The sequence below is a fragment of the Psychroflexus maritimus genome (assembly GCF_011089875.1).
Classification (GTDB): domain Bacteria; phylum Bacteroidota; class Bacteroidia; order Flavobacteriales; family Flavobacteriaceae; genus Psychroflexus; species Psychroflexus maritimus.
Genome location: NZ_JAANAS010000039.1, coordinates 1 through 57462 on the forward strand (window position 1 = coordinate 1; position 57462 = coordinate 57462).

The window sequence follows — 57462 nt, forward strand, 5'->3', positions numbered from 1 at the left end:
TTTAGCCCCCAATAAGTTCGGAGTGATATTTTAAATTTCAAAATACTACTTTTGAGATATGAAATACAAGAAATGGAGTTTAGAGGAGAAACTAAAAATTCTGTCCTCATCTGAAGAATTAGGAACCGTTGAGACTTGCCGTAAATATAAGGTCAGTACGGCCACTTTCTATAGTTGGAAGAAGAAATTTGATAGCCAAGGCGAAGCAGGGTTAAAAGTCACCTATGACACTCGTAGCAAAGAATTAAAGCAAGCAGAAGAGGAAAATAGAATACTGCGTAAGCTTTTAAGTAACAAGGAAATTGAGTTGGAAGTCCAGCGTGAACTTTTAAAAAAAAAGTTTGGGACGTCCGATCCAAGAAAGATCTAGTAGATATGATTTATAACAAATATAAAATCAGTAAAACTAAGATAATTGATATGGTAGGAATGGTTCACAGTAGTTATTATCGTAAGCCAAGCTTAGGAAAAAAAGGGAACAAGCCTAGTAAGTACACCTATCATAGTAAGAAAGGATTAGTTACTCAGGATGTTGTTATCGATTCTGTAAAGACCATACTAAGTCACCCTTTTATAGATTGTGGCTACAGATTAATGACCTCTTATTTACAACGAGATGGTTATACTATAAACCATAAAAAGCTTTATAGAATAATGAAAGAAGCTAACCTATTGAAATTAGAAGACCGCATTGACAGAAGCGGTTCTGGACGCAAGTTTGTCAAGTTTAGAAAAGTAAAGACTTCAAAACCATTTGATTGTCTAGAAATGGACATAAAGATGGTTTGGATACCAAGTGCTGGTAAAAATGCGTATCTTTTATCTGTCATAGATGTTCATACGCGAAGAATATTAATAGACCTTTTTGCCTTTTCAATTAAACAGGCTCAAGTAATAGCATTGTTGTCTGAACTATTTATGAACTACCAGCATCCTGATAATGTTGTGATTAGAAGTGATAATGGTAGCCAGTTTATAGCGAAAAATGTAAGAGAATATTTAGGATTGATAGGTGTATCACAAGAATTTACACACGTCGCAACACCAGAAGAGAACGCTCATATTGAGGCTTATCACGGAATTTTAAAGAAAGAGGTTTTTCAAAGATTTGAATATAGAACCTTTGGTGAAATAGAAAAAATCCTGAAGGAATATGTGTTGTTTTACAACAACGAGAGGTTACATGGTTTATTGGGAAGAATAACACCAATGGAAAAATGGGAGGCAGATAAACACTTAATAAATACAGTAAAACAAAGTGCTTAGTGACTTAAAAAGTATGCCAAGTAAAGTTATTCTAATTTTTTTTGGGCCCATTCAAAAGGCCCAGAAAAAAAAATTGGAAATAACTTTACAGCTTAGTCAAAAATCGAAGAAAAAACCAAAAATGAATACTAATCGAAATTTAAAAGATTACTCTTGTTTTATAGGGGCTAAAACATAATCATCTAAGTTTAATTTATTAATCAGATTATATTTAGTTTGCCTTGCTTTCCATCTTTCTCGTGCAAATTTTTGCATATCTGTTACGGTGTCTTTTTCATCCACTATTTCGAGTCCAATTAATGTTTCAATGACATCTTCCATTGTTACAATTCCGTCTAAGCCCCCATATTCATCAACAATTAATGCTATATGTTCCTTTTTTTCTAATAATTTTTCCCATAAAGACAATAGTACAGTAGAATCAGGAAAAATCAATATCTCACGTTTAATATTCTTTAGTTTTAGTTCATGCTTGTCTTCAGCTAAATTTTCAAAAACTTCTTGCCTAAACACATAACCTGTAATGTTTTCCTCATTTTCAGAATAAATAGGTATTCTTGAAAATTTTAAAAAATCCTTACTTTTTAAGAATTCTTTTAGGAGCATATCTTCATTAGCAACAGCCACCACGACTCTTGGCGTTAATATATCTGTTACTTTTATGTTTTTAAGTTTGAGTATATTTTGAATAATTTTGTTTTCTTTTTCAGAAAATAGGCCTTCATCTGCTCCTATACTTGCTAAAGCTGCAATTTCTTCTCTACTTGTTGTGTGATCATTTTTATTGTTAGCAATCATTTTTGTAATAAATGCAGACATAATGACTAGCGGATAAGTAATAATAATCATTATTTTCATTGTGAAATATGAAAACTTAGCTAAGTTTCTCCAATATTTAGCACCAATTGTTTTAGGTATAATTTCGGTTATTACTAATATAAGTATAGTTAATACAGCAGAAACAATACCAAATGAAGCTTCCCCAAACACCTTAACCGCTTGAGCACCAACGCCAGCAGCTCCAATAGTATGTGCTACCGTGTTTAAGGATAAAATTGCTGAAAGAGGCTTATCAATAGTTAATTTTAGTTGTATAAAAGAACTAGCCCACTCATGTCCTTTGTCTTGTTTTACAAACAAAAAAGATTGAGGTGTAGAAAGAAGTACAGACTCCATAATAGAGCATAAAAACGAAACAAATAAGGCAAGGAATAAATAGGCAAGAAGTGTAATCATTTTTTTTCATCAAATATACGATTTTGGATCACATTTTTAGTTTTTTATATCTTCAAATTACTACCTTTATGCCTCAATTAATTTCAACTACCTTTTAATAAATGTTATTGATAAAAAATTAAACGAAATGCAAATGAAATATTTCTTACTGTTGTTTTTGATAGGGCTAGGTTTTGCTTGTAAAGAATCAACTTCCTCCAATTCAACTTCAGTGAAAAGAGCCAAAATTGAATTCAAAAAACAGGCCGAAATGAGTCTTTTTAATGAAGAGGGCGAACCCCTTACACAACTTGATTTAGAATTAGCAGAAACCCCATACGAACAAGAAACAGGCTTGATGTATCGCGAAAAAATGAATGATCATCAAGGCATGTTGTTTATTTATCAAGATGAAAGGCCACGCCCAAGTTTTTATATGAAGAACACAAAAATTGCGCTAGATTTAATCTATCTTGATAAGAATTTTAAGGTAGTAGATTTTAATTTAAATGCACGACCTTTAGATGAAAAATTACTTTCTTCTAAGCAGCCTTCGATGTATGTCTTGGAAGTTAATGCAGGCTTCGTTGAAAATCACAATGTAGAATTGGGTTCAATAGCTGAATTTAAGCGACTTTAAATTTGAAGTAGAAAACGTATTCAATCCTATAAATTTCAGTAAATTTGAAATTTTAAAAAACGACTTAAATTTGGGAGATAAAATAATCTTAGGAATCGAATCGTCTTGCGATGATACTTCAGCGGCTGTTTTTAAAAACAACATAAACTTATCCAACGTTATCGCATCTCAAAAAGTTCATCAAGCCTATGGCGGTGTAGTTCCAGAGTTGGCTTCGCGTGCACATCAGCAAAATATAGTTCCTGTGGTTCACCAAGCTTTAAAAGAAGCAAGACTTCAACTCAACGATTTAGACGCTATTGCTTACACTAAAGGCCCAGGTTTATTGGGCTCGCTTTTGGTAGGGGCTTCTTTTGCCAAATCCTTAGCCTACGCTTTAAATATTCCCTTAATTGAAGTCAATCACATGCAAGCTCATATTTTGGCTCATTTTATAGATGACGAAATTCAAAAAGCTCCTGATTTTCCATTTTTAGGCGTAACAATTAGTGGTGGTCATACTCAAATTGTTAAAGTTAAGCATTACTTTGACATGGAAGTGATTGGCGAAACACTAGACGATGCCATTGGTGAAGCTTATGATAAATGTGGGAAAATGCTAGGATTAGATTATCCCGCTGGCCCTCAGATCGATCAATTGGCTCGACTTGGAAATCCACATCAATTTCAGTTTTCAAAACCAAAAGTAAGCGACTTAAATTTTTCATTTAGTGGTCTTAAAACGGCTGTTTTGTATTTTCTTCAGCGAGAGCATCAAAAGAATTCAGCCTTTATACAAGAGAACCTAAATGATATCTGCGCCTCTTTTCAATATACAGTGGTGCAAATTTTAATGGATAAAATCTTCAAAGCAGTAAAGCAAACAGGTATTAAAAATGTGGCTATTGGTGGGGGAGTTTCAGCTAATTCTGCCATCAGGAAAGCACTACTTCAAGCAGAGGAGAAAGGAAAAATCAGGGCCTTTATTCCTAAATTTGAATACTGTACAGATAATGCTGGCATGATTGCTGTTGTTGGGTATTACAGTTTATTACAAAATAGAAAAGCTAATACTCCCACAGGAGCAAAAGCAAGATTACACTTAAATCAATTATAAATCACTTAGAACAAACTAAATATGAATCGATTTTTTTTACTTTCACTATTATTTTTCAATCTCGTTGCCGTTAGCCAACCTCTCTTATTTAATCAGCAACATAACGAAGCACTAGATTTTGGGCTTTCTGAAAAGGAAATTGAAGCATATAAATCTAAAGGCTACCTAGAGGTTTTTAATGAAAAAAAACACAATACCAAACTAGCTAAAAAATTATTCAATAAAAAAGTAGGAAAATCACACACCCAAAAAGGGAGAACTGAAAATACAATTTATACAGTTGTTGCAGAAGCTAAAAATAAACATTATCGAGTTGATTATATTTTTTTAGATGGTAATAAATATGATTACGAACAAATTCAGAAAATTAGAAAAAAAGTGAAGCAGCTGTTGGACGATGGAGTAAAATTTGAATCGGTTGCAAGACAATATTCTATGGATAGAAACTCAACTAGAGGAGGAGATTCTGGTTGGTTTAAAAAGGAAAAAACTACAGCTGACTTTTACAATGCTATTACCAATCCTAAGTATTTGGCTAATGAAACTTTTGAAATTGATTTGCCAGAGAAAAACTGGTATTATTTGGTAAGGAAAAATTATACACCTACTTCTTTAAATGAAATTTTAATTCTTGTAGAAAAAGAATCTTTACGTTAATGCAATTGTTTTTTCATCACATACAAGCCAAAGTACATGATGTATTTCAATTAGATGCTGAAGAATCAAGACATCTGATAAAAGTACTTCGAAAAAAAATAGGCGATGAGGTTCAGGTAACAAACGGGAAAGGTCAACTTTTAGAATGTGAAGTTAATACTGAAAACCCAAAAAAAGCGCAACTAAAAGTAATTCGCCTTGTTGATAAACCCAAACAAAGAGATTATTATCTGCACGTATATATTGCCCCCACAAAAACAAACGACCGTTTTGAGTTTTTTTTAGAAAAAGCAACCGAAATTGGCATTGATGAAATAACCCCCTTAGTTTGTGAACATTCTGAAAGAAAAAAAATTAAGTTAGTGCGTTACCAAAAAATTATAGTTAGCGCTATGAAGCAATCTCTACAATTTCATTTACCCAAATTAAACGATTTGACACTTTTTTCTGAAGCACTTCAACAAAGCAAAACAGGTGAGAATTATGTAGCTCATTGCGAAGAAGAGAAGCAAAAAAAGCTTTTATTTTCTGAATTGAATTCAGCTCCAGGTAAACGTATTAATATCTTAATAGGTCCTGAAGGAGACTTTTCTCCTAGCGAAATTAATCTTGCAAAATCGTATGATTTCACGCCCGTTTCCTTAGGAAAAAACCGACTTAGAACGGAAACAGCTGGTATTTTTGCCGTGCAGCAAGTAGCAACAAAATTTGAATCATGAAGAAAATACTTTTCCTTTTATTGATGATTTTTTCTATGTCGAATTTGTTTTCGCAAGAAATTGCCTTACTTAAATATCAAGGAGGTGGAGATTGGTACAGTAATCCTACTTCGCTCCCTAATTTAATAGCTTTTTCTAATGAAACTATAGGAACACAAATTGCTTCACAACCAGCTACAGTTGAAACCTCTAGTCCAGCAATTTTTGAGTATCCATTTGTACACATGACAGGACACGGAAATGTTTATTTTTCTGATGAAGATGCAAAAAACTTAAGAGATTATCTTTTAAGCGGAGGTTTTTTGCACGTTGACGATAATTATGGAATGAATTCTTATTTTAGAGAAGCCATTAAGAAGGTTTTTCCTAATCAAGAATTAACCGAACTTCCTAAAAGCCATCCTATTTTTAATCAATTTTTCGAATTTCCTAATGGGTTACCTAAAATCCATGAACATGATGCTAAACCACCTCAAGCCTTCGGATTATTTGACAAAGATAGATTGATTCTTCTATTTACTTATGAATCTGACTTAGGCAATGGATGGGAAGACCAAGAAGTACACCAAGACCCAGAAGAAGTTAGGTTAAAAGCTTTAAAAATGGGAGCTAATATTTTACACTTTGTTTTTACTCAAAACTAATGAATTTGCAACTCAGCCACGAAGAAACCCCAAGTCTAGTCGCTAAACAAGAGGTTATTGTTAATGCTTCATTGATTACCTCACCAGCTAATTTGGGAAGTGTATTTAGAATTGCAGAAGCTTTTGGCGTAAAGGAAATCTATTTGTTAGAAAATCAGCAGGATTTAATAGAAAGCAACCGATTTAAAAGAGTTTCAAGAAGTACAGAAAAACAGATTACAGTTACCTATTTAAAAAGCTTAGAAGATTGTTTTCTTAGTAAAAGTAAAGTTCATTTTACTCCCATAGGAATAGAGCTTACCGATTCAGCCATTCCAATTCACCACTATAACAATCATTCTTCAGTTCAACTATTTGTAGGTAATGAACGTACAGGAATTCCTAATCAAATTATTCACTACTTATCAGAAACCTACTACATTCCTATGTATGGAAAAAATTCAAGCATAAATGTCGCACAGTCTTTAGGAATAGCACTTTTTCAAATTAGGGCTTTAGAAATTTGAAACACTTGACTTAATTTTTTCATTTATTGTTCATAAAAACAGTAATTCAGGAAGGAAAACTATTTTGTTTAACTTTTTAACTTAGTTTTTTGAACACAAAACTAAAATCTATTTTATTTTTGAATTGTTAAACAATATTATGAGGAATATTAAACAAAATTTCAGCATTAAAGATTTAGAACTGCTTAGTGGTATCAAAGCGCATACGATAAGAATGTGGGAAAAAAGATACGGAATCTTAAATCCTGACCGAACAGATTCAAACATTAGAACCTATGATATTTCTGGGCTTCAGAAAATTTTAAATGTTGCTTTCTTGAATGAAAACGGCTATAAAATTTCTAGAATTTCAGAAATGAACAATAATGAAGTTTCTGATTTAGTGCAGCGAATTACCACAAGCAAAAGCAATTATGACCGAGCAATTAAGTCGTTTAAAGTGGCTATGATGAACTTTGATCAGCCCTTATTTTTAAAAACTTATGAAGGCTTAACTAGTAAAAAGACTTTTCAGGAGATTTTTAATGACGTTTTTATTCCTTTAATGTATGAAATAGGAATACTCTGGCAAGCAGGTACAATTTCTCCTGCTCATGAGCAATTTATAACTAACTTAGTGAAGCAAAAATTGTTTATTAATATTGAAATGCTTCAGGTTAGTCAGCCTTCAAGAGATGATCGTGTTTTTGTATTGTTTTTACCTGAGGAAGAAATACATGATATAGGTCTTTATTATTTAAACTACGAATTATTAGCTTACGGTTATAAAGTTATATTTTTAGGCCATAGTTTACCTTTAGAGGATTTAGATTTTCTGTCAACGCTTTATGATGAGGTTACTTTTGTTACTTATCTCACCGTAAAGCCTGATAATGTAGAGGATTTAGTAGAAAAACTACACCAAAAAACAATAACTAACACAAATAGTGAATATTGGCTTTTAGGAAGAAAAGCAAAGGAATTAATCAACTTAGAGTTCAAGCTTCCTAGTGGAGTTTTGGCTTTTAAAGACATCAATCAACTTACACGCAACTTATAATGACAAAAAAAATTGCAATAATAGGATCCGGCTTTTCTTCTTTAGCGGCGGCTTCATATCTAGCTAAAGACGGAGCTGAAGTACATGTTTTTGAAAAAAATGAAAGCATTGGCGGAAGAGCTAGACAATTTAAAGCCAATGGTTTTACTTTTGATATGGGACCTTCCTGGTATTGGATGCCAGACGTTTTTGAACGCTTTTTTAATGATTTTGGTAAGTCGGCTTCAGATTACTATACCCTAGACAAACTTGACCCTGCTTATACTGTATATTTTGGTAAAGATGAAGCCATAAAAATAGGCGATAATCTAGAAAAAATCTATCAAGTATTTGAAGAAAAAGAAAAAGGAGGAGCTACAAAATTGAAAAAGTTTATTGATGAAGCTAGCGATAATTATGACATTGCCATTAAAGATTTGGTGTATAAACCAGGGCTTTCTCCATTAGAATTGGTCACCCCTAAAACCATTCAAAAATTAGGTCAGTTTTTTGGTAATATATCGAAAGACGTAGATCGAGAATTTGAAAATGAACAGTTAAGGCAAATTTTGAAATTTCCAGTATTATTTTTAGGTGCAAAGCCATCAGCCACTCCTTCGTTCTATAATTTTATGAATTTTGCCGATTTTGGATTAGGTACTTGGCACCCCAAAGGTGGTTTTTTTGAAGTTATTGCTGCTATGGAAAAATTAGCAAATTCTTTAGGTGTAACTATTCAGACCAAGGCAAATATAGATGAAATTTTAGTTAAAAATAATGCAGCTGTAGGGGTAAAAGTAAATGGAGAAGAAAAACACTTTGATGTAGTTTTATCAGGAGCCGATTACCACCATACCGAAACCTTATTACCCAAAGAATTTAGACAATATTCTGAAGATTATTGGAAGAAAAAAGTGTTCGCTCCTTCTTCTTTGCTTTTTTACCTAGGTGTAGATAAAAAAATTGACGGGCTAAGTCATCATAATTTATTTTTTGATACCGACTTTGAACAACATGCCAAAGAAATTTACACCGACCCAAAGTGGCCAACTGCTCCGCTTTTTTATGCAAATTTTACTTCAAAATCAGATCCTAATACCGCGCCAGAAGGGATGGAGAATGCCTTTTTTCTAGTTCCCCTTGCACCAGGACTTGAAGATACGCAAGACTTAAGGGATGAGTATTTCGAGAAAATAATGTTAAGATTTAAGCAAATTACAGGGGTAGATATAAAAGATAATATTATATTTCAACGAAGTTTTTGTGTGAATGATTTTATCAATGATTATAACTCTTATAAAGGTAACGCTTACGGAATGGCTAATACATTATTACAAACAGCTTTCTTAAGACCAAAGCTGAAAAGCAAAAAACTAAAAAACATGTTTTTTACCGGACAATTAAGTGTTCCAGGACCTGGCGTTCCACCTTCCCTAATTTCAGGTAAATTGGTGGCTCAACTCATTCAAAAACAATAAAAAGAAAAAATATTGCTATGAAATCACTTTTTGATGATGTGTCAAGAAATTGTAGTGAAAAAGTAACTAATGCTTACAGCACTTCTTTTTCTATTGCAACAAAATTATTGTCTCCAAGTATTCGTCAAGATATTTACAATATCTACGGATTTGTAAGGTTTGCCGATGAAATTGTGGACACATTTCACAATTATAATAAAGAAGAGCTTTTCCTTCGTTTTGAAAATGATTTAAATCACGCTATTGAACACCAAATAAGTTTAAATCCAATTTTAAATTCTTTTCAAGAAACTGTTCATAAGTATAAGATTTCATCCGACTTGTATGAAGCTTTTATGGATTCTATGCGCAAAGATTTATATAAATCTGAATACACAACTAAAGAAGATTACGAAAACTATATTTACGGAAGCGCTGATGTAGTTGGTTTAATGTGTCTAAAAGTTTTTGTGAACGGAGATGATGCTATGTACAATCAGCTTAAAGATGATGCTAAAAGTTTAGGATCCGCTTTTCAAAAGGTAAATTTTCTAAGAGATTTAAAAGCCGATTACGAAATTTTGAGCCGATCTTATTTCCCCAATGCGAATTTGGAACAATTAGATGAAGCTACTAAAATTGAAATTATTGAAGAAATTGAAGCCGATTTTGCAAAAGGTTATCGAGGAATTGTACAACTTCCAGTAGAAGCTAAGTTAGGTGTTTATACTGCATATATTTATTATTTGCGCTTGCTCAAAAAGCTTAAATCTACTCCTTCATTAGAAATTAAAAATACACGAATAAGGGTTCCTAACTATGAAAAAGCTGGGCTTTTGGCGCGTTCATTTATTTCATGTAGATTAAACTTACTATAACTATAGATTATGGAAATTTTAATTTGGATAGGTATATTCTTGACTTGTTTTGTTGCTATGGAATTTATGGCTTGGTTTACGCATAAATATATAATGCATGGTTTTTTATGGGTACTTCATAAAGATCATCACAGAAAAGACCACAAATCATGGTGGGAAAGAAATGATGCCTTTTTTATATTTTATGCAGCCATAAGTATGTTCTTCTTTATGTCTGGCCTTGTTCCTTACGGAAGTGCCATTGGAGGTGGAATAGCCCTTTATGGTTTTACTTACTTTATGGTACATGATATTTTTATTCACCAACGAATAAAAATATTCAAAAAAGCCAATCATTGGTATGCTAAAGCTATTAGAAGAGCTCATAAAATTCATCATAAACAACTTGGTAAAGAAGATAGTGAATGCTTTGGAATGTTAGTTCCACCGCTGCGCTTTTTTAAGAATAAATAAACTTATGAACCCACCAACTGCGCTTATTATTGGTGCTGGAATTGCTGGTATAGCAACTTCTTTGCGCCTTACTAAACTTGGTTATCAGGTACAAGTTTTTGAAAGCAATCCTCACACAGGAGGAAAACTGCATGCTATTAAACAAGATGGATACCGTTTTGATTTAGGCCCCTCACTTTTTACTATGCCACATTTAGTTGATGAATTATTTCAACTTTTTGATGAAGAACCTTCAGCATATTTCAACTACATTAAGAAGGAAAATTTATGCAATTACTTCTGGGAAGATGGAACAAAATTTCAAGTAAAAGAAAGTTTGCCTAGCTTCATAAATGATGCAAGTTTGGTATTTGACGAACCTAAATCAAACATTAAAGCTTATTTAGATAGGAATAAACTGAAATACGATTTAACACAAGAGTTGTTCTTAAAAAAATCGCTTCATAAGACTAAAACCTACCTGTCAGCCAACACTTTAAAGGCAATAGCTCAGGTTAACAAGTTACATCTTTACGAAAGCCTAGACCAAACCAATCAACGATACTTTACAAATCCAAAACTTATTCAACTATTTAATCGCTATGCTACGTACAACGGATCTTCTCCTTTTCAAACTCCAGGCATTATGTCAATGATTTCGCACCTTGAAATGTATTTTGGTACTTTTTATCCCGTAGGAGGTATGCATGAGATTTCACAATCTTTAACTCGTTTTGCAGAAAATCAAGGCGTAGTTTTTCACTTAAATGCAAAAGTAGATGAAATTGTAACCGATACTAAAAAGGTAAATGGATTAAAAGTAAATAATCAATTTTATGAGGGTGATATAGTAGTTTCAAACATGGATATTTTTAGTAGTTATTCCAGTTTATTGAAAACAGCTATACAACCCAAAAAAACACTAAATCAAGAGCGTTCAAGCTCAGCGTTGATTTTTTATTGGGGAATAAAAAAAGAATTTCCAGAATTAGATTTGCATAATATTTTATTCTCTGAAGATTATCAAGCAGAGTTTGAAGCTATTTTTAATGAAAAGGAAATTTACGAAGATCCTACAATTTATATTAATATTACCTCAAAAGAAGATAAATCAGATGCACCAAGTGATGCCGAAAACTGGTTTGTAATGATTAATGTACCTGCCAACTATGGACAAGATTGGATGCAAATTAGAAAAAAACTAAGAAAACAGGTAATTGCTAAAATTAATAGGATATTAAATACTGACCTAGCTCCTTTAATTGAATCGGAGTACGTTTGGGATCCTGTAGAGATTGAAAAATCAACTTCCTCACATCGGGGTTCTCTCTATGGTGCTTCAAGTAATGACCAAATGGCCGCTTTTTTAAGACATCCAAATTTTTCTAAGCAATACAATAACCTCTTTTTTTGCGGAGGCTCAGTTCACCCAGGTGGGGGAATTCCTTTGTGTTTGTTGTCTTCTAAAATTGTAAGCGATTGTGTTTCTGATTTAAAATTGACCTATGCTTAATCAAAAGACACTTCACTACATTGCCATTTTTATTCTTTGGCTTTTTCATGTTTCTGGAATTTTAGGTATTACTTTTGGTAATCGCAATTGGTTTGTTGAACGAACTGGACTTAACTTATTAGTGACAGTTTTGGTACTCATCTTCTTCTTTAAAATCGATACATTTAAAAAAATATTTTTATTTATTGGCTTGGGTATAGCTGGGGTTTTCTTTGAATATTTAGGCGTTAATTACTCATTGCTCTTTGGCGATTATGAATATGGCGAAAATTTGGGTACTAAAATAGGAGGTGTTCCCATTTTTATTGGAGTTAACTGGGCTTTATTAACCTATATTTCTGGGGCTGTTGCTAATAAAATCCATGCCAATTGGTTGCTAAAGGCACTTATAGGAACAGGTTTAATGCTACTTCTAGACTTTTTAATGGAAAAAACAGCACCTATCTTCGACTTTTGGAAGTTTGAAGGTGGTATAGCTCCATTGTCTAATTACACAGCCTGGGCAATTATTGCTTTTGGATTTAATTGTATCTTCCAACTTTTTAAAGTTAAAGGTAACTTCCAAATAAGTTTGCATATATTTTTGGTTCAATTAGTCTTTTTTAGCTATTTCTATGCCTACTACTAAAAAAACATATATCATTATTGGCGCTGGAGCCTCTGGATTGCATTTAGCTATGCAAATGGCTTCGTCCCATTTTTTTAGTCAGCACCAAATAATTATTTTGGAAAAGGAAGCTAAAAAACAGGCCGATAAAACTTGGAGTTTCTGGGAAAAAGGGCAAGGAAAATGGGATCACATTACCAAAAAACAATGGGAACTAGGCGATATCTATGCTCAGGGAAAACGAGTGGAAATGAATTTGAATCCTTACCGTTACAAAACCATTTCGTCTTTAGATTTTTATAATGAAGCTAAAAAAGAGCTGTCTAATTTTCAGCACATTTCCTGGAGGCAGGAAGAAGTGCTAGAGGTAGAATATTCAGCAAGTTCAGTTAAAGTAATTACCCATCAAGATAAGTATGAAGCCGATTATATTTTTGATAGTCGTTTACCTGAATTAAATCGCATTAAGTCTTCAGATAGCAATTTAATTTACCAACATTTTTTAGGCTGGGAAATTAAAACAGAACAACCCGTTTTTGATCCAGATTGCTTCACTATGATGGATTACCGAATTAAAGATGGAGACACCACAAGTTTTACTTATGTTTTACCTTACTCATCAACCAAAGCTTTAGTTGAATTTACTTATTTTTCGCCTCAAATAGTTACCACCGAAGTTTATGAAAATCATTTGATTAAGTATATCAAAGAAATTTTGAAGCTGAAGGACTTTGAGGTTCTATCAAAAGAACAAGGAGTAATTCCAATGACTACATTTCCTTTTGAAAAAGACCATAAAGAACAATTACAAAAAATAGGAACAGCAGGAGGTTGGGTAAAAGCTTCAACAGGTTATTCATTTAAAAATTCAGAGAGAAAATCACAGGAAATTGTCCATTTGATAAGTTCTGGAAAGTCACCCCAAAAACTTCATCAGGCTTTTAAATACCGTCATTATGATGATATTTTTTTAGATGTCCTCCAGCATAAAAACGAGCTAGGTGAAAAAGTCTTTTACCAACTTTACGGTAAAAATGATATTCAAACCTTATTCCGATTTTTAGATAACGAAAGTAGTTTTGCAGACGACTTAAAAATTATTAGTTCCGTTACCTCCATGGCTTTTATCCAAGCATTTGGAAATCATTTGAGACGATTTTTTTAAACTTCTTATCTCGTTGTCTTATATTTTGACTATTTTATTGCAAATTTCAAAGTAATGAAAATATTAAACGCAAAAGAATTAGCTGAAGTTGATGCTTTTACCATGAACTCACAAAGCTTATCTGATTGGGAATTAATGGAACGCGCTTCTAGTAGAGCGTTTTTAGAAATTCTAAAAAAAATTAATCCTGAAAAGGATTTTGTTTACATCTTTTGTGGAACAAGTAACAATGGTGGAGACGGATTAGCACTTGCTAGAATGCTTAATCAAAAACAAGTAAAAATAAGAGTTTTTGAAGTAGCTTACTCCAGCTCAACATCAAAAGCTTATCAAAAAAACATAAAGTTTTTAAAAGAAAACAGAATTCAAATTAATACCGTTCAAAATCAGAATGAAATACCAGATTTAAATCCTGCAACTTGCATTATAGATGCTATTTTTGGTGTGGGTTTGAACCGAAGAATGCCGGGTTTTATTCAAGAGTTGGTAAAGAAAATCAACTTGACAGAAGCCTTTAAAATTTCTATTGATGTTCCATCGGGTATGTACTTAGAACAATCAATTGAAACGGATGAAGAGTTTGTGATTTCTGATTTATGTTTAACTTTCCAACTACCAAAATTGCCATTTTTATTACCAGAAACAGGTCATTATGTAGAAAATTTTAAGCTCATTGATATTGGACTTTCAGAAGAAAAAATCAAGCAAACTAAAACGCCATATAATTATATTACCACATCTGATGTTTCTTCAATTTTAAAAAAACGAGCTAAATTTTCTCATAAAGGAAGTTTTGGTAATGCTTTATTAATAGGAGGATATGAGGGAATGTGGGGAAGTGTGATCATGACAACACAGGCCTGTTTAAGAAGTGGTGCGGGTAAAGTTTATACGCATCTTGATAAAACTGGCAGATTGGTCTTAGCACAGCATGCACTTGAGTCAATTTATATTCAAAATTGTCCGAAAGCTTTAAAATCAAATCCTAATTGGAATGCAATTGGAGTAGGGATGGGGTTAGGATTATCAAACAATGCAGTTCAACTGATGGAAGAAGTATTAGCGCATCAACCCAAACGGTTACTTTTAGATGCCGACGCCATTAATTTACTCAGCAAGCAAAAAAACTGGTTGAAATTATTACCTAAAAACTCTGTTTTAACTCCACACATAGGAGAGCTTAAGCGACTTGTTGGTGAGTGGGACAATGATTTTGATAAGCTTAATAAAGCAAAGCAATTTTGTAAAACTTATCAAGTTGTTCTTATCATAAAAGGAGCGCATACTTGCATTTGCGATGGAACGAATTTTTATTTTAACTCTTCAGGAAACCCAGGACTAGCAAAAGCCGGAAGTGGAGATGTCTTAGCTGGAGTTATAACTGCACTTTTAGCACAAAACTACAAGGTTTTAGAGGCGTGTCAATTAGGTGTTTATCTACATGGCGTAGCTGCAGATTTAGCCCTTGAATCCTTTAGTGAACATAGTCTTATAGCCACTGATGTTATTTCCTATTTAGGTAAAGCTTTTCAGTTGCTCGAATCAAAAATCGATTAAAATTTCTTATTTTCGCAATCGTTTTATTAAGATTTTTATATAAAAAATTGAACAAGGACTATGCAAAAAGAAACCCATTATATTGACACTTCTGTAATTGATATTCGAGACATTTATTATATACTTGAACAAGACAAAAAGTTGGCTTTGAGTGAAGAGGCAAAGTTAAATATACAAAAAGCACGAACTTTTTTAGATGAAAAACAAGATTTAGAATCAACCCCTGTTTATGGAATTAACACAGGATTTGGTTCTTTGTGTAATATCAAAATTTCTGACAATAAACTATCTCAATTACAAGAGAACTTGGTTTTGTCTCATGCCTGTGGTACAGGAAACAAAGTAAAAACCAAGATTGTAAAGCTTATGCTATTATTGAAAATTCAATCTCTGAGTTATGGAAATTCAGGAATTTCTTTGGCCGTCATAGAACGCTTAATTGAATTTTACAATCATAATGTTTTACCTGTAATTTACGAACAAGGTTCTTTGGGAGCATCAGGAGATTTAGCTCCTTTAGCTCATCTTTCTTTGCCTTTGTTAGGCGAAGGAAATGTTAATTACCAAGGTAAAGAAATGACTTCTGCTGAAGCTTTAGAAAAGTTAAGTTTAACTCCCTTAAAGCTTCAATCTAAAGAAGGTCTGGCTCTGTTAAACGGTACTCAATTTATGAGTGCTCATGCAGTTTATGCTTTAATTGAAACCTTTAAAATCTCACATTTATCAGATCATATTGCTTGTGTATCTTTAGATGCATTTGATTGTAATATGTCGCCTTTTGATCCGCTAGTACACGAAGTAAGGCCTCACCGTGGCCAAATTAAAACTGCTCAACGCATTCTTGACTTATTAGCTGGAAGTGAAATAGCTAAAGTTGAGAAGAAAAATGTACAAGACCCTTATTCATTTAGATGTATTCCACAAGTTCATGGAGCTAGTAAAGACACGTTTCATTTTGTTTATCAAACGGTAAAGACCGAAATTAACTCGGTAACAGATAATCCCAATATTTTTGTAAAAGACAACAAAATTATATCAGGTGGTAATTTTCATGGTCAGCCAATAGCTTTGCCTATGGATTATCTAGCTATAGCACTTTCTGAATTAGGCAATATTTCTGAACGAAGAACTTATCAATTAGTTTCAGGTTTACGTGGCTTACCAGATTTTTTAGTAAATAATCCGGGTTTAAACTCTGGATTTATGATTCCTCAATATACCGCAGCTAGTATTGTAAGTCAGAATAAGCAATTGTGTTCACCCGCTTCGGTAGATTCAATTGTGTCTTCTAATGGACAAGAAGACCATGTAAGTATGGGCGCAAATGCTGCAACAAAACTTGTAAAAGTCGTTGAAAACACTAAACAAATATTAGCCATAGAATTATTTAATGCTTCCCAAGCATTATATTTTAGAGAACCTTTAAAGTCGTCTTCAAAAATTCAAGAATTTGTTGAAGCGTTTAGAAAAAAAGTTGAGATTGTAAAAGAGGACAAATTAATGGCTGATGAAATGCGTAAAGCACTTCACTTTATTGAAAATTACACATTTGATTATGATATTTTTAAGCTATGATAGTTTTGTTACACAATAATCAGATATTTGCATACCTATTAAAAACATAAATACTAGAAAATCATGAAAAAAATTAGTTCCGTTTTATTATTGAGTTTAGTATCCATTTTACTTATTGGCTGCTCACAAAAAATTATTTTTCCTGTGTCTAAGGTTATACCTTCAGCAGATGCAGTAGCTAAAATAAAAAAAGACAAGAATAATAACTATCAAATAGATTTGGAAGTTAAAAACCTTACCAGTCCAGACCGTTTAAGTCCGCCAAGGTTGATGTATGTAGTTTGGATAAAAACAGACAAAGACACTATTAACTTAGGACAGCTTAAGAGTAGTAAAAGTATGTTTTCTTCTTCTAGAAATGCTTCTATGACAACTACTACACCCCACAAACCTTCGTATTTTATGATTACTGCTGAAGACCAAGCAAACAATAAACATCCAGGATTACAGGTGGTCTTAGAATCAAGTGTTGAAGACAATTAAGCCAAAACACTTTTATTAAAAAACCCGAAGTAATAAGGCTACTTCGGGTTTTTTGTTTTTTAGGAGATTCTATCTTAAGATTTAAAAAGAGGTCGATTTGTCATCATTTCATGTACTTGTAATTTTATTTTTGCTAATAAAGCTTCATCTTTATGATTCATTATTGCTTGGTCAATTAGTTGTACAACGTCTTTCATTTCACTTTTTATTAAGCCCCTTGTAGTAATTGCAGGTGTCCCTATTCTTATCCCTGAAGTAACAAAAGGTGAACGTTCATCAAATGGAACCATGTTTTTGTTCACAGTAATTCCAGCCTTTCCAAGTGCCTCTTCAGCTTCCTTACCAGTAATATTTTTATTACTTAAGTCGATAAGCATCATATGATTATCAGTTCCTCCTGAAATAATTCCATAATTAAGCTCCATAAAAGCTTTTGCCATAGCATGTGCATTTTCAATTACTTGCTTTTGATAAACCAAGAAACTATCTTCAAGCGCTTCCCCAAAGGCAACAGCTTTAGCTGCAATTATATGTTCTAAAGGGCCTCCTTGATTACCTGGAAATACGCCACTATCCATCAAGCTAGACATTTTTTTTAGTTTACCATTTTTTAATTTCAAACCAAATGGGTTCTCAAAATCTTCGCCCATCATAATAATGCCACCACGGGGTCCTCGTATTGTTTTATGGGTAGTAGAGGTTACGATGTGGCAATGGGGTAGGGGGCTTTGCAGTAATCCCTTTGCAATTAATCCAGCGGGATGCGCCATGTCTGCAAGTAATAACGCATTTACTTCATCAGCTATTTCTCTAAATTTTTTATAATCAATTTCTCTTGAATAAGCTGAAGCTCCGGCAATAATCAATTTAGGCTTTTCTTTTAGTGCTTGTTCTCTAACTTGATTGTAATCAATTCTGCCAGTTTCTTTATCAACTCCGTAAAAAACAGGATGATATAATTTTCCTGAAAAATTCACTGGAGAACCGTGGGTTAAATGTCCACCGTGAGCCAAATCAAAACCCAAAATTTTATCGCCTGGTTTTAAAATCATAGAAAAAACTGCAGTGTTGGCCTGTGAGCCTGAATGTGGTTGAACATTTGCATAAGCTGCACCAAACAATTGCTTAAGTCTATCTTTTGCTAAATTTTCAACTTCATCAACTACTTCACACCCACCGTAATACCTTTTCCCTGGATAGCCTTCAGCATACTTATTGGTTAATACAGAACCTGCTGCTGCCATAACATCATCGCTTGCAAAATTCTCACTAGCAATAAGTTCTAGACCATTTCGTTGACGTTCCTCTTCTTTTTTTATTAAATTAAATATTTCAATATCTCTAGCCATATTTTTAATTCGTTAAATATGCTTCAAAAGTATGAAATGTATTCTTTAAATTCACGTAAAATTATATATTTGAGAATTCATTATAACAATTTAATCAATAAATCAACAAATATGCCATTAAAAGCTAATGACCCCAATAGAAAAACTTGGATAGAAATTACTGAAAACAGTGATTTCCCTATACAAAACATACCGTTTGGAGTATTTTTAACTCGAGATGATATAGTTACCATTGGAACACGAATTGGAGATACTGCCATTGATTTAGGTGCTTTACATCAATTAGGCTATTTTAAAGGAATACCACTTACTGATGATATCTTCCTTCAAGATACGCTTAATGATTTTATTGCCGATGGTAGAAAAACTTGGCGTGCAGTAAGAGACCGTATTGCTGAAATTTTTGATGAAAACAATGTAACTTTAAAAAATAACAAAGAACATAGAACAAGAGTTCTTTTTACTTTGGATGAAATTGAAATGCAAATGCCTGTTCAAGTAGGTGATTATACCGATTTTTACTCAAGTAAAGAACATGCTACAAATGTTGGAACGATGTTTAGAGATCCAGATAATGCTTTGTTGCCTAACTGGCTTCATATACCTGTTGGCTATCATGGAAGAAGTTCTTCGATAATTCCTAGCGGAATACCTATTCACAGACCTCAAGGCCAAAAACTACCCCAAGGTGCTGATGAACCAATTTTTGGTCCTTCACGTTTATTAGATTTTGAACTAGAAATGGCATTTATTACTACCGATTCTAATCAACTTGGTGAACCAATTCCTATTGAGGAAGCCGAAAGTTATATTTTTGGAATGGTTTTGTTTAATGATTGGAGTGCAAGAGATATTCAAAAATGGGAATATGTGCCGCTGGGTCCATTTTTAGCCAAGAATTTTGCTTCTTCAATTTCTCCTTGGATTGTTACTCTAGATGCGCTAGAGCCCTTTAGAGTGGAGGGGCCGAAACCTGAAAAAGAGCTTTTACCATATTTACAAACTTCAGGGAAGAAAAGTTTTGATATCAACCTTGAAGTAGGTATTACCCCTCAAAAAGGGGAAGAAACAATTGTTTCAAAATCTAATTTTAAATACATGTATTGGAACATGAGTCAGCAGTTGGCTCATCATACAGTAAATGGATGTCCTATTAATAGTGGTGATATGTTAGCTAGTGGAACAATTTCAGGACCAACTCCAGACTCTTATGGCTCTATGTTAGAATTATCTTGGAGAGGTTCTAAGCCAATCAAATTAAAGAATGGTGAAGAGCGAAAGTTTATTGAAGATTATGATAAAGTAACAATGAGAGGATTTTGCCAGAATCATCAATCAAGAATTGGATTTGGAGAAGTCTCTACTGAAGTTCTACCAGTTTTTAAGCCTAAAAAGTAACCTAGTGCGAGTTTATATGAAAAGTCCAAGTCAATAGTATTTTGTCTTGGACTTTTTCTTATTTTACAACTTATGAAGAAGCAATTAAGGAGCATATATAAACGACTATATTCTATCAAACTTGTTAAAGTAGTTGTTGATTCTATTAAGGATTTTATAAATAATGATTCATCAAGTTTTGCAGCTGCAACAGCCTTTTATACAATTTTTAGCTTGCCTGCTTTTTTTGTAATCATTCTAAATATAGGTTCTTATTTCTATAATGAATCAGAGGTTAAAAACGAGCTCTTTATTCAAATAGAAAATTTAGCAGGTAAAGAGGCGGTTAGTAGCATTGAAGATATCTTAGAGAACTTCACTTTAGACGATACTAGTTTTGCTTCATACCTAATTGCAGTTGGGGTCATTTTGTTTAGTGCTACTACTGTTTTTGTAAGTTTGCAAAGAGGAATTAATCACATTTGGCATTTAAAAACTAGGCCAAGTACAGGAATTTTAAAGCAGGTTTTTGATCGCCTTTGGAGTTTTTCTGTGGTTTTTTCGCTTGGTTTTATTTTAGTTATTTCATTGCTTTTGGAAACAATCATCACTCTAGTTTTAACCCGGTTTAAATTTATTTTTGAAAACTTAAACATCAATCTAACAAGTTTTGTTCAAATTTTAGTTGCTCAACTAGCCACAATAGTTATTTTTACAGTAATGTATAGGATTTTACCTGATGCTAAAGTAAAATGGAAAGACACATGGATTGGTGCTGTAATCACTTCTGTTCTTTTTGCTCTCGGTAAATATGGTATTGGAATTTATATGGGAAGCTCTGATTTTGGAAGCACATACGGAGCGGCAGGCTCTTTGGTGATTTTACTAATCTGGGTGTATTATTCAGTTTTAATTTTCTTATTTGGTGGTCAGGTTACTTACTATATAGCCAATTACTATGGAACTAATGTAAAACCAAAAAAATCAGCTATGCGAGTTGAGTTAAGAGCGCTTAAAGAAGAAGATGACTAATTACCTAAATACAGACCAGTCGAGTTTTAAGGAGAATATATTAGAATACAAAGCCACACTTTGATCACCTATATCTGTGAACGCATAATCAATTTGAATTCCATTATAGCGAAAACCAACTCCAAAATTAGGTTGAAACCCCATTGCGGTTCCGCCGCCTAATTGTTCTACTTCCTGAAAATTTCCTACACCACCTCGTAAAAAAACCATTTTGGTATAATTAACTTCAAAACCAACAGCTGGTGTAGCACTTAAGTTACTAGAAGAAATAAGGTCATTGGTTTGAGCAAATCTAAAATCCAGATTTACTGCAGTGGTTAATCCAAAATCTTTAGATAAATCAAAATTCTTGGCTACTCCCATTTGAAGTTTAGGAAGTGTAATTTCAGTAGTTTCTGGACGTTCTTGGTTTTGTCCTTCCACAGCATCACTAATGGTTTCAAATTCAGCCTCATTAATTGTCCAAGTATTATAAGTTGTAGTAATATCTCTTGCCATTGCGCCAAATTTCCACTTGCCTGTGCGGTATTGAATACCTACATCAAAACCAAATCCCCAAGCATCAGCAAATTCTCCTATAACTTTTCTAATTACCTTTGCATTAGCACCTAAATTCAATCCCTCAATGCCTGTTTTTCTGGAATAGGTTAGTGCAAAAGCATAATCTGCTGTAGAAAAAAGGCTGATTCGGTCGTAATCAATATTCCCTTGACTATCAATAAGCTGAGTAGTGTTCATAATGTCATCTACACCAAATCTAATCATGCTTAAGCCTACTGCTGAATTTTCATCAATGGGCATTGCTCCAGCCACGTAATTATAAGTAGCAATATTTGCAAAATAATTAGCATGCATAGCGGCAAACTGATTGTCTTCAATATGAACCAATCCAGCTGGATTCCAATAGACCGAGTTAACGTCTTCAGTTGAAGCTGTTACGGCATTAGCCATTCCAAAAGCTGCAGCATCAACACCTATATTTAAAAATTCATTAGAATATTTTCTAACACTTTGACCGTAAGTAACTATTACGAAAAGAAAGGTTAATAAAAAATACGATTTTTTCAAAGTAAAAAGATTTTGACAAATATGCTATATATTTACAATATTAAAAACTTATTTTGCATTGTATTATTGTATGAATGCAAAAATAATGTAAAAATGAAGAAACATATTCCTAACTTGATTACAAGTTTAAATTTAGTATGTGGAGGAATTGCCTGTATATTTATCCTTGATGGAGATTTTCTAATTGCTTCAATTTTGGTTTTAATTGGAATTTTCTTTGATTTCTTTGACGGATTAGCCGCAAGAATGCTTAATGTTTCTTCAGCTTTAGGTTTACAATTAGATTCTTTAGCAGATTTGGTTACTAGTGGCTTAGTACCTACCTTAGGCGTTTACTTCATGTTAAATGAATTAATTACTGAAAAACAGCCTTCTCAAATTGAATTTTACTTCCCTTATTTGGCCTTTCTCATTTTGATTGGTTCAGCTTACCGATTGGCTAAATTTAATATTGATTCGCGGCAAACCTCAGCATTTATAGGATTACCAACACCTTCAAACGCTTTATTAGTCCTATCCATTTTATTGGTTATTCGCTATCAAGAAGAATTTGTGTTTCACTCTATTATAGCCAATTCGTATTTTTTAATTTTACTCTCAATTGGTAGCCTGTTTCTGTTGAACATGGAAGTAACTTTATTTGGCTTAAAGTTTAAAAGTCTAAAGCTTCAAGAAAATTGGTACAGGTACTTCATCCTTATTTTAGCTTTAGCACTAATTGGTTTGTTTGCATATTTGGGTGTGTTTTTAAGCATTATAGCTTATATTATTTTGTCTGTTTTCATTCCTAAAGAATCAACTATTACTAAATAGCTAAACTTAAGCGATACTGGTTAGGAGTTATTCCTTCTGTTTTTTTGAAAATTCGATTAAAATAACTTGAGCTGTTGAATCCTGCAAGTTCAGCAATTTCCACTATTTTTTTGTTGGAATTTCTAATTAATTTTTTCGCAAACTTAATGCGTTCAGTATTTAAATAATCAATAGGAGTTTCTCCAAAGGTGTTTTTAAATTTCTTGTAAAAGTTAGACGTACTCATACAGGCCTTTTCAGCTAAACTATCTACGGAAATATTTTCTTTAAAGTGTTCTCTAATATACTTTACTATAAAAGCCATTCTGTTGTTATCAAATAAAGAAGAAGTCTCTTTAATTAATGTAAGTTTAGCTTTAGTTTGCAGTAATCGAACAATTAATTCTTTAATCATAATATCTAGTAGTGCATCTTTAGCTTTGTTAGTCTGAATAAAGGTATTCATTAAACGTTGAATTAAAAACTCAATGTTTGGGTCGTTGGCTAGATGGCAAGTTTGAGAGTTAAGTTGAAGGGGAATTTGTTCATCACCTAAAATTTCTGTCAAACTTTGATACATATTTACAGTTTCCTCAATTTTTTGATTATCAATACCTAAGGCTAGACATTGTGTAGGATTATTTAAAGTTGCTTCTGGAAAATCGATGATCATTTTTTTATTTGAAGGTAATACAACCGATTCACCAGGAAGAAAATCAAAACGCTTTAAATCTTCTAAATGCATGATTTTTTTGCCAGAAATCATACTTGCTAGAATAGGAAAATCAAATTTTAGGTAAACCCCCTCGGCTTTCTGATGTGTTTCATAAATATTTAGCTCTGCAAATTCAGCACCATAAACTGTTCTGTTTTCAACTAAAGTCTCAATTTTTCGAAGTGATTGATGGGTTTTTAAAAGATCTTTCACATTGTATATTTTTAAATTGATAGAATTGTACACCCTAAAAATAGAATAATTAAATTTTTTAGCAAATTAAATAGGTAGTTTTAACGTATTATAATTTTAAATCAAAAATAATGAGTTACACAAAACCAAAATTTGAAGAAAAGTACGGGAATTTTATTGGTGGAAAATTTGTCGCACCTAAAGGCGGGCAGTATTTTGAGAATACTTCCCCAACAAACAATCAACTAATTGCGAAATATCCGCGGTCTCAAAAAGAAGACGTTGATATGGCTATAGATGCCGCGTGGGAAGCCTTCGTATCCTGGGGAAAAACATCAGCGACAGAACGTGCTTCTGTTCTTAACAAAATAGCGGATAAACTGGAAGAAAAATTGGAAGAATTTGCAGCCATTGAAACCTACGATAATGGTAAGCCAATTCGCGAAACTGTAAATGCAGATATACCTTTAGCGGTAGATCATTTTAGGTATTTTGCCGGTGTAATTAGAGCTGAAGAAGGCTCAGCTACTGAACTAAACGAACATACTGTTTCGTTAATCATCAAAGAACCGCTTGGAGTTGTAGCACAGATTATTCCATGGAACTTTCCGCTGTTAATGTTTGCATGGAAAGTTGCTCCCGCATTAGCAGCAGGAAATTGTATTGTACTTAAACCCGCAGAACAAACCCCCAGCTCAGTTACTTTTTTCGTAGAAGTGATGAGTGAGATTATTCCAGCAGGTGTGTTAAATATTGTTCATGGATTCGGCCCAGAGGCAGGAAAGCCATTGGCATCAAGTTCTAGAGTGAAAAAAGTTGCTTTCACCGGAGAAACAACAACGGGACAATTAATTATGCAATATGCATCTAAAAACCTTAATCCAGTTACGATGGAGTTAGGTGGTAAATCGCCTAATATTTTCTTTAATTCTGTAATGGATCATGACGATGATTTCTTAGACAAGTGTATTGAAGGAGCAGTTTTATTTGCCTTCAATCAAGGAGAGGTATGTACGTGTCCATCTCGAATTTTGGTTCAAGAAGATATCTACGAAGCATTTATGGAACGCGTAATTAAACGCACAAAAGCCATTACACAAGGAGATCCTTTTGATATGAATACACAAGTTGGCGCTCAAGCTTCTAATGACCAATTTGAAAAGATTCTTTCCTATATCAAAATAGGTAAGGAAGAAGGAGCTGAGGTGTTAGCAGGTGGCGAGGCTTATAAAGCTAGTGGTGAGTATGAAGAAGGATTTTATGTTCAACCTACTATTCTGAAAGGACACAACAAAATGCGTGTTTTCCAAGAAGAAATTTTTGGTCCTGTAGTTTCAGTTTGTACCTTTAAAGATGAAAAAGAAGCTTTAGAAATTGCTAACGATACCCTTTATGGTTTAGGGGCAGGAGTTTGGACGCGAGATGCACACCAATTGTATCAAATTCCAAGAGCGATAGAAGCCGGTAGAGTTTGGGTGAATTGCTATCACGATTATCCAGCGCATGCGCCATTTGGTGGGTACAAAAAGTCTGGTTTTGGAAGAGAAAATCATTTAATGATGCTTGGCCATTACAGACAAACCAAGAACATGCTCATTTCTTATGATAAGAATAAATTAGGATTCTTTTAGACACGAATTATGGAAGTAAAAAAAGTTGACATAACAGAAAATGCAGAAGAACTAGTTCATCAACTTAAGCAAAAGCACGGAGAAGTCATTTTTCATCAAAGCGGCGGTTGCTGCGATGGATCTTCTCCTATGCTTCTTCCTAAAGATGACTTTTACATGGATGATTCAGATATTCATCTAGGAAGCATTGCAGGAGTTGATTTTTACATGAACGAAGCGCAATACGAATACTGGAAACATACGCATTTAACGATCGATGTGACTTCTGGTAGAGGCTCAAGTTTTTCGCTTGAAATTCCGGAAGGTTACCGCTTTATCGTACATTCCAGGTTATTTACTGAAGAAGAGAAACAAGCTATAAAAGGGGAGAAATAATGCTTCCCTTTTTTTATTTTTGAAAATCTAAAACACAATCTAGTTCACTCATAAAATACAATTCTGGGTAAACGTAATAATCGTTTATTTCATCGTATAATTCACTTCTAAAGATAAAATCTAATTGATATTTTTTTGATTGTAATGAAGCAATATATACTTCTGATGATTGTAATTGCTGGAGATTATTTTGGTCAATTAAAAAGAAACCACGATTTGTAATGTTGGAATAATCGGCTTCCTTTTGGTTAACAAACCCGCAAACTTTTTCGCCAAATTGAGGAAGGCTAACGTAGTTTCCGTTTTTTAATCGAAACGTAATTCGCGAGTCATTTCCAATACAAATTGGATTTAAGTTTTCTTCAGCATCTTCTGTAATCTCAAGGTATAGGATAACATTACCTTTGTTATAAATTAAGCTAAAATCTATTACTCTTCCGCGTAAGGGAGTTGTCCATTCTTCAACCATTACAGGTTCTGTTTGAATAAACTCAATTTCTTCATTTTTATTTTGATTATAAGCTAAATAGATGCACTCATTTTCTTGACCTACATAAACATCTTTTTGTTCGGTATTTTCTTCTTGGGCAAAACAAATTAAGCCACTTAAGTGAAGAAAAAATACGCCTATTAGAAATTGTTTTTTCATAAAGTAAAACTAGTCTTGAACTATAATTTTAGGATTAACAACACAATCTAATTGGTTAATAAAGAACCTTGAAGGATACAATTCTTGGTTTGTTTGTTCATTATAAAGACTTGACTTCATGATAAAACTGAAATTAAGTTCTTTAGAAGAAAAATTAATAAAAAGCACCTCATGATTCTTTAAGTTTTCAAATTTATCTTCAGCGATTAAAAAAGAGGCCATGTTTTTAACGTTAACAAACCCCTTTTCTGAAGAAGGAATTTCATAACCACAAAGCTTTGCTCCAATTTGAGGAAGAATAATTTTATCACCATTACTTAAACTAAGTTCTAACTCAGCGCCTTTACCGATACAGACAGGGAGCAGCTTTTCTTTAGCATCTTTATAAATTTCAACATTTAAAATCACTAAGCCTTTAGTATTAAAGAGGCTAAAATCAACAATACGACCTTTTTGCTCGGTCTGAAAATTTTCTACCATAGTAGGCTCAGTTCTGAGTTCTGCAATATGCTTTTTACTTCCTAATTTCACTTCTGAGTACTTGCAATCGCTTTCTTGTGCAAATAGTTGAACCATAAAAAACAGCAGTAATAATGGGTATATTTTTTTCATTAACTAATTCTTTTGCAAAGGATTACTATTTTTGTATTTTGAGATGTGGTAAAAAAAACGAAATTTTCACCACCTTCTTCAATTTTGAATTTATTTATCAATTCCTTAACTAAAGTAGGAAAATTTTTTTTCACTACATTTAATTTCATAGATTTTAAACGCTTTTTAACGAGCTTTGTTTTATAAGGTACTATTTCACTGATTTCAAATACCTTGCCAGAAAAATTTTCGATGTGTTTATCACTTGTGTATAGGTGGGTATTTATATCAAGTTTTTTTAATTTAAAACGCCTACTTACCAAATTAAATAAACCTGATTTCATTATTGAGCTCATAGGTTCATAAAGGTACTTTTGTGGTGGTGAAAAGATAGATTCTGCCTTATCTTCTAAAGTGAAATTTCCTTCAAAAGTCATTTCTGAAGTTCCGTTAAAGTCGATGCATTTTATCTTTGTTTCATTAGTTTGCAAGGCTTCAAAATCTATGATCCACAGTAATTCTTTTACTTCGTTTTTTACTGAAACAATATGTATTTCAACTACGTTAGAAAGCTGTTTTAAGCCTAGTTTTAAATCTAAAATAGGACTTGTTTTAATCAGTAAATTTTTAGTTTTTGAAGCTATTAAAGACCAATTTTCAATTAGGTCGGGGCTACAATCTTTCAGTTGAAACACTTTTCTTTTTTGTTCATTTCTTCGAGAAGGATCTACGTAAATACAATCTACTTTTTTAGTTAAATACTTCAAGAAATCAATACTGTTCTGATTTAAAAAATCAATATTAGATTGCATCATTAATGCTGAATTATACTTTGCCAGCTTAGATAATTCGGCATTATGCTCTATATGAAAAACCTTCTTAAACTTTTTGGACAAATAATAAGCGTCAACACCAAACCCTCCCGTTAAGTCAATGATAGAATCACCTTGCAAAAGTTTTGATTTATAATTAGCAGTAATTTCTGATGAAGTTTGGGCTAAGTTAATTAGTGGCGGAAACATAATTTTTTGGTTTTCAATCCAACTAGGCAATTTTTTTTTAAGACGCTTTCTTGCCTCAATTTGATTGACTAAAAATTCAATACTGACCTCCTCAAAGGGGCAGCCTTTCAGTACTAATTTATTTATATCTTGATTTAAATTATCAGCAATGTATTTTCTGATTTTTTCAGCTATTTCATTCATATATTTACTTCATAAAGCAGGTTATAGATTTGCTAAAGCAAGTTTGCTTTAAATCTGTTAAATCTGATGGTATAAGACTCCTATAAGCTGTATTAAAAATACTTCTCTTAGATCGTTTGTTCTGTTTAATCATTTGTTGATAAGAGATTATAAAAGTAGCTTCATTATTTACTAATTTAAAACCTTTAGTGTTCAATAAATAGGTTGAAACTCGGATATTTTTTATTATAAATTCATTTGTTTTATTATAAAAATCGATTTCTTTAAACCAACATTTTCGTTTAAGTATTTAGTTTTTAGAAGAAAATTCAACAAGTCAATTAATTTATAAAATTCTTTTTGATTTCAAGTCTATCTAAAATCATAGCTGTTTAGGATAGCTCAATAAAATTCAGGAGAACTTTTTTAGTTGGATATGTTTTATTTTCGATTGTAATTTTCATTGATGATGAGATCTTTAATGATTACCCACTTACCGCTTAACCAAAATTTCTATTTCATTTATAACTTTAGACGCTAATTGATTGGCTTCTTCTTGCGAGGGAGCTTCGGTGTAAATGCGTATAATAGGTTCGGTATTTGATTTTCTTAAATGCACCCATTTTTTCTCAAAATCGATTTTTACTCCATCAATTGTATTAACCTCCTCATTTTTATAGTTATCTTTCATTTGAAGCAATAATTGGTCAACATCAATTTCAGGTGTTAGCTGAATTTTTTCTTTTGCCATAAAATAACTGGGGTAAGTTGCTTTTAATGCAGAGACTTTTATTTGCTTTTCAGCTAAAAGAGACAAAAATAAAGCTAAGCCAATTAGGCTATCTCGACCATAATGTAGTTTTGGGTCAATAATTCCACCATTTCCTTCCCCGCCAATAACTGCGTTTACTTCTTTCATTTTAGCTACAACATTCACTTCTCCAACGGCGCTAGCAAAATATTGACCACCGTGTTTTTCTGTGACGTCTCGTAATGCTCTAGTGGAGGATAAATTACTAACTGTGTTCCCTTTTTCTTTACTTAGTACATAATCTGCTACACTTACTAAGGTGTATTCTTCGCCAAACATTTTTCCATTTTCATCCATAAAAGCCAAGCGGTCAACGTCTGGATCAACAGTAACGCCAAGGTCTGCTTTTTCATCAAGTACCAATTTTGCTAATTCGCCAAGGTGTTTTTCTAAAGGCTCTGGATTGTGTGGAAAGTGTCCGGTAGGTTTGCAATACAATTCAACAACTTCAACGCCTAATGCTTTTAAGAGAGGAGGAATGCTAATACCTCCTGTAGAATTTACCCCATCAAAAACAACTTTTAAATTTGCTTTTTTTACTGCTTGTTTGTTTACTAGCGGATGTGCTAAAACTTGCTCAATGTGAAAATCAATATAAGTGTTGTTTTTTAAAATTTTACCTAAATCATCTACTTGAGCAAATTCGAAGTCTTCATTTTCAGCCAATTCCAAAATTATATTTCCATCTTCAGCATTTAGGAACTCACCTTTTTTATTTAATAATTTCAAAGCATTCCACTCTTTAGGGTTATGGCTTGCCGTTAAAATAATACCTCCATTTGCTTTTTCGTTAGTAACTGCAACTTCAACCGTTGGCGTTGTAGAAAGTCCTAAATCAATAACCTCAATACCTAGGCCTACCAAACTTTGCATTACTAAACTTTGAATCATTTCTCCTGAAATTCTTGCATCTCTTCCTACAACTACCTTAGGTTTTTGCTTAGTTTTAGTCTTGAGCCACGTGCCATAAGCTGAGGCAAATTTTACAGCATCAACTGGAGTTAAGTTTTCTTTGGTTTTTCCTCCTATAGTTCCTCTAATTCCTGAAATGGATTTTATTAATGTCATGTGCAATTGATTTTAAAAGTGTAAATATAAGTTTTCATTGTTTTATATAAAATTTTAATCGATTTTTCCTTTTATTAATTATTTTAGACCAATGAATTATTTAGCGCACATATACTTATCTGGAAATAATGAGGACTTGAAGATTGGTAACTTTATAGCTGATTTTTTAAAGCCTAAAGAAGTATTTGTCCTTCCCAAATTACAACAGGAAGGCGTTAAATTGCATCATAAAATTGATAGATTTACCGATACTCACAAAGAAGTAAGAGCGGTTAGAACTATTTTTTTTGATGAGTTTAGACACTATAGTGCCGTATTAGTTGATGTAATATTTGATTATTATTTAGCTAAAAATTGGGCAGATTACCATGACACCCCATTAACAATATATGCACAGAATTTTTACCAACTACTTTTAACTAGAAAAAGTAACTTACCTTCAAGTGTACAAGAAGTAATTCCTTTTATAACTAAAGGCGACTGGCTGTCTAGTTACGCACATTTGGATGGATTAACAAGAATACTAAAGCAAATGAATAAGCGCACCAAAAATGCTACTGCCTTACATTCGTGCATTACTACCTTAACTACTAATGATGAATTTATTGCTCATCAGTTTAGGTCTTTTTTTAGGGATTTAAAAGAATATTCTGCTCAGGAAATCAAGCAAATTAGAAACTAACTGAAAATTTGAAGTAACATCCAGGACAAACATAAACCAAAGGTACTTAATGCCACTTTCTTTAGTTCTGGATCAAGTTCTTTTGCAACGGTATTTTTATGAACCTTGATTAGATGGGTAAAAAATGGAATAACAAATAGAAAAGGAAGTAGATCTGAAATTTTTTTAGCCTCAATACCAATAGTTAACAGCGAAAAAAACAATCCAAGAAGGATTAAAAGGCTGTGATAAACTTTTGCTTTTTTTATTCCCATTTGAACTACTAAAGTGAGTTTGTTTGAATTTTTATCTCCTACTAAATCACGCATATTGTTTAAGTTAAGCACAGCCGTACTTAATAACCCTATACCAATTCCTGGAAAAACTATTTTAATGTTAATAAGTTTTGTGTATAAAAAATAAGACCCAATTACACTAACCAAACCAAAAAATAGAAACACAAATAAATCGCCAAACCCTTTGTAGCCATAAGCCGAATTACCAACAGTATAATTGATTGCAGCTACAATAGCTATAATTCCTAGTATCAGAAATAAAATTGAATAGAAAAAATTTTCACTACCAAAAGCTTGGTAAATTAAGGCTAAAGCTAACAAAAAAGCAATTGCAGCATTGATAATGATTCCTTTTTTTAGCTCTTTATCGGTTAACAAGCCTGATTGCAAGGCTCTTTTTGGTCCTGTTCTTTCATTATTGTCGGTACCTTTTACACCATCGCCATAGTCGTTGGCGAAATTAGATAAGATTTGTAAGGCTAATGTGGTTAATATAGCTAACCAAAAAATAAGATTATTCCATTGCGGGGTAGCATACACAAAAGCACTACTCATTAAAATACCAGCTACAGATAGTGGCAGGGTTCTTAACCTAGCTGCATTGACCCAAGCTTTAATTTTTTTCATTAAATTCCTGTGTAGTTTTGTGGTGTAATCTGCATTAATTCTTCTTTTACAGCATCATTAATTGCTAACGATGAAATAAAAGCATGCATACTTTCTTTAGTTATTTTAGTATTGGTTCTAGTCAAATCTTTTAAGGCTTCATATGGGTTGGGATAAGCTTCCCTTCGCAGAATAGTTTGAATAGCTTCAGCTACAACAGCCCACTGATTTTCTAGGTCCGTGTTTAATTTATCTTCGTTTAATAAAAGTTTATTTAAGCCTTTTAAAGTAGATTGAAAAGCAATTAAAGTGTGACCAATTGGCACACCTATGTTTCTTAGTACAGTTGAATCGGTTAAATCTCTCTGCAACCTACTAATAGGTAATTTACTTGATAAGTGTTCAAAATTTGCATTGGCAATGCCTATATTTCCTTCTGAATTTTCAAAATCAATAGGGTTTACTTTATGCGGCATTGCAGAAGACCCTATTTCTCCTTTTTTTATTTTTTGTTTGAAATAATCCATAGAAACATAAGACCAAATATCTTTATTGAGGTCGTTTATAACGTTGTTTATTCGTTTTAATCCGTCAAAAAGTGCGGCTAAATGATCGTAATGTTCAATTTGTGTAGTAGGGAAGGAGTGGTAAAGCCCTAGGCGGTCTTCAACAAATTTATTTCCAAAAGCTTTCCAATTTATTTTAGGATAAGCCACATGGTGCGCATTATAATTTCCAGTTGCTCCTCCAAATTTAGCAGCAAAAGGAATTTGCAAAACTAATTTAATTTGTTCATCAAGACGCTGTACAAAAACTCCAATTTCTTTTCCTAACCGTGTTGGAGAGGCCGGTTGACCATGAGTTCTAGCTAACATAGGAACATCTTTCCATTCATTTTGAAGTGTTTGAAGCTGGTCTTTTAACTCTTCTAAAACTGGCATATAGACTTCTTCAAAAGCAACCTTTAATGACAACGGAACGGCTGTGTTGTTGATGTCTTGAGAAGTTAAACCAAAATGAATAAATTCTTTAAACTCCTGCAAGCCAAGTTCGTCAAATTTGGATTTTATAAAGTATTCAACAGCTTTTACATCGTGATTAGTAACCTTTTCTATGTCCTTAATTTTACTTGCATCTTCAATACTAAAATTGCTATAAATTTTCCTCAATTTAGGAAAAAACGAAGAATCAACTTTTGCTAATTGAGGAAGCGGAATTTCACAGAGCTGAATAAAATATTCAATTTCTACAAGCACTCGATATTTAATCAAACCAAATTCACTTAAGTAAGGAATTAGCTTTTCAGTTTTATTGTGATATCTTCCGTCTATGGGTGAAATACTGAGTAAAGTGTTCATTGTCTTTAATTAAAGGTATGTGTTGATTAAATGTTTTTGTAATTCCTGCATTCCGGTTGAAGCATTTTTTTCAAGAATAGTTAGGTTATTTTGTTTACTAATACTAGGATTTGGATCAATAAAGTAAATTGGAGTTTCTTGAGAAATAAAATCAATCAAACCAGCAGCGGGATAAACTTGCATTGAGGTTCCTATAATCAGTAAAATATCTGCTTGAGAAACAATTTGCATGGCTTTTTCCATCATAGGTACCGCTTCTCCAAACCAAACAACAAAGGGTCTTAACTGATTACCGTCTGGAGCAAGGTCGCCTAAATTTAGCTCTTTATCCCAATCTATAACAAGGTTCTCGTTGGCTATGCTTCTTACCTTCATTAATTCGCCATGAAGATGAGTTACATTAGAGCTTCCGGCACGTTCGTGAAGATCATCAACATTTTGAGTTACTATTTCAACCTTAAAGTGTTTTTCTAAATCGGCTAATAGTTGATGAGCTAAATTAGGTTTTACATTTTTAAGCTGCCTCCTTCTTTGGTTATAAAAATCTAAAACTAATTGAGGGTTACTTGCAAAACCTTCTGGTGTAGCAACTTCTATAACGTCATGGCCTTCCCATAGTCCGTTATCGTCTCTAAAAGTTTTTACTCCACTTTCTGCACTCACACCCGCTCCTGTAAGAACAACTAATTTTTTCATTTTACCTATTTACAGCTCTATATTCTTCATAGCAGCCACTTATGGCGTCTAACACCTGTAAGTCGTTGGCTGTTTTTATAAAATCTTTTGAAAAATCACATCGTTTTAAAATATTTTCAATGTCTTCTTTAGCCAAACCTAGGATTGCTCCAAGTGTTTTTCGGTCAAACTTATCTTGTAAAATATTTCTAATTTCATCATCTGCTTTCATTTGTCTTAATTTACGCATTTCGTTGCCTTTTTTTCCAAAGGCATTATAGAGTAAATCGGCGGGATTAAAAACAGCATCTAATGTTTTTGAAAAAGAAGTTTTTTGGTAACCACCTCCCTCATACGCATAATCTAGACCAGATATACTGTATCTATAATTTTCATAAATAGGTATATTTTTTGCGTCAATTTCTAAAAACCCGGTAAGCCTTAGTTCTCTAACTGTTACTTCTTCAAGAGCAATAGAGGCTTCAGTCATTTTAATTTTAACGTCGCCAAACTTAGTCCAGTCTTCGGTTACTTTAACTTGAATGGATTTAAAGCCTAAATAAGAAAAATAGAGTGTATCATTAACCGATGCCATTAAGGTAAATTCACCTTCTTGGTCAGATATACTTCCTTGAACCCTTGAGGTGTTTACAATATTAACATTACTTAATGGAAGGTCGTTAGCCGCATTTAAAACTTTACCGCTTATTATTTCCAAGTTGGGCTTAGGAGAATCCAGTTTGATTTCAGTACTGTCCTGAGCCCAAATGAAAATGGGAAAGATGAATAGTAGAAAGAAAAATTTGTTAATCATAGATGCGCTAAAATAGTTAATTATCTAATGATAGTATGTTTTTTCTTAAAGATATCAATAATCTTTCCTTAAGTTATTGATTATGAGTTTTTAGCTCTTCTTCTAGCAAATGATTTAGATTTGCTATTGTTTTTTTGTCCTGATTTAAAACCACTTGGTTTTCCTTTTCTGTGACCGCCTCCGCTGCCACTCCGACTTCTATTCCGATCTCCACGACCGCGACCGCCTCCTTTCGATTTCTTCTCAGTAATTTCAACACTCACTTTTCTTCCGTTAAGTTCCAAGTTATTTAAAATTTCTAAAACGGTATCTGTTTTTGACTTATCTACATTAAAAAATGAAAATGTATCCATAACATCTACTTTTCCAACATCGTCTCTACCAAAATCTAAAGCTTCTTTAAGGAAGTCTTTTAATTGCATCCAATCTAAACCATCTTTTCTGCCTAAATTGATGAAAAATCTGTTTTCATTACCAAAGTCTGCTCTTCCTTTTCCTTGAAAATCTTTTTCTGATGCTGAAGGAGTTCTTAATTCATTCTGTTTTTTGTAGTACGAATTAAATCGATCAAATTCTACACTAAAAAATTTCTTAATTAAATCTTCTTTAGATAATTCTGCTAGCTGTTCTTCTAATTGTGGTAAGAATGTATCAATATCTTTACTAGCTTCGTTGGTTGCAATTTTGCCCGCTAAATAAAACAATTGTTTCTTACATATTTCATCGCCAGTAGGAATTTCATCCTCAACAAACTTCTGACCTATAATTTTCTCAATTTGTTTAATTTTCCTCAATTCACCTTTTGTTACAATAACAAGTGATTTCCCTGTTTTACCAGCTCTTCCTGTTCTTCCGCTTCGGTGTGTGTAGGTTTCAATTTCGTCAGGTAATTGGTAGTTAATTACGTGTGTGATATCATCTACGTCGATACCTCGAGCAGCTACATCTGTGGCTACTAGCATTTGAACTTGTTTATTTCTAAACGATTTCATCACTAAATCACGTTGTTGCTGACTTAAATCGCCATGCAAAGCGGCTGCGCTATAGCCGTCTTCTATTAATTTTTCAGCTACTTTTTGAGTGTCTCTTTTTGTTCTACAAAACACAGCAGCGTAAATATCTGGATTTACATCAACAAGGCGTTTTAAGGCAGGATAGCGGTCTCTACCACCCACTAAAAAATACTCATGTGAAACGTTTTTGGTACTCACATTTTTTCTGCCCACGGTAATTTCTTGTGGGGTTTTCATAAAATCTTTAGCAATTTGTGCTACCTCTTTGGGCATTGTTGCACTAAAAAGCCATGTTTTTCGGTCTTTAGGGGTGTTTTTTAAGATGTCTTGAATATCTTCATAAAACCCCATATTTAACATTTCGTCGGCCTCGTCTAAAACACATACATCAATCTCAGTAATATCAATCATTCTGCGACTAATCATGTCTTTCATTCTTCCGGGTGTAGCTACAATAATGTGTGCTCCGCGATTAATTTGTCTTTCTTGGTCGCTAATGCTTGCCCCGCCATAAATGGCCACCGTTTTCATACCTCCAATAAATTGGCTGTATTTTTCAATCTCATTGGTAATTTGTAAACACAATTCTCTGGTAGGAGATAAAATTAATCCTTGTGTCTTCTTTTTCCCGAGGTCAATTTGTTGAATAAGTGGAAAGCCAAAAGCAGCTGTTTTTCCAGTTCCTGTTTGTGCAAGTGCAACTAAATCTGTTTCTTCTTGAAGCAATACTGGAATGGCTTGCTGCTGAACTTCACTTGGCGACTCAAAACCCATTTGTTGAATTGCTTTCAACAAGTCTTGGCTTAAGCCTAAATTTTCAAAATTTGTCATATAATTATTAAAATAGGTGCAAAGGTACGTTTAATAAATGACAATAACTGTTTTTACTTGTTTTTTAAATAGCTGAATACGAAAGCTTTAATTAATTTTGAATTGATTAAGGCTCTCTAAAAAGTGTTCATGCATCAAATCTGAATAATCTAAATGTGTTACTACACGCAATTTACCTTCTCCCATTTCGCTTATTCGAATTTGGCATGCTTCTAAATGCGAAACAAATTTTTCTGTTTGATTTTTATCCTTAATATAAAAAATAACGATATTAGTTTCAACAGAATCAACTTTTTCAATGTAGTCTAATTTGTTCAGTAAAGCTTCAATTTCTATGGCTTTTTTGTGGTCTTCTTCTAAACTTTGCATTTGATTTTGCAGGGCGTACAATCCAGCGGCTGCCATGAATCCAACTTGCCGCATACCTCCTCCTAGAACTTTTCGTACACGCATAGCGTTTTTCATGATTTCTTTTTTGCCTACTAAAACAGTGCCCATTGGCGCACCAAGTCCTTTAGATAAGCAGATTGTAATGGTATCAAAAAGTTTCCCAAAATCCTTGGGGTCTTGTTTTTTATAAACTAACGCGTTGGCTATTCTTGCTCCGTCTAAATGTAAGCCTAACTCATGTTTATTGCATAGCGCTCTAATGGGTTGAATTTCTGATAAATTATAACATGCACCACCTCCTTTATTTGTGGTGTTTTCTAAACAAACTAGGCTTGTTTTCGGACTATGATAAAAATCGGGTGGATTGATGGCTTGTTCAATCTGTTGTGCGTTAATTTTCCCTCGGTTCCCTTGAATTAATTTACAGGAAACTCCAGAATTAAAAGAAACGCCTCCCCCTTCATAATTGTAAACATGCCCATAATGATCGCAAATTAGCTGCTCGGCGGGTTGGGTATGAAGTTTTATGGCCGCTTGATTGGCCATGCTTCCGGTGGGAAAATAAAGCGCTTCATCCATTCCAAATAAATTAGCTACGTAATTTTCTAAGGCATTTGCTGATGGGTCTTCTTTGTAAACATCATCGCCTACTTTGGCATTCAAAATAGCCTCCATCATTCCTGGTGTTGGCTTTGTTACGGTATCACTTCGTAAATCTATTGTTTCTTTCATAGCGGTAAAAATATTAAAAAAAATAACCCTTAATTAATGATCATCAAATTTCTTCAAAAGCACACACGCATTTACATCGCCAAAGCCAAAACTTGCCTTTGCTAGGTAAGTAAGTTTTCTTTCAATTGTTCTTAAAGGAATAGGTTTTTTTCCAATTAACTTTTCAATTTTAGGGTGAATGTCTTCAGCATTTCGGTTACCAAATACAAAGCCTTTATTAAGTTGAAGTATTGATGCTACCAACTCCATACTTCCAGAGGCAGCTAACCCATGCCCAATATGTGATTTAAGCGAATTTATTAAAGGGAAATTAGTGGGTTTACCTAAGGCATGATACCAGTTTTCGATTTCAGTTGAGTCCATGGCTGTGGCTGTTAAATGGCCATTAATTGTATCAATTGCTGAACTTTTTAGCTTAGCATTTTTCAAAGCTTTTTGAATGCAATTCACCACTGCTTTGCTGTTTGGTGCGGTCATACTTCCTCCATTTCGTTGACCTCCAGAATTAATTTGACCGCCAAGAATTTCAGCTAAAATAGGCGCGTTTCTTTTTTTTGCATTGGTTAATGATTCAATGACATAAGCTCCAGCTCCGCTACTTGGCACAAAACCAGCAGCCGTTTCACTAAAAGGTCTAGAAGCACTTTCAGGCGAACTGTTATACTGATGCGGTAAAATTCTCAAGGCATCAAAGCCACCCCAAACATAGGGCCCGGAGTCGCTACAACTTCCTGCAAGCATAATTTCTGCTTGTCCGTGTTTAATTCGTTCATAAGCCATTAATAAAGACTCAGTGCCAGTAGTACAAGCTGAAGAATTAGTGCTTACTTGATTTCCACAACCTAATTTTCCGCCTAAAAAAGCAGAAATGCCACTCGCCATAGTTTGCACTACGCTGGTACTTCCTAAGCGTCTTACTTGTTTATTTTCAATTAAATCGAAAGCTTCTTTTAGTTTATCTACACCTAGAATTCCTGTACCAAATAAAACACCTGCTTCTTCAAGATAGGCTTCTGAAGAACTGTCAAGACCAGCATTTTTCCAGGCTTCTAATCCTGCAATGACCCCATAAATCAATCCGTTTGCTTTTAAGCCTCTCTGTTCTAAATGACTGAAACTTTGGTTGAGAAGTGTTTTTGAAATTTCAGGCTGACCAGCAATTTGGCATGAAAAGTTTAATTGACGAAGTCGTTCTTGAAATTGAATTCCGTTTTTTTGATTTTTTAGAGCTTCGCAAAAATTGTCAATTCCTATTGCATTTGGAGCAACAATGCCAAGTCCTGTAATTACAACTCTATTCATGATTGCTCTTTTCTAGTTGAAACATCCCTGAAAGTTTACCTTGCACAGCTACTTCATTGGATGAATTAAGTAATTTGAAGCTTACTTTTAATTTCTGAAACCTGAAATAAATTTTTTTGGCTTCAACGTGAACTTTTTCTCCTGGAGGAATACTTTTTAAAAAATCTACTTCAGCCGAAGTGAAAGCAATTTTAGGGCTTGTGTGTTGACTTTCTGAAGTTTCAGCAGTAAGCAAAAATATTCCAAAAGCAACGAGTCCAATTTGAGCGGCACATTCAGTAAGTAAAACCCCAGGCGTTACTGGGTTTGAAGGAAAATGATGTGCGTAATATTCGGCTTCAACTGGAAATGAATAACTCCCTTTAATTTTATTTGTAGTAAGCGTTTCAATTTCATCAATAAACAAAAAACCTTTCCCGTAGGGCATTTTAGAAATAATAGCTGTGTGCAAATTCATGAGGATAAAACTACTGATAATATTTTTTATAAATGTTAATTTTAATCTTATATAAATCAAAATAATCTTTAGTAAATTCGCAAAAATAATTTAAAAGTAATTTATGCGTATAGGTTTTAATTTGCTGCTGTTGTTGTTAATGTTCTCTTTTTTTTGGCGTTGTTCGGTGATTATGAAGCCTACTGAAGAATTAAATAGCAAAGCAGACGCCTACATTAGTCAAGGAAAAGTTGATTTGGCCATTCCATTGGTTAAGAAATCGGCTAAACGAGGAAATGCCGAAGCCCAATATAATCTGGGTTATTGTTACGAAAAAGGAGTAGGCGTAGAGATAAATCAAGATAAAGCTTATAAATGGTATGAAAAATCGGCTGTTCAAAATTATACGGATGCTGAATATGCCCTGATGATGATTTATGCTGAAGGTAGAGGAGTTGAAAAGGATGAGGGCAGGGCTTTTGATTTTGCCTTGAGGTGTGCAAGAAAAAACGACCCCACTTGTATGTTTAATGTAATTGGTTCTTACCAAGAAGGAATAGGAGTGGAGGCAGATACAATAAAAATGATGGATTGGGCATTTAAATTAGCCAAGTTGCCCAATCCTAAAAATTTGTACCAAAGTGGAAAAATCACTTCTAGTAGATTACAAATAGCTCACATGTACACTAATGGAAATAAGTTAGAAAAAGACAATTATAAAGCTTATATTTGGTATCTAATTTATAACGAAAATAAACGCGATATAGGCGTCCTTCAACAAGAACAAATTATAGAAAGAATCAAAGCTCTTGAAGAAAAACTTTCTGAAAACCAATTACAACAAGCAAAAAATGATGCTGAAGCATTAATTAATCGTCCACTTAATAATGTAAGAAACTTATATCACGTTGAAGATCACCAATTTTAGTCTAGATTTTTAAGCAAATAGCTGACTCAATTTATAATTTAGCTTTTGCTTTCAATTAATTAGCGAGCATACAGATAAATTCCGTTTCTAAGATTTTTCAAATGTGTTAATAAACCACTTAATTAACTTCCAAAGTTTATCTTTGTCAAAAAAAAATAAAAATGAAAAAGAAGGTCACACCTTATAAAGATTCAACGCTTAAAAAAAAGCAACAAGTTGAGCAAATGTTTGATACTATATCTGAAAACTATGATGGACTTAACCGTGTGATTTCTTTAGGAACCGACCAATCTTGGCGAAGAAAAGTAATTCAATTAGTAAAAGATACCGGCGCCAAACATATTTTAGACGTAGCTACTGGTACAGGAGATTTAGCTATAGCGATGGCTCATAAGGAGGTAGATAAAATAATTGGTCTAGATATTTCAAAAGGAATGCTTTCAGTAGGAGCAAAAAAAATAGCTAAGAAAAACCTGAGTGATAAAATTGAAATGGTTCAAGCTGATTCTGAAGATATGCCTTATAAAGACAATACTTTTGACGCTATTACTGTGGCTTTTGGTGTGAGAAATTTTGAGCATCTTGAAAAGGGACTTTCAGAAATAAAACGCGTTTTAAAACCCAACGGATTATTTGTGGTTTTGGAAACTTCTGTGCCTACTAAGTTTCCTTTTAAGCAAGGCTATAAACTCTATTCTAATTTTATTTTGCCTGGATTAGGTAAGCTGTTCTCTAAAGATAAAGATGCTTACGGATATTTAAGTGAGAGTGCTCAAGAGTTTCCATTTGGTGAAGAGTTTCAAGAAATACTTAATGATATAGGCTTTTCAGGAACTCAATTTTTTCCTCAAACTTTTGGAGTGGCTACTATTTACGTTGCAACTAAATAATACAATTTATCCAAAATATTGCCGTTAAAGAAGGCAAATGAAGTATTAATTAAATACTTTGATTATTTTTGCCGACTTATGAAAATTAGTATGAAGAGAATTGTATTCATTTTAGGTTTCTTATTTTTTTACCAAGGCTTGTTTGCTCAAGGTTTTTTTAATCGAGAACGAATCATAAACTTAGAAAACTTTGATAAAAAAAGATGGTCTTGGGGATATTACTTGGGAATGAATTTTTATGATTTTCAATTTCAATATGAATTAAATCGTGATGAAATTGAATCCGAACGTAACATGGGATTCAATATTGGTTTGATTGGAAATTTACGATTAAATGACTACATAGATTTACGCTTAGAGCCAGGAATTGTATTTGCAAATAGAAACTTGAATTTTCCAGGATTTGATGAACGAAGATTTAGCTTTAGAGAAGTTGAAGCAAATTATATTCACGTACCTTTATTACTTAAATTTTCTACCAAACGATTAAACAACTTTAAACCTTTTGTAGTTGGCGGTGTTGCTGTAGCTCATAACTTATCTAGTAATGAAGATAACCCAAGCGATAATTCAGCTGGACAGTTTAGAATGAAGGACTGGTCAACTTTCTTAGAGGTAGGTTTTGGTATTGATTTTTATCTTGATTATTTCAAATTTAGTCCCTCTATTCGTGGCGTATTTGGAATGACCGACGAAATTGTTCCGGATAATAACCCAAATTCACCATGGACAGGCAACATTAGCAGAATGGAAACAAGAGGAGTTTTTCTAAACTTAACTTTTCAATAAAAAAAGCAGACCTGTAAGCCGGATTCTGTATTTCAACACATTGAAACCCTTATCATTTATCTAGACTTTTTGTTGCCAAAAAGCTCAAACTACCTACCCTCCAAGATTGGCCGCACAAACCTCAAGCCTTGGTTTACATGGTATTTCACCGCATAGAGTTTACCTGATTTCACTACAGCTTAACCTGTACATTCTTTCTGCTGCACTTGTCCTATTCTTGCAATAAGCAAAAATGACGGGTGTTACCCGCTATGCCGTGCTATGGTGTCCGGACTTTCCTCTTTTTGATAGATTCAAAAAGCGATAAGGCGGTCTGCTATGCAAAAATAAGTCTATTTCTTTGTTTGCTTGTTAGGTTTCTATTTTTTATTCCAAGAATTTTAATTTGATATCACGTAAATTAAATTAAGAATTTCTTAATCTCTTATTTGATGAATGAATGACTCTTACCTTTGTAGAAAAAAATTGAGAGAGGATATTATACAACATATTGAAGCACAAAAATCAAAAGCTTCTTTTTTATACCTAATTAAATCAAAAACTGAAACTTTTACGGAGACTCTTTTTGCAACCTTATTTGATAAGAGTGTGGATGTCAATGAATACATGCATATACTTGAGTTAGAATTTAAAAGTTTGGCCGATTTAGTCTGTGAGCGAAAGTTTGACCCCTGTAGAGAACGCTGGACAGAATACATGCAGCAACTTCCTGATGTTTTAAATCAATTAAACAAAGATGCAAATTTCATTCTTGAAAATGACCCTGCAGCTCAATCTATTGAAGAAGTTTACTTAGCTTATCCAGGCTTTTATGCTATAGCTATTTATCGTTTAAGTCATTTGTTATTAAAATTTGATTTACCCTTAGTTCCTCGATTAATGACGGAAAGCGCCCATGCCAAAACAGGAACCGATATAAATCCCGCAGCAAAAATAGGTGTGCCTTTTTTTGTTGATCATGCTACAGGTGTTGTCATTGGTGAGACTTCAGATATTCATGATTCCGTAAAAATATATCAAGGAGTTACTCTTGGTGCGCTCTCGGTTGATAAAAATATGAAAAACATAAAACGTCACCCGACTATTGAAAGTAATGTAACTATTTATGCTAACGCCACAATTTTAGGAGGAAAAACAATTATTGGAAAAAATTCTACCATTGGCGGAAATGTATGGATTACTCAATCGGTTCCAGAAAATTCGATGGTTACTCACCAAGCTTCAATAAAAATTCAAGAAAAAACAAATTAAGATGAATCATAGTTTATTAGATCTGGTTGGAAATACACCTTTGGTACAAGCCCAAAAATTAATTCAGAATCCAAACGTAAAACTCTACTTTAAAATGGAGGGACATAATCCTGGCGGTAGCGTTAAAGATCGGGCAGCTTTTAATATGATTAACGAAGCCTTGAAACGTGGAGAGATTAATAAAGACACTCAACTTATTGAACCTACAAGTGGTAATACGGGAATTGCGTTAGCTATGATTGCTTCAGTTTTTGGTCTTTCTATTGAATTAGTAATGCCTGAAAATGCCACCAAAGAGCGTGTGCAAACTATGCGTGCTTATGGCGCAAAAGTAAGGCTTACGTCCTCAGATGTTGGTATTGAAGGAGCAAGAGACTATGTGGAAGAAAAAGTAAAAGCTGGAGGGTACTATATGTTTAATCAGTTTGCTAATGAAGATAATTGGAAAGCACATTATAAAACTACCGGTCCTGAAATTTGGCAAGCAACAGCAGGAAAAGTCACCCATTTTGTTTCCTCTATGGGAACTACAGGAACAATTATGGGAACTTCTACTTATTTAAAAGAACAAAATGAAGCCATCCAACTAGTTGGTGTACAGCCCACCGATGATTCTAAGATTCCTGGTATTAGAAAGTGGCCAAAAGCTTACTTGCCTAAAATTTTTAATCCTTCTAAAGTAGATCAAATTATTGAAGTAAGTGAAGATGAAGCTAGAGTTATGGCGAAAAGATTAGCAAAGGAAGAAGGTATTTTTTCAGGGATGAGTAGTGGTGGAGCTACAGCGGCTGCTTTAAAGCTTTGTGAAACCTTAGATGAAGGAATGGTTGTTAGTATTATCTGTGATCGTGGTGACCGCTATCTCTCTTCCGATTTATTTGATTGATTTTTAAATCTAATTTTATTAAAATCAAAGAGTTGAATTTAAGCAGGAAAAAAACTATAAAAAAAGCAATAAAAAAACTTTGTCAAATAAAATAAAGGCTTAAATTTGCACCCGCAATCACGTTCTAAGACATACTGCGAAAGTAGCTCAGGGGTAGAGCATCACCTTGCCAAGGTGAGGGTCGCGGGTTCAAATCCCGTCTTTCGCTCTGAATAATTTTAGAGAATATTCGCTCGGATGGTGGAATTGGTAGACACGTTGGACTTAAAATCCAATGACCATTGCGGTCGTGCGGGTTCAAGTCCCGCTCCGAGTACTCAAAGCCTTGTTAATCAATTGATTTTCAAGGCTTTTTTGTTTTATGACACTAAATTTTGAACTAAATACGGCTCATTTTTGTTAAAACCAATAGCAGTTTACGCTTCAACTAGTTTTGATTGTGAATTTCATCGGTATTTAAGCAACAAGTATTTATGCTAATTAGCCTTAAAAATTTGATTTGTAATAAATTTTGTAGCCCCTGTATTCTTTTGAATGAAATCTTTACAAATTTTACCTTTTGCTTCTCTAAATAATTTGTCATTAGTTAGTTTTTTTCCGATTTTGAAAAAGGTTTCAGAAGAGTTAATGCTCATTACTCCCCCTAATTCAATTAGCATTTTTGCTTCCGGGAATTTTTCGTAATTCATTCCTATAATAATTGGAACTCCAAAGGTAGCAGGTTCTAAAATATTATGAAGCCCACTAGTTCCCATACCGCCACCAACATAGGCAATGTTTGCGTATGCATAGATTTTTCCTAAAAGACCTATGCTGTCAATAATTAATACCCGAGCGGCTTTAATTTCTTCAGAAGAATAAGTTTTAAATTTAGAATAAGTAAGCGTATGTACTTTAACTTTATTTTTTAAGGCATCAAGCTTATTCTTTTTAATTTCATGAGGAGCAATAACAAACTTTAGATGACTTGGAGCAGCATTAATAAATTCAACAAACACCGCTTCATCTTCTTCCCACGAGCTTCCGATGACAAAACATAAATCATGACCTAAGAATCTTTCTACTTCACTTACTGTGTTATTCATAGCTAACTGAGCAGTGACTCGGTCAAATCGGGTATCGCCACTTACAGATGCTTTTGAGAAACCAATCTCGTTAAGCAAATGAATGGAATCTTGGTTTTGAGTAAAGATATAATCAAATTTAAATAAGGCTTTTTTAAAAAAATTACCCCAAGATTTAAAATACACTTGATTTTTTCTAAATAGGGCAGAGGCGAGGTAAATTTTCGAGTTGTGCTCTTTTAGCTGTGTGAGTAAATTAGGCCAAATTTCGTATTTAATAAAAATACTGATTTCAGGTTGAATAATAGCCACTAATTTTTGCATGTTTTTCTTTGTATCTGTAGGAAGATAAAAGGCAAAATCGATAGCAGGATGATTTTTTTTCACTTCAAAACCTGAAGGTGAAAAAAAACTAACTAAAATATGGTATTTATCTCTATCTATCTCTTTAATGATAGGTAAGGCCTGTTCAAACTCTCCTAGTGAGGCAGTATGAAACCAAATGTTTCTTTTAGAATTAAAATTTTCTTTAGCTAAAATTGAAAAGGTATTTTGTCTTCCTTCCACAAAAAAATTGAGTTTAGGACTAATTTTTTTTAGTATCGGAAAACTCTTTTCAAAAAGAAACATCAAAAAGTTATAGAGATAATTCACTTTTTTTGGTGTAAAAATAAAGCTTTTATCACAATTTAATTGAGGAACGCCTAATGATTTCTTATCTTTGTAAAGAACTTAATAGGCATATATGAAAAAGATTCAAATGGTTGACCTCAAAGGTCAATATGAAAAAATAAAAAAACAAGTTAATGAATCCGTTTTAGAAGTTTTGGATTCTACCGCATATATAAATGGTCCACAAGTAAAGTCCTTTGAAAAAGAGTTATCAGATTATTTAGGCGTAAAGCACGTAATTCCTTGTGCTAATGGTACAGATGCTCTTCAGATTTCTATGATGGGATTGGGTTTAAAGCCGGGTGATGAAGTGATTACAGCCGATTTCACCTTTGCAGCAACCGTTGAAGTTATTGCACTACTTCAATTAACTCCTGTTTTGGTTGATGTTGAACCCGATACGTTTAATATTGACCTTGAAGCTATTGAACGTGCGATTACTCCAAAAACTAAAGCGATAGTTCCCGTGCATTTATTTGGCCATCATGCTTCTATGGAAGGTCTTATGCAGATTGCTGAAAAACATAATTTATATGTAATTGAAGATAACGCCCAAGCTATTGGTGGAAATTATACGTTTAAAAACGGAAACCAAGAAAAAGCTGGTACTTTAAGTCATGTTGGAGCTACTTCATTTTTTCCTTCTAAAAATCTAGGTTGTTATGGCGATGGCGGTGCTATTTTTACCAACGATGATGACTTGGCACACACAATTAGAGGAATTGTAAACCATGGAATGTACGAACGATACCACCATGATGTTGTTGGTGTAAATTCAAGATTAGATAGCGTTCAAGCTGCTGTTTTAAGAGTAAAGTTACCAAAATTAGATGCTTATAATGCTGCACGCCAGGATGCTGCAAGAAAATATACAGCTCATTTTAGTTCATCAGAACATATCATCACACCAACTACAAAAACAAATAAATCTTGCAATAATTCAAAAGGTATTTGCGATACTTGTGATTGCCACGTGTTTCACCAATATACTTTGCGTATTACCAACGGAAAACGCAATGAATTAGCTAAACGTCTTCAGGAAGAAGGCATACCACATGGAATTTATTATCCTATTCCTCTTCATAAACAAAAAGCCTATGCAGATAAGCGCTATGATGAGTCGAATTTTAAAGTAACCAATCAGCTTTCTGATGAAGTGATTTCTCTTCCAATGCATACTGAACTTGACGATGAGCAAATTGATTTTATTGCCAAAATAGTACTTGAAGTTGTTCATTAGTAGTTTTTAGAACATACAAAAACCCACCTAAATTTAGGTGGGTTTTTTTATAATAATTACTAACGCAATGATGTATTATTACAAATTCGGGATCTTCACCGCTATTTAGCTCATTCATTTTTCCTTGTTTATCACCTGTGTTGGATTATATAATCATAAAGTCAAAATCAATAAGTATATTCAGTTACAAGGCAATTTTTTAAGGATAGTTAACTATCGTGATAAAAATTAACGCAGTAAATAGACGTTTTTAATTAATGAAATAGAGTAATCAGTTTTAAAAAGTAATCTACTTTACTTATTTACTCCGCAACATCCAGCTATTATGTCTTAAAAAGGTTCGTGTCTTATTATTTAAAAGTGTTTTGACAAAGTGAGAATAATCAAACTAAGGTTTATGATTTTCTTGCGGTATATACAGCCTACAAATAGCTAGGAAAAAGCAATTTTACTTGATTAATGACATTAATTTTTCAAGTTGAACCATTACTAAAAATTATTGAAGTAGTTGAGCAACTCCATTTTTTAAAAACGCAATTCCTGTTTGACTAGGGGTTTCTTTGTCTAATAATTCAGAAAGAATTTCTTCTCTTAGTTTGTGGGCATCTTTAATACTTTCTTTCATAGAAATATTACGTATAAGCGTAATCGTAGCATTTTTTGAAGCTTTTACTGCACGCCAACAAGCATCAGAGACAAAAATTTGCTGCGTTAAATTATGCTCAAATTCTTGTTCTATTGTTTGAATGAGTAAATTCTCGTAGTCATTTTTGTTATCGTTATAAGGCTTCACTCTGGGAATTAAACTTCCTGGAGAAATTCGTTCTAAAAATAAAACCAAGCGCTCATAGGCCTGAAGTCGCTGAGGAATACTTTCCTTTTTAATCTTACTTTGAATTTCATAATGCTGCATTCGTTGTAAATGGGCGGTGTGTGTTTTGAAAAAATAATAGCTAATTGCACCAACCACTAAAGCAGGAATAAGGTATCCTAAATAACTTAAAACTTCAATTAAATCACTATTCATAAATCTATTTTATTTTACACGAGTTATTGTTAATCCATCTCTAATTGGCAAAAGTACAGTTTCTACACGTTTGTCTTCATTTATTTTCTTATTGTATTGAATCAAAGCTGTGGTATCAATGTCTTTTTCTTTAGGTGTTTCGGTTACTTTTCCACTCCATAACACATTGTCTGACAAAATCACACCTCCTGGGTTCATTTTTTCAATAACTAAATCATAGTAATTGGCATAATTGCTTTTATCAGCATCAACAAAAACCAAATCAAATTTTTCATTTAGTTTAGGAATTTCATCCAAGGCATTTCCATAAATCTGCTGAATTTTATCAGCATAGCCTGATTTACTGAAATATTTCTGCTGAATTTCTTCCAATTCTTCATTTCGGTCAATACTAATGATTTTTCCGCCTTCGGGTAGTCCTTCTGCCATACAAATAGCCGAATAACCGGTGTATGTTCCGATTTCAAGAATAACTTTCGGGGAAATAAGCTTGGTGAGCATACTCAACACTCGCCCTTGTAAATGACCGCTCAACATCCTTGGCTGAAGCACTTTTTGCCAAGTTTCACGATTTAATTCTTTTAAAACCTTAGGTTCTGCTTGCGAGTGTTCTTCAACGTATTGACTGATTTCTTCAGGTAAAAAATCCATTACGAAAGTATTTTATTAACTAGTTTTTCCTTTTCTTTTTCATCTTCGCCAAATAACCATTGCAAAACGTTATGGTCCCACATATCATCTTGATCTTCTTTGGTAATAATCTTTTCATCTACCGCTAAGTCTAAAATTTTTCCAGGATAAGAAGATTGAGAAACGCTTTCCATTTCGCCCAAAGGATAAGGGTCATCAAGTCCCGTAATAATTTGCTTGGCGCTTTGGTTATCAAGTAATAACTTTAAAGATCGCGTGTCATGAACCAAGGTATCGAAAAAAATATTTTTATGCCCAACCGATTTTCTAGGATGTACTTTACCTTCAAATAAATCTGGTCTTCCATCAAAACCTTGAATACGTCTTCCTAGATTAATTTGCGCTAATTGACCACCATGTGCAAAACAAACTCGCATATTTGGATATTTATTTGGATAACCATTTAAGGTTAAAAAGTGATAAGCATCTGCACATTGAGCTAACATCCAAATCAAGTGAAACCGCCAAGCAGTATTTTCTAATTTGATAAACTTTTCACCATCATAAGGATGAACTTCAACGGCTAAATTATATTTGTTAGCCATTTCAAAAATGGGTTCGTTTTCTTCATCAAAGATACAGCGCCAAGTTCCAATGCTATCCATATAATGGGTTGGTAAGCAAAGAAGTTTCATTCCTAAATCTTCCACGCAACGCTCAATTTCCCAAAGCGCACCTCTTACAAACCCAGGGTGTACAACAAATCCACAGGTAAATTTCTTAGGGTTATCGTGTTGTACTTTGGCATTAAAGTCATTTTGAAAGCGAAGTGCTTTTTTCATTTCTTCAACGCGAAGTCCATTTCCGTAGAGCTGAGATAAATTAAGAACAACGGCATGATCGATGTTGTATTTTTCCATCCATTCAAGTTTCTCGTTTAAGAAAAAACTTGAATCGGTTACTGGTCTTTTCCAGCCCTTCTGAAGCATAAATTTTTTATCTTCATCTACCCAAAAAATCTCCTTTTCTCTCATGAAATCTGGAATTTGATGTGGGTAGGGGAGTAAATGCGAATGACCGTTTATTCTTAATTTTCTTCTCATTTTATTAGTGTTTTTTTGGTTGATTTAATCAATGCTATATTGAATACATACATTTTTTGGTTCGGTGAAAAAACGTAAGGCTTCTAGGCCTCCTTCACGGCCAACACCACTTGATTTAGTACCACCAAATGGGGTTCTTAGGTCTCTGTTTAGCCAGGTGTTAATCCAAACAATTCCTGCTTTTAACTGCTGACTCATACGCATGCTTCTATCAATATTGCTTGTCCATAGACTTGCTGAAAGCCCGTATTTAGTTGCATTGGCTAATTGTATAACTTCATCTTCAGAAGAGAATTTCATTAAACTTACCACCGGTCCAAAAACCTCTTCTTGATTTAAGGTACATTCATTAGAAACGACTTCAATAACAGTAGGTTGGTAGAAGTATCCCTGCGAAAAGCCATTGACTTCAACTTTTTTTCCGCCATAAAGTAAAACTCCACCTTCGTTAATTGCTTTTTTTACATAGGTATCGACTTTCTCAAGGTGTTCTTTAGAAACGAGCGCTCCTAAGTCGGTGTTTTTTTCAAGAGGGTTTCCAACTTTTAACTGTTCTACTTTAGCTATAAAATCGGATTTAAATTTTTCGTAAATGCTTTCTTCCACAAAAATTCTAGAACCACAAAGACAAATTTGCCCTTGGTTAGCAAAAGAAGATTTAAGTGTTACCTGAAGCATTTTCTCGTAATTGCAATCGCTAAAAATGATATTTGGATTTTTTCCGCCTAATTCTAAGGACAACTTTTTAAACATAGGAGCAGCTGTTTTAGCAATGTGTTCGCCTGTTTTTGTCCCTCCAGTAAAAGAAATGGCTTTAATATTAGGATGGCTTACAATGGCGTTGCCACATGCAGCACCTAAACCGTGAACAATGTTTAAGACACCTTTTGGTAAGCCTGCTTTAATACAAATTTTTGCTAGTAAATAAGCAGTGTAAGGCGTAACTTCACTAGGTTTAGCAACAACGCAATTTCCTGAAGCTAGCGCAGGAGCAATTTTCCAAGTGAATAAGTACAGCGGTAAATTCCAAGGGGAGATACAACCCACCACACCAAGAGGCTGGCGGAGTGTGAAATTAACGGTGTGTATAGCGGTATTCTCATGCGATTCGCTTGAAAATTGAGTAATGGCTTTCGCAAAAAAACTAAAATTTGACGAAGCGCGAGGAATATCAACAGCCGATGCAAGACTTAAGGGTTTTCCATTATCTTTTGATTCGGCTAAGGCTAATTCTTCAAGATTTTCAATAATTAAATCGGCTATGCGTTGCAAAATTTTACTTCTAAATTCAACTGAAGAAGTTGACCAAAGGGGAAATGCTTTCTCGGCAGCTTGATATGCGTTTTCAATATCCAGTTCGTTGCTATTTGGTATTTTTCCATAGACTTTTCCTTCTGAAGGATTGTAATTATCTAAATAGGAATTGCTGGTTGGGGCAACTAACTCGCCGTTGATGTAATTTTCAATTTTGATCATTTCACATGCTGTATTTTGTCTGTTTCTGTTATTTTTTTATTTAATTTTATGCAAAGCCTAAAGTTTATCGTAAAGCATTTCAATTCAACATTTAAAATTCATAATTCATAATTTCATATCCAAAATCCCAAGCCCCAAATTTAAGCTTTAACAACCACAGAGACACAAAGGCCGCAAAGAGTTTTTATTTATGATTTAAAATTCGAAATTCATCATTTATCATTCATAATTCTTAATACTTTCTACTTATTACTTAATTCCTAAGACTTATTTCCCAACATAAGCAATTGCTTTTATTTCAATTAACAAATGTGGGTGGGGGAGTTGATGCACAGCTACGGTTGTTCTAGTTGGGCCAGTCTCGTAGTCAAAGAACTCGGCATAGGTTTCATTGTAGCCTTTAAAATCGTTCATATTTACTAAAAACGAGGTAACATCAATTACTTGTGCAAGACTTGCTCCTTCCGATTTTAAAATATCATCAATGTTGTTTAAAACTGCAGCGGTTTGTTTTTTGATGTCTAAATTTGTGGTTCCCATTTCATCTACTTCCACTCCTTCAAAGCTGTTGTCAGGTCTTCTAGAACTTGTTCCAGAAATATAAATAAAATCGCCTACACGTTTTACATGAGGAAATTTTCCCCTTGGTTTTGCTTTGCCTTCAATTACTTTTCCTTTCATATGTGTTGTTATTTTTTAAATTTATTTTTACATCTATGCCTCAACCTTAAAGGGTGGATGATTAACTTCTCATCTCTTAACTTTAATTACTACAAAGAAACAAAGAACGCAATGAAATTCAATTTTAAATTCTTAATTCTCACTAAACTCTCTAATCCTTAGATTTCTTTAATGGAAATCTATAACGAATACCCCAGGATCCAAAGAAAAAAGCATCTGATGCATCAAACTCATACATTGGCATGGCTTCGATTTGAAATGCAAACTCCCTAAAGTTTTTAAACGGGGAAATTTGTAAACCAATTGGAGCTACAAGTCCTGTTAAATCATTCAATACAGCACCAGCTCCTATATAAAACTTGTAATCTTCAGTTTGTTTGAGATTAAAATTGACCACTCCTTCAAAAGTGAAATTTGAAATATCACTTCCTGTGTACATTCTAATTTCTGACCAAATGGTTTCATTAAAATCATAGCCTACACCAATTTTTGAGGCAGGATTTCCATCATAATAAGAAGCACTTAATTGTGCTTGAACGGTGAAGCTTGCTAGTGTTAACAAGCCAATCATTACTATTTTTTTTTTCATGTTTAATGTTTTTAAATTTACTTTTATTACTTAATTCTCTTTTCCACGCATAGACCGCAAAGTTTGATCGCAAATTGTACTCTAATTCAAAGTTCACCAAGAAATTCATAATTCCACTTTCAAACACCCTGTTCTCTAGCTTTAGCTTAAAAACCACAAAGCCACAAAAGACGCAAAGAGTTTCTATTCATGATTTAAAATTCGAAATACTTAATACTTTGTACTTATTACTTAGTTCTTTTTTTCGCACTTTAACCACCGCAGAGACGCAAAATACGCAGAGAAAGTAATTCAAAATTTAAAATTGCTAAAGCGACTTCGTTCTTCCGCCATCTACAGGAACGTTAATTCCGTTGATGTAGGAGGCCATTGGACTAGCTAAAAACGCAATAGCATTAGCAACCTCGTTAGGTTCGGCAATACGTTTCATTGGTGATAAATTAGCCATGTTTTTAAAGACTTTCTCAACACTTAAGTCGCTGTTTTTTTTCACTTTATTTTCTGCAATAGAGGTCAAGCGATCGGTATTTGTTGCGCCAGGCAAAACATTATTTACGGTAATGTTATATTGACCTAATTCGTTAGCCATTGTCTTACTCCAGTTAGCCACAGCTCCGCGAATGGTATTCGAAACGCCCAATCCATCTAAAGGTTGTTTCACCGATGTAGAAATTACATTAATTATTCTTCCGTAGTTTTCTTTTTTCATTCCATTCCAAAGTGCCTGAACTAGAATGTGATTACAAATTAAATGCATTGAAAAAGCGGCGGTAAATTCGCTAGTTTCAGCATTAATAATCGGCCCTCCTTTTGGACCACCTGTATTATTGACCAAAATATGCGCATGATTACTTTCAGCCCAATTTTCAATGGTATTTTTCAGTTCATTAGGATGGGTGAAATCAGCAACTAAGTATTCATGTAAACTAGGGTTTCTCAATTCAGATTGAGTTTTTTTCAATTTTTCTTCGTTTCTAGCTACTAAAACTACTTTTGCATCTAGTTCAGCCATAAGTAAAGCAGTAGCTTTTCCAATTCCTTGGGTACTTCCGCAAATTACAGCTGTTTTTCCTATAAGTGAAATCATATATTTTTATTTTTCAATTAGGTTTTTCATTTTCCAAGCTTCAAAGGTATTCAAAATTAATCCTGCAATAGTCATTGGGCCAACGCCTCCAGGCACGGGAGTGAGGAAACCAGCTTTAGTAGAGACCTCTTGAAAATCACAGTCGCCTACTAATTTCCCTGTTTCTAAACGATTAATTCCAACATCAATAACCACCGCACCTTCTTTAATCATATTGGAAGTTAAAAATCCAGCTTGACCAACGGCAACTATAACAATATCAGCTTTTTGTGTTTCTTCTTTAAGTAATTTTTTTGGGGTATGGATATCGCAAGAAGTTACTGTGGCTCTTCCAATGTCAAAATCGTTTCCTAGCATTATAGAAACAGGTTTTCCAACAATATTTGAACGTCCAACTACCACCACGTGTTTGCCATTGGTAGGTATTTTGTAATGTTGAATTAGCTTTAAAATGCCGTATGCGGTGGCGGGGCGCATTGATTTTTGTCCTAAAGCCATCTTCCCAAAATTTAACGGATGAAACCCGTCAATGTCCTTATAAGCGCTAATTTCATTAATTATAGAATTTGGTTCAATGTGGTTTGGGAGCGGTAATTGTACGATGAATCCATCAAAATGCGATTTATTTAGATACTTGATTTCATTTAACAAATCGTAGGCCGTAATATCTTCTTCAAATCGAATGATTTTATGGTTGATTTGAGCTTTCTCACAAGCTTTAATTTTTCCTCTCACGTAAGACTCACTAGCAGGATTGTTTCCCACTAAAACAATTGCCATACTAGGTCGCGATAAATCGTAGCCTAAATGTTTTTGTGAAATGTATTGATCAATTTCCTCTTTCACTTCTTTTAAAATAAATTCGGAAACTTTTTTACCGTCTAATAGTTTCATTATAATTCTTCTAAGTTAAAAATCAATTCCTTATTCATTGCCATTTGAGTGGCTTTATTAATTCGTTTAAGTTTCACTTCCAAGCTCATTTCTTCTGAAAGCAAGTCTTTTTTTATCATTTCTTGAATTACTAAATCTTGTGCTCTTCCTTGTTGAATTGCTTCAGAATAAGGAATATCTTCTTTAAAAGTTACTAATGAATACTTTGAGTAGTATTCTTCAGGAAATTTTTCTTCTAATTCTAGTTCTAATTTTCGCTTAGCTAAAAACACCTCTTGGGCAGTGTGGGCTTTCATTTCATGGAAATTATCTAAGGCTAAATCGGCTATAGCATCTCCATCTTTTTTACGTTCTTTAGCAAATCTAACAAAGGTTTTTTCTAAGCTGAAATTTTCTTCATTCAAGATTTGATCAAACACAAAAACATCTTCAAAAGAAGCGTTCATACCTTGACCATAAAAAGGAACAATGGCATGAGCAGCATCTCCCATAATCAAGGTTTTCTTAAAACTCCATGGCAAGCATCTAACCGTTCCAAGCGGCGCTGTAGGGTTTTCAAAAAATTCGGTTTTTAAATCGGGCATTAACGCATGCGCATCGGGATAAACTTCTTTGAAGTATTCATCTACAATTTCAGGATTCGTTAAATTATTGAAATTGTATTTTCCTCCTTCATAAGCTAAAAATAGAGTTACGGTAAAGCTCCCATCTAAATTAGGAAGAGCAATGACCATGTTTTCGCCTCTTGGCCAAATGTGTAAAGCACCTTCTTCAGTTGCATAATCTCCGTTAGCTTTAGGCGGAAAACTTAATTCTTTATAGCCATGGGTAAGGAAATTTTGGGAAAAGCTGAAAAGTAAATTCTTGTTTTTCATCAAGTTTTTTCTTACCACCGAACCAGCGCCGTCTGTACCTAAAAGAAAATCTCCTTTCAGCGAAACAACTTCTTGGCTAGAGTTACTTTCAAATTCTGCTGAAGCATTTTCAACATCTACTGCAATACACGTATAATCAAAGTACAAACTTACGTTGGTGTGTTTCTCAACTTCGTTCAATAAAAGCGAATTAAGACCACCTCTGGAAATGGAATTGATGTATTCATCTTTTCTTCCTGAATACTTTGAAAGTTGTGAATTTCCTTGTTGGTCGTGCAACATTCTGCCATGCATAGGAATACATAATTGATTAACTTTTTCTTCTAGACCTACCAATGAAATTCCTTTCATTCCGCGGTCTGAAAAAGCTAAGTTGATAGACCTTCCAGCAGAAATAGAAGCTTTTCGTAGGTCTGGTCTTTTTTCAATTAAGTCAATTTGATAGCCATGTTGCGCTAAGCGAAGAGCTAAAAGCGAGCCACATAATCCGGCACCAACAATTATTATTTTTTCTTTTTTCATTAAATTAATTTTTTAAGTAGTTCAGCAAATGCAAAAACATCTTGGTAAGAGTTATATAGTGGGGCAGGAGCAATGCGAATTACATCCGGCTCGCGCCAATCGGCAATGACGCCTTGCTTAGTAATGGCATCAAATAGGCTTTTATCTGCATTTTTTACTTGAATGGAAAGTTGACAACCTCTTTCTTTTGGATTTTTTGGGGTTAGAATATTGATTTTATCTCCTGCAAAATCAGACAAAAGAAATTCTAAATAGCCTGTAATTTTTTCTGATTTTTCTCTTATGTTTTCAAATCCAGCACGTTCAAAAATAGCTAATGAAGCGCGAATAGCAGCCATAGATAAAATGGGTGGGTTGCTTAATTGCCAACCTTCAGCACCTGGGATGGGATCAAAATCTTTACGCATATTAAAACGCGTATCTTTATTGTGCCCCCACCAACCTACAAAACGTTTTAATTCTTTGTTATTGGCGTGTCGTTCATGAACAAAGCAACCCCCTAGACTTCCAGGACCAGAATTCAAGTATTTGTAAGTGCACCAAACGGCAAAATCAGCACCAACCTCGTGTAAGTTCGGCTGAATATTTCCAGCTCCGTGAGCTAAGTCAAATCCAACTATAATTCCGTTATCATGCCCTAGTTTTGTGATTTCTGACATATTGTAAAACTGACCTGAATAATAATTGGTATTTCCAATCATAAAAAGGGCAATCTCCTCTTTATTTTCTGCTACAATTTCTTTTAAGTCTTCTAATCTACACAAATGCTCACCTTCTCTTGGTTTCCAAAGAATTAGTCCATCGGCTGGATCAATATTGTGGAATTTTAATTGCGATTCAACCGCGTATTTATCAGAAGGAAACGCATCGGCTTCAATAACAATTTTATATTTTTTTGAAGTGGGTCTATAAAAGGAAACCATCATTAGATGAAGGTTGGTAGTTAGCGTATTCATGACTACTACTTCACTGGGTTTTGCTCCTACAATTTTTGCCATCGACTCACTCAAAAATTCGTGATAAGGCATCCACGGGTGTTGTGCTTCGGTATGGCCTTCAACACCTAAATTAGCCCAATCGTCTAATTCTTGTTGAATAAAAGAAGCAGTTTGTTTAGGTTGTAAGCCAAGCGAATTACCACAAAGATAAATGTGTTTATCGCCATTTTTTTGGGTTGGAATATGAAATTCATCGCTAAAGGAAGCAAGCGGATCTTGAAGGTCCATTTCCTTTGCAAAATTTAAGCCTTTTTGATATGCAGTTTTGATCATTGATGTACGTTAATGTGATTAAAATAAATTTCGAAATCGCCCGTATTGTTTGGGCGATTTAAACTGAGCTGAAGTCCATCAAAATTTTGATAGTTTTCCCAAGCATTAACTAGGTCAGGTGTTTCTTTTCCACCGGAATGAAAACTCCACGATTGAATAAGTTGATTTTCATCGGTATAGATTTTGTATAAATCGCCAGGTGTATAACCGC

Annotated in this window: 58 protein-coding genes, 2 tRNA genes and 1 other RNA gene (1 of these 61 only partly in view); 32 read left to right on the top strand and 29 right to left on the bottom strand. The window is 33.6% G+C overall.

Annotated elements, in window-relative coordinates; translation table 11 throughout:
- Positions 1-58: 58 nt before the first annotated feature.
- Positions 59-370: a transposase gene (locus tag G7034_RS04415; protein WP_166399759.1), complete on the top strand. Its 312-nt coding sequence runs from the start codon at positions 59-61 to the stop codon at positions 368-370.
- A 50-nt stretch (positions 371-420) separates the two neighbouring features.
- Entirely contained in the window at positions 421-1266 is an 846-nt protein-coding gene (locus tag G7034_RS04420; RefSeq protein WP_246166746.1) for an IS3 family transposase, read from the top strand.
- Between the two features lie 147 nt (positions 1267-1413).
- On the opposite strand, the gene G7034_RS04425 is transcribed toward G7034_RS04420, so the two are convergent.
- Positions 1414-2502: a CNNM domain-containing protein gene (locus G7034_RS04425; protein WP_166399761.1), complete on the bottom strand. Its 1089-nt coding sequence runs from the start codon at positions 2500-2502 to the stop codon at positions 1414-1416.
- A gap of 133 nt (positions 2503-2635) precedes the next feature.
- On the opposite strand from G7034_RS04425, the gene G7034_RS04430 reads away from it, so the two are divergent.
- The 16 genes from G7034_RS04430 (at position 2636) to G7034_RS04505 (ending at position 17428) form a co-directional block, all read left to right on the top strand.
- On the top strand, positions 2636-3121 hold the full coding sequence (locus G7034_RS04430; RefSeq protein ID WP_166399762.1) for a DUF192 domain-containing protein: 486 nt from the start codon (positions 2636-2638) through the stop codon (positions 3119-3121).
- A gap of 70 nt (positions 3122-3191) precedes the next feature.
- Positions 3192-4217: a tRNA (adenosine(37)-N6)-threonylcarbamoyltransferase complex transferase subunit TsaD gene (gene tsaD, locus G7034_RS04435; protein WP_166399763.1), complete on the top strand. Its 1026-nt coding sequence runs from the start codon at positions 3192-3194 to the stop codon at positions 4215-4217.
- A 21-nt stretch (positions 4218-4238) separates the two neighbouring features.
- Positions 4239-4874 (top strand): peptidylprolyl isomerase, encoded by a 636-nt coding sequence (locus tag G7034_RS04440; protein WP_166399764.1) that lies wholly within the window; start codon positions 4239-4241, stop codon positions 4872-4874.
- Positions 4874-5593, top strand: coding sequence for a 16S rRNA (uracil(1498)-N(3))-methyltransferase (locus tag G7034_RS04445; RefSeq protein ID WP_166399765.1), 720 nt, complete (start codon positions 4874-4876; stop codon positions 5591-5593). Before G7034_RS04440 ends, G7034_RS04445 begins: the two co-directional genes overlap by 1 nt.
- Positions 5590-6237, top strand: coding sequence for a DUF4159 domain-containing protein (locus tag G7034_RS04450; RefSeq protein ID WP_166399766.1), 648 nt, complete (start codon positions 5590-5592; stop codon positions 6235-6237). The genes G7034_RS04445 and G7034_RS04450 overlap by 4 nt, the downstream gene beginning before the upstream one ends.
- The gene (locus G7034_RS04455; protein WP_166399767.1) at positions 6237-6743 is read left to right on the top strand and encodes a TrmH family RNA methyltransferase; all 507 of its coding nucleotides are present in this window, start codon (positions 6237-6239) and stop codon (positions 6741-6743) included. The genes G7034_RS04450 and G7034_RS04455 overlap by 1 nt, the downstream gene beginning before the upstream one ends.
- Before the next feature lie 139 nt (positions 6744-6882).
- Positions 6883-7782 carry a MerR family transcriptional regulator gene (locus tag G7034_RS04460; RefSeq protein ID WP_166399768.1) on the top strand — a complete coding sequence of 300 codons (900 nt, stop codon included), beginning with the start codon at positions 6883-6885 and terminating at the stop codon, positions 7780-7782.
- Positions 7782-9239 (top strand): phytoene desaturase family protein, encoded by a 1458-nt coding sequence (locus tag G7034_RS04465; RefSeq protein WP_166399769.1) that lies wholly within the window; start codon positions 7782-7784, stop codon positions 9237-9239. Before G7034_RS04460 ends, G7034_RS04465 begins: the two co-directional genes overlap by 1 nt.
- A gap of 17 nt (positions 9240-9256) precedes the next feature.
- On the top strand, positions 9257-10096 hold the full coding sequence (locus G7034_RS04470; RefSeq protein WP_166399770.1) for a phytoene/squalene synthase family protein: 840 nt from the start codon (positions 9257-9259) through the stop codon (positions 10094-10096).
- Between the two features lie 9 nt (positions 10097-10105).
- A complete protein-coding gene (locus G7034_RS04475) occupies positions 10106-10549 on the top strand; it encodes a sterol desaturase family protein (RefSeq protein WP_166399771.1) in 444 nt (147 codons plus the stop codon).
- Positions 10550-10553: 4 nt separating this feature from the next.
- Positions 10554-12041 carry a 1-hydroxycarotenoid 3,4-desaturase CrtD gene (crtD, locus tag G7034_RS04480; RefSeq protein ID WP_166399772.1) on the top strand — a complete coding sequence of 496 codons (1488 nt, stop codon included), beginning with the start codon at positions 10554-10556 and terminating at the stop codon, positions 12039-12041.
- Positions 12034-12669 (top strand): carotenoid biosynthesis protein, encoded by a 636-nt coding sequence (locus G7034_RS04485; protein ID WP_166399773.1) that lies wholly within the window; start codon positions 12034-12036, stop codon positions 12667-12669. Before crtD ends, G7034_RS04485 begins: the two co-directional genes overlap by 8 nt.
- Positions 12656-13813: a lycopene cyclase family protein gene (locus tag G7034_RS04490; RefSeq protein ID WP_166399774.1), complete on the top strand. Its 1158-nt coding sequence runs from the start codon at positions 12656-12658 to the stop codon at positions 13811-13813. Before G7034_RS04485 ends, G7034_RS04490 begins: the two co-directional genes overlap by 14 nt.
- A 54-nt stretch (positions 13814-13867) precedes the next feature.
- Complete coding sequence (locus G7034_RS04495) at positions 13868-15370, top strand: NAD(P)H-hydrate dehydratase (RefSeq protein WP_166399775.1); 1503 nt, start codon at positions 13868-13870, stop codon at positions 15368-15370.
- A gap of 60 nt (positions 15371-15430) precedes the next feature.
- Positions 15431-16945: a histidine ammonia-lyase gene (gene hutH / locus G7034_RS04500; RefSeq protein ID WP_166399776.1), complete on the top strand. Its 1515-nt coding sequence runs from the start codon at positions 15431-15433 to the stop codon at positions 16943-16945.
- A 63-nt stretch (positions 16946-17008) separates the two neighbouring features.
- Positions 17009-17428 carry a hypothetical protein gene (locus G7034_RS04505; RefSeq protein WP_187349860.1) on the top strand — a complete coding sequence of 140 codons (420 nt, stop codon included), beginning with the start codon at positions 17009-17011 and terminating at the stop codon, positions 17426-17428.
- A gap of 74 nt (positions 17429-17502) precedes the next feature.
- Here the strand turns inward: G7034_RS04505 and G7034_RS04510 are convergent, their stop codons facing one another.
- Positions 17503-18777 carry a serine hydroxymethyltransferase gene (locus G7034_RS04510; protein ID WP_166399777.1) on the bottom strand — a complete coding sequence of 425 codons (1275 nt, stop codon included), beginning with the start codon at positions 18775-18777 and terminating at the stop codon, positions 17503-17505.
- A 111-nt stretch (positions 18778-18888) separates the two neighbouring features.
- On the opposite strand from G7034_RS04510, the gene fahA reads away from it, so the two are divergent.
- Both fahA and G7034_RS04520 read left to right on the top strand, forming a co-directional pair.
- Positions 18889-20175, top strand: a complete 1287-nt coding sequence (gene fahA / locus G7034_RS04515; protein WP_166399778.1) for a fumarylacetoacetase — start codon at positions 18889-18891, stop codon at positions 20173-20175.
- Positions 20176-20247: 72 nt separating this feature from the next.
- On the top strand, positions 20248-21186 hold the full coding sequence (locus tag G7034_RS04520; RefSeq protein WP_166399779.1) for a YihY/virulence factor BrkB family protein: 939 nt from the start codon (positions 20248-20250) through the stop codon (positions 21184-21186).
- Here G7034_RS04520 and G7034_RS04525 read toward each other — a convergent pair whose 3' ends face one another.
- Positions 21187-22254, bottom strand: a complete 1068-nt coding sequence (locus G7034_RS04525) for a putative type IX sorting system protein PorV2 (RefSeq protein WP_166399780.1) — start codon at positions 22252-22254, stop codon at positions 21187-21189.
- Positions 22255-22347: 93 nt separating this feature from the next.
- Between G7034_RS04525 and G7034_RS04530 the strand changes: the two genes are divergently transcribed.
- A complete protein-coding gene (locus G7034_RS04530) occupies positions 22348-23067 on the top strand; it encodes a CDP-alcohol phosphatidyltransferase family protein (protein ID WP_166399781.1) in 720 nt (239 codons plus the stop codon).
- Here the strand turns inward: G7034_RS04530 and G7034_RS04535 are convergent.
- The gene (locus G7034_RS04535) at positions 23060-23974 is read right to left on the bottom strand and encodes an AraC family transcriptional regulator (protein ID WP_166399782.1); all 915 of its coding nucleotides are present in this window, start codon (positions 23972-23974) and stop codon (positions 23060-23062) included. The two genes, G7034_RS04530 and G7034_RS04535, sit on opposite strands and share 8 nt — an antisense overlap.
- 110 nt (positions 23975-24084) lie before the next feature.
- On the opposite strand from G7034_RS04535, the gene G7034_RS04540 reads away from it, so the two are divergent.
- Positions 24085-25584 (top strand): aldehyde dehydrogenase family protein, encoded by a 1500-nt coding sequence (locus G7034_RS04540; protein ID WP_166399783.1) that lies wholly within the window; start codon positions 24085-24087, stop codon positions 25582-25584.
- Between the two features lie 9 nt (positions 25585-25593).
- Positions 25594-25959, top strand: coding sequence for a DUF779 domain-containing protein (locus G7034_RS04545; RefSeq protein WP_166399784.1), 366 nt, complete (start codon positions 25594-25596; stop codon positions 25957-25959).
- Positions 25960-25972: 13 nt separating this feature from the next.
- Here the strand turns inward: G7034_RS04545 and G7034_RS04550 are convergent, their stop codons facing one another.
- The 4 genes from G7034_RS04550 to glmM form a co-directional block, all read right to left on the bottom strand.
- Positions 25973-26608: a hypothetical protein gene (locus G7034_RS04550; RefSeq protein ID WP_166399785.1), complete on the bottom strand. Its 636-nt coding sequence runs from the start codon at positions 26606-26608 to the stop codon at positions 25973-25975.
- Positions 26609-26617: 9 nt separating this feature from the next.
- A complete protein-coding gene (locus G7034_RS04555) occupies positions 26618-27220 on the bottom strand; it encodes a hypothetical protein (RefSeq protein WP_166399786.1) in 603 nt (200 codons plus the stop codon).
- Positions 27220-28404: a THUMP-like domain-containing protein gene (locus G7034_RS04560; protein WP_166399787.1), complete on the bottom strand. Its 1185-nt coding sequence runs from the start codon at positions 28402-28404 to the stop codon at positions 27220-27222. The genes G7034_RS04555 and G7034_RS04560 overlap by 1 nt, the downstream gene beginning before the upstream one ends.
- Positions 28405-28876: 472 nt before the next feature.
- Positions 28877-30262, bottom strand: a complete 1386-nt coding sequence (gene glmM / locus G7034_RS04565) for a phosphoglucosamine mutase (RefSeq protein ID WP_166399788.1) — start codon at positions 30260-30262, stop codon at positions 28877-28879.
- A gap of 91 nt (positions 30263-30353) precedes the next feature.
- On the opposite strand from glmM, the gene G7034_RS04570 reads away from it, so the two are divergent.
- The gene (locus tag G7034_RS04570; protein ID WP_166399789.1) at positions 30354-30944 is read left to right on the top strand and encodes an acyl carrier protein phosphodiesterase; all 591 of its coding nucleotides are present in this window, start codon (positions 30354-30356) and stop codon (positions 30942-30944) included.
- Here G7034_RS04570 and menA read toward each other — a convergent pair.
- The 8 genes from menA to G7034_RS04610 all read right to left on the bottom strand — a co-directional run bounded on the left by menA (position 30941) and on the right by G7034_RS04610 (position 39397).
- Positions 30941-31846, bottom strand: a complete 906-nt coding sequence (menA, locus tag G7034_RS04575) for a 1,4-dihydroxy-2-naphthoate octaprenyltransferase (RefSeq protein ID WP_166399790.1) — start codon at positions 31844-31846, stop codon at positions 30941-30943. The two genes, G7034_RS04570 and menA, sit on opposite strands and share 4 nt — an antisense overlap.
- Positions 31846-33183, bottom strand: a complete 1338-nt coding sequence (purB, locus tag G7034_RS04580; protein WP_166399791.1) for an adenylosuccinate lyase — start codon at positions 33181-33183, stop codon at positions 31846-31848. The genes menA and purB overlap by 1 nt, the downstream gene beginning before the upstream one ends.
- A 9-nt stretch (positions 33184-33192) precedes the next feature.
- Positions 33193-33879, bottom strand: a complete 687-nt coding sequence (locus G7034_RS04585) for an SIR2 family NAD-dependent protein deacylase (protein ID WP_166399792.1) — start codon at positions 33877-33879, stop codon at positions 33193-33195.
- A 1-nt stretch (position 33880) separates the two neighbouring features.
- The gene (locus G7034_RS04590) at positions 33881-34672 is read right to left on the bottom strand and encodes a carboxypeptidase-like regulatory domain-containing protein (RefSeq protein ID WP_166399793.1); all 792 of its coding nucleotides are present in this window, start codon (positions 34670-34672) and stop codon (positions 33881-33883) included.
- 80 nt (positions 34673-34752) lie between these two features.
- Complete coding sequence (locus G7034_RS04595; RefSeq protein WP_166399794.1) at positions 34753-36516, bottom strand: DEAD/DEAH box helicase; 1764 nt, start codon at positions 36514-36516, stop codon at positions 34753-34755.
- A gap of 87 nt (positions 36517-36603) precedes the next feature.
- Complete coding sequence (locus G7034_RS04600; protein ID WP_166399795.1) at positions 36604-37638, bottom strand: threonine aldolase family protein; 1035 nt, start codon at positions 37636-37638, stop codon at positions 36604-36606.
- Positions 37639-37671: 33 nt separating this feature from the next.
- The gene (locus tag G7034_RS04605; protein WP_166399796.1) at positions 37672-38940 is read right to left on the bottom strand and encodes a beta-ketoacyl-[acyl-carrier-protein] synthase family protein; all 1269 of its coding nucleotides are present in this window, start codon (positions 38938-38940) and stop codon (positions 37672-37674) included.
- A complete protein-coding gene (locus G7034_RS04610; protein WP_166399797.1) occupies positions 38933-39397 on the bottom strand; it encodes a 3-hydroxyacyl-ACP dehydratase FabZ family protein in 465 nt (154 codons plus the stop codon). The genes G7034_RS04605 and G7034_RS04610 overlap by 8 nt, the downstream gene beginning before the upstream one ends.
- Positions 39398-39500: 103 nt before the next feature.
- On the opposite strand from G7034_RS04610, the gene G7034_RS04615 reads away from it, so the two are divergent.
- The 3 genes from G7034_RS04615 (at position 39501) to porT (ending at position 41983) form a co-directional block, all read left to right on the top strand.
- Positions 39501-40304 carry a tetratricopeptide repeat protein gene (locus tag G7034_RS04615; protein WP_166399798.1) on the top strand — a complete coding sequence of 268 codons (804 nt, stop codon included), beginning with the start codon at positions 39501-39503 and terminating at the stop codon, positions 40302-40304.
- A 161-nt stretch (positions 40305-40465) separates the two neighbouring features.
- A complete protein-coding gene (gene ubiE, locus G7034_RS04620) occupies positions 40466-41194 on the top strand; it encodes a bifunctional demethylmenaquinone methyltransferase/2-methoxy-6-polyprenyl-1,4-benzoquinol methylase UbiE (RefSeq protein WP_166399799.1) in 729 nt (242 codons plus the stop codon).
- A 90-nt stretch (positions 41195-41284) separates the two neighbouring features.
- Positions 41285-41983 carry a type IX secretion/gliding motility protein PorT/SprT gene (gene porT, locus G7034_RS04625; protein WP_166399800.1) on the top strand — a complete coding sequence of 233 codons (699 nt, stop codon included), beginning with the start codon at positions 41285-41287 and terminating at the stop codon, positions 41981-41983.
- On the opposite strand, the gene rnpB is transcribed toward porT, so the two are convergent.
- Positions 41982-42303, bottom strand: an RNA gene (gene rnpB / locus G7034_RS04630) — RNase P RNA component class A. The two genes, porT and rnpB, sit on opposite strands and share 2 nt — an antisense overlap.
- Before the next feature lie 115 nt (positions 42304-42418).
- Between rnpB and G7034_RS04635 the strand changes: the two genes are divergently transcribed.
- The 4 genes from G7034_RS04635 to G7034_RS04650 all read left to right on the top strand — a co-directional run bounded on the left by G7034_RS04635 (position 42419) and on the right by G7034_RS04650 (position 44436).
- The gene (locus tag G7034_RS04635; protein WP_166399801.1) at positions 42419-43234 is read left to right on the top strand and encodes a serine O-acetyltransferase; all 816 of its coding nucleotides are present in this window, start codon (positions 42419-42421) and stop codon (positions 43232-43234) included.
- Between the two features lies 1 nt (position 43235).
- On the top strand, positions 43236-44120 hold the full coding sequence (gene cysM / locus G7034_RS04640; protein ID WP_166399802.1) for a cysteine synthase CysM: 885 nt from the start codon (positions 43236-43238) through the stop codon (positions 44118-44120).
- A 136-nt stretch (positions 44121-44256) separates the two neighbouring features.
- Positions 44257-44328, top strand: a tRNA-Gly gene (locus G7034_RS04645).
- Positions 44329-44351: 23 nt separating this feature from the next.
- Positions 44352-44436 (top strand) — tRNA-Leu (locus tag G7034_RS04650).
- A gap of 160 nt (positions 44437-44596) precedes the next feature.
- Here the strand turns inward: G7034_RS04650 and G7034_RS04655 are convergent.
- On the bottom strand, positions 44597-45751 hold the full coding sequence (locus G7034_RS04655) for a 3-deoxy-D-manno-octulosonic acid transferase (protein WP_317163734.1): 1155 nt from the start codon (positions 45749-45751) through the stop codon (positions 44597-44599).
- Between the two features lie 178 nt (positions 45752-45929).
- Here G7034_RS04655 and G7034_RS04660 point away from each other — a divergent pair, with 178 nt between their 5' ends.
- Entirely contained in the window at positions 45930-47096 is a 1167-nt protein-coding gene (locus tag G7034_RS04660) for a DegT/DnrJ/EryC1/StrS family aminotransferase (RefSeq protein ID WP_166399803.1), read from the top strand.
- A 496-nt stretch (positions 47097-47592) separates the two neighbouring features.
- On the opposite strand, the gene G7034_RS04665 is transcribed toward G7034_RS04660, so the two are convergent.
- From G7034_RS04665 to G7034_RS04715, 11 genes are all read right to left on the bottom strand, one after another.
- Positions 47593-48123 (bottom strand): DUF7935 family protein, encoded by a 531-nt coding sequence (locus tag G7034_RS04665; RefSeq protein ID WP_166399804.1) that lies wholly within the window; start codon positions 48121-48123, stop codon positions 47593-47595.
- A gap of 9 nt (positions 48124-48132) precedes the next feature.
- The gene (locus tag G7034_RS04670; RefSeq protein ID WP_166399805.1) at positions 48133-48774 is read right to left on the bottom strand and encodes an O-methyltransferase; all 642 of its coding nucleotides are present in this window, start codon (positions 48772-48774) and stop codon (positions 48133-48135) included.
- Positions 48774-49856, bottom strand: coding sequence for an amidohydrolase family protein (locus G7034_RS04675; protein WP_166399806.1), 1083 nt, complete (start codon positions 49854-49856; stop codon positions 48774-48776). The genes G7034_RS04670 and G7034_RS04675 overlap by 1 nt, the downstream gene beginning before the upstream one ends.
- Before the next feature lie 24 nt (positions 49857-49880).
- A complete protein-coding gene (locus G7034_RS04680) occupies positions 49881-51329 on the bottom strand; it encodes an aldehyde dehydrogenase (RefSeq protein ID WP_166399949.1) in 1449 nt (482 codons plus the stop codon).
- A 270-nt stretch (positions 51330-51599) separates the two neighbouring features.
- Positions 51600-52013, bottom strand: a complete 414-nt coding sequence (locus G7034_RS04685) for a RidA family protein (RefSeq protein ID WP_166399807.1) — start codon at positions 52011-52013, stop codon at positions 51600-51602.
- A 151-nt stretch (positions 52014-52164) separates the two neighbouring features.
- The gene (locus G7034_RS04690; RefSeq protein ID WP_166399808.1) at positions 52165-52602 is read right to left on the bottom strand and encodes a hypothetical protein; all 438 of its coding nucleotides are present in this window, start codon (positions 52600-52602) and stop codon (positions 52165-52167) included.
- A gap of 307 nt (positions 52603-52909) precedes the next feature.
- A complete protein-coding gene (locus tag G7034_RS04695) occupies positions 52910-53689 on the bottom strand; it encodes an SDR family oxidoreductase (protein ID WP_166399809.1) in 780 nt (259 codons plus the stop codon).
- Between the two features lie 6 nt (positions 53690-53695).
- Positions 53696-54583, bottom strand: a complete 888-nt coding sequence (locus G7034_RS04700) for a bifunctional 5,10-methylenetetrahydrofolate dehydrogenase/5,10-methenyltetrahydrofolate cyclohydrolase (protein ID WP_166399810.1) — start codon at positions 54581-54583, stop codon at positions 53696-53698.
- Positions 54583-55980 (bottom strand): FAD-dependent oxidoreductase, encoded by a 1398-nt coding sequence (locus G7034_RS04705; protein WP_166399811.1) that lies wholly within the window; start codon positions 55978-55980, stop codon positions 54583-54585. Before G7034_RS04705 ends, G7034_RS04700 begins: the two co-directional genes overlap by 1 nt.
- Entirely contained in the window at positions 55980-57206 is a 1227-nt protein-coding gene (gene kynU, locus G7034_RS04710; protein ID WP_246166748.1) for a kynureninase, read from the bottom strand. The genes G7034_RS04705 and kynU overlap by 1 nt, the downstream gene beginning before the upstream one ends.
- A 41-nt stretch (positions 57207-57247) precedes the next feature.
- A protein-coding gene (locus G7034_RS04715) for a hypothetical protein (protein WP_166399813.1) crosses the window boundary here: on the bottom strand, positions 57248-57462 show its 3' end. It continues 487 nt past the right edge of the window; the window shows 215 of its 702 coding nt (coding positions 488-702); its start codon lies beyond the right edge, outside the window; the stop codon is at positions 57248-57250.

Excerpts from the sequence above, each read along its gene's own strand:
- G7034_RS04530 (WP_166399781.1), top strand. The coding sequence starts at position 22,348 with ATGAAGAAACATATTCCTAACTTGATTACAAGTTTAAATTTAGTATGT.
- G7034_RS04590 (WP_166399793.1), bottom strand. The coding sequence starts at position 34,672 with ATGATTAACAAATTTTTCTTTCTACTATTCATCTTTCCCATTTTCATT.
- G7034_RS04585 (WP_166399792.1), bottom strand. The coding sequence starts at position 33,879 with ATGAAAAAATTAGTTGTTCTTACAGGAGCGGGTGTGAGTGCAGAAAGT.
- G7034_RS04425 (WP_166399761.1), bottom strand. The coding sequence starts at position 2,502 with ATGATTACACTTCTTGCCTATTTATTCCTTGCCTTATTTGTTTCGTTT.
- G7034_RS04450 (WP_166399766.1), top strand. The coding sequence starts at position 5,590 with ATGAAGAAAATACTTTTCCTTTTATTGATGATTTTTTCTATGTCGAAT.
- G7034_RS04555 (WP_166399786.1), bottom strand. The coding sequence starts at position 27,220 with ATGAAAAAAATATACCCATTATTACTGCTGTTTTTTATGGTTCAACTA.
- G7034_RS04495 (WP_166399775.1), top strand. The coding sequence starts at position 13,868 with ATGAAAATATTAAACGCAAAAGAATTAGCTGAAGTTGATGCTTTTACC.
- G7034_RS04455 (WP_166399767.1), top strand. The coding sequence starts at position 6,237 with ATGAATTTGCAACTCAGCCACGAAGAAACCCCAAGTCTAGTCGCTAAA.
- porT (WP_166399800.1), top strand. The coding sequence starts at position 41,285 with ATGAAGAGAATTGTATTCATTTTAGGTTTCTTATTTTTTTACCAAGGC.
- G7034_RS04505 (WP_187349860.1), top strand. The coding sequence starts at position 17,009 with ATGAAAAAAATTAGTTCCGTTTTATTATTGAGTTTAGTATCCATTTTA.
- G7034_RS04635 (WP_166399801.1), top strand. The coding sequence starts at position 42,419 with ATGAATGACTCTTACCTTTGTAGAAAAAAATTGAGAGAGGATATTATA.
- G7034_RS04695 (WP_166399809.1), bottom strand. The coding sequence starts at position 53,689 with ATGATTTCACTTATAGGAAAAACAGCTGTAATTTGCGGAAGTACCCAA.
- G7034_RS04415 (WP_166399759.1), top strand. The coding sequence starts at position 59 with ATGAAATACAAGAAATGGAGTTTAGAGGAGAAACTAAAAATTCTGTCC.
- G7034_RS04520 (WP_166399779.1), top strand. The coding sequence starts at position 20,248 with ATGAAGAAGCAATTAAGGAGCATATATAAACGACTATATTCTATCAAA.
- G7034_RS04675 (WP_166399806.1), bottom strand. The coding sequence starts at position 49,856 with ATGAGAAGAAAATTAAGAATAAACGGTCATTCGCATTTACTCCCCTAC.
- G7034_RS04545 (WP_166399784.1), top strand. The coding sequence starts at position 25,594 with ATGGAAGTAAAAAAAGTTGACATAACAGAAAATGCAGAAGAACTAGTT.
- G7034_RS04510 (WP_166399777.1), bottom strand. The coding sequence starts at position 18,777 with ATGGCTAGAGATATTGAAATATTTAATTTAATAAAAAAAGAAGAGGAA.
- ubiE (WP_166399799.1), top strand. The coding sequence starts at position 40,466 with ATGAAAAAGAAGGTCACACCTTATAAAGATTCAACGCTTAAAAAAAAG.
- G7034_RS04700 (WP_166399810.1), bottom strand. The coding sequence starts at position 54,583 with ATGAAACTATTAGACGGTAAAAAAGTTTCCGAATTTATTTTAAAAGAA.
- G7034_RS04420 (WP_246166746.1), top strand. The coding sequence starts at position 421 with ATGGTAGGAATGGTTCACAGTAGTTATTATCGTAAGCCAAGCTTAGGA.
- G7034_RS04440 (WP_166399764.1), top strand. The coding sequence starts at position 4,239 with ATGAATCGATTTTTTTTACTTTCACTATTATTTTTCAATCTCGTTGCC.
- hutH (WP_166399776.1), top strand. The coding sequence starts at position 15,431 with ATGCAAAAAGAAACCCATTATATTGACACTTCTGTAATTGATATTCGA.
- purB (WP_166399791.1), bottom strand. The coding sequence starts at position 33,183 with ATGAACACTTTACTCAGTATTTCACCCATAGACGGAAGATATCACAAT.
- G7034_RS04660 (WP_166399803.1), top strand. The coding sequence starts at position 45,930 with ATGAAAAAGATTCAAATGGTTGACCTCAAAGGTCAATATGAAAAAATA.
- G7034_RS04490 (WP_166399774.1), top strand. The coding sequence starts at position 12,656 with ATGCCTACTACTAAAAAAACATATATCATTATTGGCGCTGGAGCCTCT.
- G7034_RS04605 (WP_166399796.1), bottom strand. The coding sequence starts at position 38,940 with ATGAATAGAGTTGTAATTACAGGACTTGGCATTGTTGCTCCAAATGCA.
- G7034_RS04705 (WP_166399811.1), bottom strand. The coding sequence starts at position 55,980 with ATGAAAAAAGAAAAAATAATAATTGTTGGTGCCGGATTATGTGGCTCG.
- G7034_RS04560 (WP_166399787.1), bottom strand. The coding sequence starts at position 28,404 with ATGAATGAAATAGCTGAAAAAATCAGAAAATACATTGCTGATAATTTA.
- kynU (WP_246166748.1), bottom strand. The coding sequence starts at position 57,206 with ATGGACCTTCAAGATCCGCTTGCTTCCTTTAGCGATGAATTTCATATT.
- G7034_RS04465 (WP_166399769.1), top strand. The coding sequence starts at position 7,782 with ATGACAAAAAAAATTGCAATAATAGGATCCGGCTTTTCTTCTTTAGCG.
- menA (WP_166399790.1), bottom strand. The coding sequence starts at position 31,846 with ATGAAAAAAATTAAAGCTTGGGTCAATGCAGCTAGGTTAAGAACCCTG.
- G7034_RS04610 (WP_166399797.1), bottom strand. The coding sequence starts at position 39,397 with ATGAATTTGCACACAGCTATTATTTCTAAAATGCCCTACGGGAAAGGT.
- G7034_RS04665 (WP_166399804.1), bottom strand. The coding sequence starts at position 48,123 with ATGAATAGTGATTTAATTGAAGTTTTAAGTTATTTAGGATACCTTATT.
- G7034_RS04690 (WP_166399808.1), bottom strand. The coding sequence starts at position 52,602 with ATGAAAAAAAAAATAGTAATGATTGGCTTGTTAACACTAGCAAGCTTC.
- G7034_RS04550 (WP_166399785.1), bottom strand. The coding sequence starts at position 26,608 with ATGAAAAAACAATTTCTAATAGGCGTATTTTTTCTTCACTTAAGTGGC.
- glmM (WP_166399788.1), bottom strand. The coding sequence starts at position 30,262 with ATGACATTAATAAAATCCATTTCAGGAATTAGAGGAACTATAGGAGGA.
- G7034_RS04685 (WP_166399807.1), bottom strand. The coding sequence starts at position 52,013 with ATGAAAGGAAAAGTAATTGAAGGCAAAGCAAAACCAAGGGGAAAATTT.
- G7034_RS04475 (WP_166399771.1), top strand. The coding sequence starts at position 10,106 with ATGGAAATTTTAATTTGGATAGGTATATTCTTGACTTGTTTTGTTGCT.
- G7034_RS04445 (WP_166399765.1), top strand. The coding sequence starts at position 4,874 with ATGCAATTGTTTTTTCATCACATACAAGCCAAAGTACATGATGTATTT.
- cysM (WP_166399802.1), top strand. The coding sequence starts at position 43,236 with ATGAATCATAGTTTATTAGATCTGGTTGGAAATACACCTTTGGTACAA.
- crtD (WP_166399772.1), top strand. The coding sequence starts at position 10,554 with ATGAACCCACCAACTGCGCTTATTATTGGTGCTGGAATTGCTGGTATA.
- G7034_RS04470 (WP_166399770.1), top strand. The coding sequence starts at position 9,257 with ATGAAATCACTTTTTGATGATGTGTCAAGAAATTGTAGTGAAAAAGTA.
- G7034_RS04595 (WP_166399794.1), bottom strand. The coding sequence starts at position 36,516 with ATGACAAATTTTGAAAATTTAGGCTTAAGCCAAGACTTGTTGAAAGCA.
- G7034_RS04460 (WP_166399768.1), top strand. The coding sequence starts at position 6,883 with ATGAGGAATATTAAACAAAATTTCAGCATTAAAGATTTAGAACTGCTT.
- G7034_RS04570 (WP_166399789.1), top strand. The coding sequence starts at position 30,354 with ATGAATTATTTAGCGCACATATACTTATCTGGAAATAATGAGGACTTG.
- G7034_RS04430 (WP_166399762.1), top strand. The coding sequence starts at position 2,636 with ATGAAATATTTCTTACTGTTGTTTTTGATAGGGCTAGGTTTTGCTTGT.
- G7034_RS04615 (WP_166399798.1), top strand. The coding sequence starts at position 39,501 with ATGCGTATAGGTTTTAATTTGCTGCTGTTGTTGTTAATGTTCTCTTTT.
- G7034_RS04670 (WP_166399805.1), bottom strand. The coding sequence starts at position 48,774 with ATGGATTTTTTACCTGAAGAAATCAGTCAATACGTTGAAGAACACTCG.
- G7034_RS04600 (WP_166399795.1), bottom strand. The coding sequence starts at position 37,638 with ATGAAAGAAACAATAGATTTACGAAGTGATACCGTAACAAAGCCAACA.
- fahA (WP_166399778.1), top strand. The coding sequence starts at position 18,889 with ATGCCATTAAAAGCTAATGACCCCAATAGAAAAACTTGGATAGAAATT.
- G7034_RS04540 (WP_166399783.1), top strand. The coding sequence starts at position 24,085 with ATGAGTTACACAAAACCAAAATTTGAAGAAAAGTACGGGAATTTTATT.
- G7034_RS04485 (WP_166399773.1), top strand. The coding sequence starts at position 12,034 with ATGCTTAATCAAAAGACACTTCACTACATTGCCATTTTTATTCTTTGG.